This window comes from Halobellus sp. MBLA0158 (assembly GCF_041477585.1).
Taxonomy (GTDB): Archaea; Halobacteriota; Halobacteria; order Halobacteriales; family Haloferacaceae; genus Haloquadratum; species Haloquadratum rubicundus.
Window position 1 is genome coordinate 2,335,435 of sequence record NZ_JBGNYA010000001.1, and the last position, 57,671, is coordinate 2,393,105.

A 57,671-nucleotide genomic window follows, 5' to 3' on the forward strand; every position below is an offset into this window, starting at 1 on the left:
GATACGTTGGTATGAACTACCACGAGGCCGCCGAGTACCTGACCTCGTTTCAGCGACGCCGGCCGAAGCTCGGGATCGAGACCACCGCGCGGATGCTCTCGCACTTCGGCGACCCGCACCTCGACGTCGACGCGGTCCAGGTCGCCGGGTCGAACGGGAAGGGAAGCACCGCCCGGATGCTGGAGAGCGTCCTTCGGCGCGCCGGCGTGAGCGTCGGGCTCTTCACCTCGCCCGGACTGAACGACTTCCGCGAGCAGGTGCGCGTCGACGGCCGCAAGGTGCCGAAGTCCAAGATCGCCGAGTACGCCGCGGAACTGGAGCCCTGCATCGACCGCCTCCGTGCGGACGACGACGTGCCCACCCACTTCGAGGTGCTCACCGCGGTCGCACTCCGGCACTTCAGCGAGATGGACGTCGACGTCGCGGTGCTGGAGGTCGGGATCGGCGGCCGCTACGACGCGACGAGCGCGGTCGACCCCGTCGCCAGCGCGGTCACGAGCGTGAGCCTCGAACACACCGAGCTGCTGGGCGAGACGATCGAGGAGATCGCCACGGACAAAGCCCAGGTCGCGCCCGCGAGCCGGCCGCTCGTCACCGGGGCCGACGGCGCGGCGCTCGATGCGATCCGCGAGGTGACAGACGCCATCTCGGTCGGTCCGGCCGAATCATCCCCCGACGTCGTCGCCGAAGAGCGGGGGATGCACTCGAAGGTCGAAAGCGAGGTCTCGATCGCCGGCCCGGACTGGACGGTGGAGACGAACCTCCCGCTGCTCGGGAAACACCAGGCGACGAACGCGGGCGTGGCGGCGACGCTGGCGCGGCAGGTCGCCGACGTCGACTCCGCGACGATCGCCGAGGGCCTGCGAGCCGTCACCTGGCCCGGCCGCTTCGAGGTTATGGAGACCGAGCCGATGGTCGTCCTGGACGGATCGCACAACCCCGGCGCGACCGCGACGCTCTCGGACCTGCTCGGGCGCTACGAGTACGACGACCTCCACCTCGTGTTCGGAACGATGGCCGACAAGGACTACGGGGAGATGGCGGCGTCGCTCCCCGCGGTCGACGTCGCGTACGCGACGCGCCCGCATCTGGACCGCGCCGAGGGGGCCGAGGCGCTGGCCGAGACCCTCGCCGACCACGCCGACCGCGTCGAGACGATTCCGTCGGTCCCCGAGGCCACAGAGCAGGCCATCGAGGCCGCCGGCCCCGACGACTTCGTGCTCGTCTCGGGGTCGCTGTACACCGTGGCCGAGGCGCGTGACCGCTGGACGCGACTGCTGACGCCGGTCGATTCGACGCGCGACGCCCACGTCGACGCCGCGTTCGTCGACGCGGCATTCGAGCCCGATGCGGAGGGCGACGGCGAGACCGCCCCGGCCGCGGAGTCGGCGGCGTCCCGGTCGGGCGTCGATCGCCGGATCTTCCGGACGCTGCTCCGCCCCGAACAGGCCGAGCGCGTGGCCGAGCACCTCGCGGCGGTCGGTGGCGAGTGTCGCCGCTCGCGCGCGGGCAGTCCCGAGAAGCTCGTGGCGACCGTCCTCGCGGGCTCGACGGCGCAGCTCCGCGAGCTCGCGACCGCGCTCGACGAGGAGGGACACGGGCTCCGGCGGGTAGCCGACCAGCTCCGCGAGCGGCTGGATCCGACCGAGGTCACCGATGCGGCCGGACTGGGGGCGATCGCCGACGACGGCACCGCGGTGATGGGAATCCTGAACGTCACCCCCGACAGCTTCCACGACGGCGGCGAGTACGAGGCGTTCGAGGCCGCCGTCGAGCAGGCCGAGGCGATGGCCGAGCACGGCGTCGACGTCATCGACGTCGGCGGCGAGAGCACCCGGCCGGGCGCCGAGCCCGTGCCCGTCGAGACGGAGATCGACCGCGTCGTCCCCGTCGTCGAGGCCATCGGGGACCTCGGCGTCCCGATCTCGGTCGACACCCGGAAGGCCGAGGTCGCCGACGCGGCCCTCGAAGCCGGCGCCGACATCATCAACGACGTCTCGGGGCTCGCGGACCCCGCGATGCCGTTCGTCGTCGCCGACCACGACGCCGCGCTCGTGCTGATGCACAGCCTATCTGTCCCGGTCGATCCCGATCAGGATCCGATCTACGACGACGTCGTCGCCGACGTGGTCGACGAGCTGCTCGAACAGGTGCTGCGGGCCGAGCGCGCGGGCATCGACCGCGAGCAGATCGTGATCGATCCGGGCTGTGGGTTCGGGAAGTCGCCCGCGGAGTCACACGCCCTGATCGACCGCCTCGGAGAGCTTCGCGGCCTGGGCTGTCCGGTGCTCGTCGGCCACTCGCGGAAGTCGATGTACAAGGCGGCCGACCACGCCGACGACGGCCGCCTGGCGCCCACGCTGGCCGGCACGGCGCTTGCGGCCGACCGCGGCGCGGACGTGGTCCGCGTCCACGACGTCCCGGAGAACCTCGCCGCCGTCGCGGCGGCGGAGGGGCGGCTCGCGCCCGCCGAAGACGACGCGGAGTAGGCTACGAGTAGGAGTGCTTGAACTCCCAGTGGTACCGACAGCCGTTACAGGTCGCCCACTCGACGATGTCGAAGGACTCGGGGTGCCGCTGGCCGTGGACCATCTCGCTCCGACAGACCGGACAGGTGAGGTGTTTGAGCTCCAAGTCGGGGAACTCCCGGTAGCTGAACTCCGCGACGCAGTGGGGGCAGTCGATGTCGTCGCGGGCGTGGTGCTGGGGGATGTCGCCGCCGCAGCGCGGACACTCAAGGACCGCCGGCGGCCGCGAGGCCCACCCGTCGTCGCCGTCGTAGGTCGTCGTCGCGGTGTCCATCGCGGACAGCCGGAATTTGTTGGGGCCGTCGCCACGACGGAGCGGGCTGACGATCCGCTCGGCGAGGCGCTTTGCGACGCCGAAGAGCCCCTTGCCCGTCGCGACCAGCCGGTCCCAGCCGACGAGTCGGTCGCCCGCGCGCTTAGTCACCTCCCAGAGCGCCCCGATCGACCCTGCCATACGGGGCCAAAAGGAGTTCCACACCAAAAGTGACCCGGCCGATTCGCCGTTGCCGGGCGACAGATTTTCCCGTCATTCCGCCGAGGTAGAGGTATGACGTACGCTGCCGCCGTGATCGTCGGCGTCACCGCACAGATCGGTGATCCGTCGGCCCTCTTCGGACTCTCGGGGCCGGCGTACGCGGGTCTGTCGTTCGTAGCCGTCCTGGTCGTCGGGGCGGGGCTTCTCGCCCGGCGACGGGCGTTCGTCGACCGGGCGATCGATCGAGTCGCCTCCGACTCCGTGGTGTCGATCCTCTACGGCGTGGTCCCGTTCGCGCTCGTCGGATTCATCGGCGGCTACGTCCTGAGCCAGGCCGCCAGGGTCGGCGTCGGCAGCGCGGCGATGGTCCAGGGGTGGGTCCTCGTCGTCGGGCTCGTCGGGGTCGGCTTCGCCGGGCTGGGCTACCTCGTGGTCGGCGCGTACCTCACCCAGATCGAGGGTTCGCGGCGGCCGTGGCACGGCGCGGTCGTCGGGAGCGTCCTCAGTGCGATCCCGTGGCTACTCCTCCCGACGCTGCCGGCGCTGTTGGTGTGGTTCCTCGGCGCGTCCGTGGGCCTCGGGGCCCCGACCCGGCGCTGGGTCCACGGCGCCCGGACCGTCGAATCCGAGGCGGCCGACTGATCGATTCTGCCGGCACGGATCCGTTCGGACGGGCTATTCCTCGGAAAGACTCTTTCGCTTCGCCGTCCTACAGCGGGTATGGCGTCCGTCATCCTCCAGTCGATCGGCGGCTCGTTCGAGTCGATCGCACAGATCGCCGGCGTCGCCGGGACGCTCGTGTTGGTCCTGATGCTCGTCGCGGCCGGGGCGCTTGTCTACCGCCAGTTCTACGACGGCGGCATCGAGTGGCCCGACGAGGAACCGGACGACGACGAGGTCAGCCGCGGCGGCAAAGACGACGAGTGGGAGTACTACTGACCGGAGAGCACACGAGCTGAGGCTGTCGTGGGTGAGTGAACGAAGAGAAGGGGATCCGCACCGCCGGTCGGTCGTCGCGCGAAGCGCCGAGCAGAAGAGAGGGGGAGTGCCCGTTCCGGCCGCCGTCGGAACGGGATCGGACCGCTCGTGGGTCAGTCGCTGCTGACCGATTCGTCACCCGAGACGTCGGTCACCACCTCGTCGCCGGTGGTGACGACGTCGACGTCGCTCTCTTCGGTCATGTCCTGAATGCGCTCGGCGAACTCCTCGGATTCGAGGATCTGGTACTCGTTGTCCAGCCCCAGGTAGACGGTGTAGCACATCAGACACAGGATCACCGCGAACGGGAGCCCCGTGGTGATGGCCGCCGTCTGGAGCGCGCCGAGGCCGCCACCGTACAGGAGGAGCGCCGCGACGGCGCCCTCGGTGACCGCCCAGAAGATGCGCTGGGCCTTCGGCACGTCGTGCTTGCCGCCGGAAGTCAGGTGGTCGACGACCAGGGAGCCCGAGTCCGACGAGGTGACGAAGAACGTGATGACGAGCAGCGTCGCGATCGACGCCGAGATGGCGCCGAGCGGGTACTGATTGAGCATCACGAACATCCCGAGCGTCTCGAAGGCGCCGTAGCCGAGTTCGTTGTACGCGCCGACGACGGCGTTCGAGCCCTCACCGAGCGCGCCGTTGAGGGCGCTCCCGCCGAAGGTCGACAGCCAGATGGTCGAGAACAGCGACGGGAGGAAGAGGACCCCGAGGACGAACTCGCGGATCGTCCGACCCTTCGAGATGCGCGCGATGAACATCCCCACGAAGGGCGACCACGCGATCCACCAGCCCCAGTAGAACACCGTCCAGGCGGTGACGGTACCGCCGCCGGCGCCCATCGCGCCGCGGTAGAAGCCGAGGTTGACGATGTTCTGGAAGTACACGCCGAGGCCCTCGACCCAGGCACCGAGGACGAAGACGGTGGGGCCGACGAGGATCAGGAAGCCCAGCAGCGCGAACATCAAGTAGAGATTGACCGTGCTGAGGCGCTTGACGCCGCCGTCGAGGCCGGCGGCGACAGACGCCGTCGCGATGCCGGTGATCCCCGCGATGAGGAGGATCTGGACGAACGTGTTGTTCGGGAAGCTCGCGAATATCCCGAGGATCTCGGTCGAGACGTACTGGAGCCCGCTGTTCACCTGGGCGACGCCGAGCCCGAGCGAGGTCGCCAGCCCGAACAGCGTCGCGAACACCGTCACGAGGTCGATCAGGTGGCCCGGCCACCCGTAGATGCGGTCGCCGAGCAGCGGCCAGAAGATCGACCGGAAGGTGAGCGGCAGGCCGCGGTTGAACGAGAAGAACGCCAGTCCGAGGCCGACGAGGCCGTAGATGGCCCACGGGTGGAAGCCCCAGTGGAAGAACGTCTGTGCCATCGCCGCCGAGGCGGCCGCGCCGGTTCCGGCCTCGACGCCCCAGTAGCCGGGGACGTTGAGGAAGTAGTACACGGGCTCGAGGACGCTGAAGAACATCAGGCCGATGCCCATCCCGGCGCTGAACAGCATCGCCATCCACGAGAAGTCGCTGAACTCCTTTTCGGCTTCGACGCCGCCGATTCTGATGTTACCGAACTTCCCGAACGCGAAGTACAGCAACACCACGATGAAGATGTTCACCGCCAGGAGATAGAACCAGCCGAAGTTCTCGCCGATGAAGTTGAACAGCCACGTGTACGCGGCCGAGGCGCTCTCACCGAGGATGATGGTGACCGCGATGAAGAGCGCGATGATCGCCAGCGCCACCGGGAAGACGACCGGATGGATGTCGAACCCGAACTTCTGGATGTTGGTGTCGCCGGGCTCGCGGTCCGAGTCCGGATGGAACAGTTCGACCTGCAGTCCGTCGGACATCTCGCCGGTTTGCTCACTGTCTGACATACTCTACCTCCGCGTTACCGAATCGATGTTGATCGTTCGTTATCATTGTGCGGTCCTCAAACCGAGGCGTCGGTATCTCATCGGCGTCTCGGTCCGTTCTGCCGCTTTCTCAGTCTGTGGACGATGCAATCGTCGTGAGCCGTACCCACTTGTCACGTGTGGTTGTCGTGCCTCCTGAGTGGAGTGCTACACAACCTCATAGACTCGCAATTGTTCTACTACAATAAAGGTTAGGCAATATTCACCAGTAAGCGACTCACACGGGCGTTTTGAGATGTGGAAACGACCCCCATATGCCGAACCACCCCACCGCGGCGCTCGCGAGCGACCGCGACGCTGATTTCGCGTGGTTCGAACGGGGCGTGCGCTCTCCGTGTTCGAACGTAGCCGTAAATGACAGGTAACGTATAATTTGTGTTCTTCGCTGCCCGCTCGCCCCGAACGGTGTACGGATCCGACGGGCGAAGAACACGCATAGACAGCCACTACGGTCTTCGGTCGACACTACGTTTATGTCCGATCGGCCGACTGTGCGAGTATGCAGAATCCGCTCGCGACCGCGGCGATCGTCGTCGTCGTCGCGCTCTTCGGCGCGGCGCTTGTGGCGATGACGCTCCGGAACTACACCGTGGCCGGCCTGTTGTTCCTCAGCGCCAGCATCGTCATTTACTTCCGCGAAAATCGACTCGTGCGGGAGTGATCGACTCCCGTCGGCGCGCCGACGGCCTCGCGCTCACCTCAGATCTCTTCCATCTTCATCCGCTGGGTGATCACCGGCACGCGGGCCGTCCGGACGACCTTGTCCGTCGTGCCCCCGAGCAGTGACCCGAGCGTGCCCCGGTACGCCGACCCCATTACGATGGCGTCCATCCCCTCGTCGTCGGCGAAGTCGGCGATCTCCTCGGACGGCGACCCCGTCCTGAAGGCGGTGTCGCAGTCGACGCCGTGTTCTTCGGCGACGTCGCAGATCTCGTCGAGGGCCTCCTCGCCGTACTCCCGGTACCGCTGGCGCATCTCCTCTTCGTCGTCGCGGAGCGCGAGCGCCCGCGGCGCTCCGGGCAGATCGATGACATAGAGCGCCGTCACGCTCGCTCCGAGCGCCGCGGCGAGTTCGATGCCGTGCTCGGCGCCTTTTCGTGCCTCGTTGCTCCCGTCGTACGGTATCAGTATCTGGTCGTACATCGCTGCGAGCGAATCCTCACGACGCGCTTACAAATAAGTTTCCGCGCTGACGGGGACTGTGGGCCTCAGTCGGCTTGCCCGGCCGCTCGTCCCGCGCCCGCGGCGTCGACGCCGGGGCCCACCTCCAGGGCCTCGACGAGCAGCTCCGCGACGTCGACGATCTCGATGTCGTCCTCGTAGCCGCCGGTCTTCATCCCGTCTTCGTACATCGTCATACACATCGGACACGCCACGACGAACTTCTCGACGGCCGATCCGGCGGGCGTGTCCTCTAAGGCCTCGCGCATCCGCTCTTCGCTGGGCTTCGTCTCCTCGTCGATGTCCATCCAGAGCCCGCCCCCGCCGCCGCCGCAACAGAAGGAGTTCGAGCGGTTCCGCGGCATCTCCGAGAGGGTCGCGCCCGTCGCGCGGATGAGCTCGCGCGGGGCCTCGTACTCGTCGTTGTAGCGGCCGAGGTGGCAGGGGTCGTGATACGTGACCGTGTAGTCGAGCTCGTCGCCGCGGAGCCCGAGCCGATCCTCGGAGACGAGCTCTTCGACGGCCTGCGTCCAGTGGAGCACCTCGGTCTCGCCGTCGGCGTTCCACTCGCCGTCGAACTCGAAGTCCATCAGCGGCTCGTCGGCGAAGTCCTCGTACTCGACCTCCGGGTACTCGTTCTTGAAGGTGTTGTAGGAGTGGGGGTCGGTGCAGATGATCTTCTCGGGGTCGACCGCCTCGAAGCACTCGACGTGGTGGCCCGCGAGGTCGACGTAGAGGAACTCCTCGCCCAGCCGGCGGATGTCGTTGCCGTCGTACTTCTCGTCCTCGAAGAGGATGCCGTACTCGACGTCGGCGTGTTCGAGGATCTTCGCCAGCGAGCGGGCGACCTGCTTGTTCCGCTCGTCGTAGCTCGGGTAGTCGCCGACGTACCAGAGGTACTCGACGTCCTCCTCGCGGGCGTCGGCGAGGTCGAACTCCAGCTCCTGGGCCCAGTCGGCGCGGGCGTCCGGCGGGTCACCGAAGGTGTTGCCCATCGCCATGATGTTGTCGAAGGTGTCCTGGACGTTCGAGTCGACCTGGCCCGTGTCGGTGAGCTGGCGGTTCATCCGCGTGAACGACTTGAGGTGCTCGATGTCGACGGGGCAGGCGTCCATACAGGCCATACAGGCCATACAGGACTCCATCGTCGCCGCGTCGATCACGCTCTCGCCGCCGTCGGTCACGATGTCGACCTCCTCGCGCTCGCCCGCGTCGATCGCCTCGCGGTACTGCTTGAGATCGAGGATGACGTCGCGGGGATCGAGCGGCCGACCGGACTCCTTGGCCGGACAGACGGACGAACAGCGGCCGCACTTGGTACAGGCGTCCTGGTCGAGCAGTTCCTTCCAGGTGAAGTCGTCGACGGATTCGGCGCCGGTGTCGGCGTCGAGGTCCGCGGGGATGCCCGGCAGGCGCGCGCCGGCCTTCTCGTCGCGGGCGACGATGTTGACGTACGACGAGAGCATGTGGAACGGCTTGCCGTAGGGGACGGCCGCGACGAACGCCAGCGCCAAGAGCGCGTGGGACCACCAGACCGCCGGGTAGACGGCGGCCGCCATCGATTGACTCATCCCGGCGACCGCCAGCGCCTCGGCGAGGAACCACCCGACGAAGCTCACCGTCTCGAAGTCCGGAAAGCCTGTCCCGAGGATGCGGATCGCCTCGGCGAGGTAGCCGCCGACGCCGAGGAGGAAGAGCGCCCAGATGAAGAGGTCGTCTTCGAGGCTCGTGTGCTTGCCCCAGAGGCGCTCCTCGCGGGCGGCGTAGCGGCGGTAGAGCGCGACGCCGACGCCGACGACGAACAGGAGGCCCATCGCGTCCATCACCAGCGAGTACGAGAGGTAGAAGTCGCCGACGAAGAACGACTGCTCGGTGCCGAGCGCGGCGGTCACCGGCTGGTAGATGTCCATATCGATCGCGAGGATCGTCGTGCCGATGAGCAGCGTGAGAAAGCCCCACATAATGAGGGCGTGCATCACGCCCCCGGCGGTGTCGCGGTCCAACAGCTTGCGGTTCGAGAGAACGATGCGCGTCGCGTCGACGATCCGGCCCGGCAGATCGTCGAGGCGGTCGAACCAGTCTTCCTGGCCCGACGTGTAGCGCTCGACGTTCCGGTAGAGGCCGTACGCGAAGATCGCGATCGCGACGGCGGCGAGGAGGTAGAAGACCACCTCGCCGAGATGTCCGATGCGCCAGAACGTCGGCCTGGTAGTGGCTCCTTCGGCGACCATACCGATTGATTCGCCAATCTCGGCATAAAAGTTGGTGCGCTCGGCCGTGCGCGAGAGGAGGTGATTCCGCCGCGCACCGACTGCACGCGGCGTGTATCGATCGAACTGTCGACCTCGGTGCCGACATACGATTTCGATCCCGCCCGATCGGGAGACTCAGCCGGCAGGAGCGTTGACATCGACGAACCACAAATCATAATTTATCCTATATTTCGAGGTTCGGCGGCGCTCGCCCGCCAGTATTTTGCCCGGTTCGCTCCCAGAGGCGAGTATGAATCCGCCTGCTCGGTTCGACCACCCGGCGTGGACGGCGCTCGGCGCGAGTCTCGTGAGTTACGGCCTCGGACTGTTCGGGCTGTTCGTGTTGTTGTTCGTCATTCCGTTCGCGCTGTTTCTCCTGGTGTAGGTGCGGGGCGGTGACCCGCCCTGAGCGGCCGGCATAAAATGGCATTCAATATTCCGGGGGTAGCTAATTATCGTTAGGTGTAGAACAGTGTTATCGAACCGCTAGAAAACGCACGTTCGGGGAGCGCACCCACCGTAGTGGGCGAATCGAACGCAACAGCGGACAACGGATCTACGAGAGAGACCACAGAATGAGCACGAACGACTTCCCAGATCGCGCAGGTACAGTCATCATCGGGGCCGGGATCGTCGGCAGTTCGCTCGCGGGCGAGCTGGCCGAGCGCGGCCGAGACGACATCCTCCTGATCGACAAGGGTCCGCTCTCGGACCCGGGCGGCTCCACGGGGCACGCGTCGAACTTCATCTTCCCGGTCGAGCACAGCAAGGACATGACCCAGCTGACCTCCGACAGCCGGGATATCTATAGGGAGTTTGACACCTTCGAGAACTCCGGCGGGATCGAGGTCGCCCGCACCGAAGAGCGGATGGAGGAGCTGAAGCGGCGCGTCGTCTCCGCGAAGTCCTTCGGCGAGGAGGCCGAGCTCCTCACCCCCGAAGAGGTCGAAGAGCTCGTCCCCTACGTCAACACCGACATCATCAAGGGCGGATTCTACAGCAAGGGCGCCGGCACGTGTGACCCGCTCCGCGCCGGCGAGCTCTACCGCCAGCAGGCCAAGGACAAGGGCGCGCTCCGGACCGCGGCCAACACCGAAGTGACGGACCTCCACGTCGAGAACGGCGAGATCCAGGCCGTCGAGACCGACGCGGGCACCGTCGAGGCCGACGAGGTGATCATCGCGGCGGGGCTGTGGAGTCCGAAGATCGCCGACATGGCCGGCGTCGATATCCCGCTGTCGCCGGCGGTTCACCAGATGGTCTCGGTCGGCCCGATCGACCGCTTCGAGGACGGCGAGGGCGAGATCAACTACCCGGTCGTCCGCGACATGGACACCCAGATGTACGAGCGCCAGCACGGCAACGACATCGAGGTCGGCTCCTACGAGCACCGGCCGATCCTCTGGGACGTCGAGGACGTGCCGTCCATCGAGGAGGCGCCGCTGTCGCCGACCCAGCCGCCGCTGACCGAGGACGCCTTCGAGCAGTCGATGGAGCACGCCCTGGAGATCATTCCCGACGTACTGGACGACCCCAGCGCCGGGATCCGCCACTCCATCGACGGCCTCCTCTCCGTGACGCCGGACGGCCACCCGCTCCTGGGCCCGATCCCCGAGGTCGACGGGCTGTGGTCCTGTGCGGCCATCTGGATCAAGGAGGCGCCCGCGATCGCCCGCGAGGTCTCCAAGTGGATGACCCAGGGCCACCCCGACATCGACATCGTCGCCCACGACCACGTCGCGCGCTTCGACGAGTACGGCGAGACCAAGGAGTTCGTCAAGAGCCGCGGCCACGAGGGCTACCAGAAGATCTACGGCATCGTCCACCCGCGCGAGCAGTGGCAGTCGACGCGGCCGCTCCGGACGAGCGCGTTCTACAACCGCCAGGAGGAACTCGACGCCGAGTTCTTCGAGGCCGGCGGCTGGGAGCGCCCGCGCTGGTACGAGTCCAACGCGGACCTCGTCGAGGAGTACGAAGACGAGATCGAAGACCTCGAGCGACCCAACGAGTGGGACAACCGCTGGTGGTCCGAGATCATCCTCGCCGAGCACCTCCATATGCGCGACAACGTCGGGATGATCGGCGACACCGGCTTCGGTATCTTCGACATCATCGGCAGCGACGCCACGGAGAATATGCAGAACCTCTGTGTCGCCGAGATGGACGTCGACGTCGGCGAATCGGCGTACACGCCGGTGCTCGCGCCGAACGCCGGGTTCGTCTCCGACCTCACGGTCGCGCGCCTCGGCGACAACCACTACCGCGTCATCACCGGTGGCGCCCACGCCGGGCAGGACAAGACGTGGTTCAAGAAGCACCTCGAAGGCGACGCCGAGCTAATCGGCCGCTCCTCCGAGCTGTGTACCCTCGGCGTCTGGGGGCCGAACGCTCAAGAGCTGATGAACGAGGTCGCCGAAGAGGAGATGTCGACCGACACCTTCGACTTCGCGGATATGAAGGAGGTCACCATCGGCCCGGTGACGGCCAAGGCCTTCCGCATCTCCTACGTCGGCGAGTACGGCTGGGAGCTGTACGCCCCGATGGACCAGGGCCAGAAGCTCTGGGACACCATCTACGAGGCCGGCCAGGAGTACGACATCCGCCCGGTCGGCACGGGCGTCTACGGCGAGACCGGCCGGATGGAAAAGAGCTACCGCCTGATGGGCGCCGAGCTCGAAATCGACTACAACCCCGCCGAGGCGGGCCTGGACTTCCACGGCGTCAAGGACGCCGACTTCATCGGCAAGGAGGCCTACGCCGAGGCCATCGAAGAGGAGAACGCGGCGACGCTCTGTACGCTGTCGGTCACCGACCACGCGCCCGACGGTGGCGAGCCGCGGTATATGACCGGCGGCGAGCCGGTGCTCGACCAGGACGGCGAGGTCCTCATCGACGAGGAGGGGCGGCGCTCCTACGTCACCTCCGCCGGGACCGGGCCCTCTGTGGGCAAGCACCTCCTGCTCGCGTACCTGCCGCAGGAGTACGCTAACGAGGGCGAGGAGCTGCAGGTCGAGTACTTCGGCCAGCAGTACCCCGTCGAGGTCGAGGTCGTCGGTCACGGCGGCGTCTTCGACCCCGAGGGCGACCGCCTGTTCCGTAACGAGTACTGAACGCCGGCCAGCGCCGGATTCGACCACGCCACGTCGCGGCGGCGGGCCGTCCGCCGCCCGTCGTCCGCACACCGCGACCACCAACGATACGAAACACTATGGAAGTACTCACAGCAATCAAGCGCGTGCCCGAAACGGGCGCGAAGATCGTACTGACAGAGGACAAGCAAGATATCGACACCAGCTCGCTCGGGTTCACGTTCAGCCCGCACGAGGAGTGCGCCGTCGAGGAGGGCGTCCAGCTGGTCGAAGAGAACGGCGGCAACCTCACCGCGCTGACGCTCGGCGCGGACGAGGCCACAGAGCAGCTCCGCTCGGCGATCGCGATGGGCGCCGACGACGGGATGCTCCTCGAAACGGAGGGCGGCGAGTGGGGGCCGAAGGCCACCGCGAACGCCGTCGCCTCGGCCGTCGAGGCGCAGAAGCCGGACTTCGATCTGTTCCTGTTCGGGAACGAGTCCGCCGACGCGGCGAACCACCAGGTCGGCGTCCGCGTCGCCGAACAGCTCGGCGTGCCCTGCGTCACCGGGATCAAGGACCTGGAGGTCGACGGCGACACCGCCGTCGCCAAGCGGGAGATCCCCGGCGGCGCCGAGGTCTACGAGGTCGAACTGCCCGCCGTGATCACGGTCAAGGAGGGGCTGAACGAGCCGCGGTACCCCTCGATGCGGGCGAAGATGCAGGCCCGGAAGGCCACCGTCGACACCGTCGAGCCCGAGGCGACGGACGAGGAGCTCGAACTGGTCGAACTCGAAGTGCCCGAGACCGACGACAGCCCCGCGGAGATCCTCGGCGAGAGCCCGGACGCCGCGGGCGACGTCGTCGACGTCCTCGAAGAACTGGAGGTGCTATAACAATGGTACTCGCGTTAGTCGAACACGACGGCGGCGCCGTCGACGACATTTCGCTGGAAGCGCTCACCCTCGCCCGCGACGTCGCGGCCGGCGCGGACGAGGCGCTGGAAGTCATCGCGTTCGGCCCCGAGGCCGAGGGCGTCGCCGAGGAGGTCGGCGCCTACGGCGCGGACGTGGTGAACGCCGTCGACCACGACGCGCTGGACGCGTACGCGCCCGAAGCGTACGCGCGAGCGGTGATTCAGTGCGCCGAGGCGACCGGGACCGAAGCGATCGTCGCTCCGGGGACGGATCGCGGCGCGGAGACGCTGGCGCACGCCGCGGCCAAGCTCGACGTGTCGATGGCCGCCGAGGTGATCGACGTCGAGGTCGGCGACACCTACGAGATCACCCGCCAGCGCTGGGGCGGCACGCTCACCGAGCACGCCGAACTCGACGCCGAGACCAACCTCCTCACCGTCGCGGCCAACGAGATCTCGGCGAGCGCAGCGGGCGGCGAGCCCGCGGACGTCAGCGCGTTCGCGCCCGACCTCGAAGACGACGACACGCGCGTCCAACTCACCGAGGTCGAGGAGTCCGACGTCGAGGGCGTCCCGCTCGCGGAGGCCCGGGTCGTCGTCTCCGGCGGCCGCGGGACCGACGGCGACTTCTCGGAGATCGAGTCGCTCGCCGGCGACATCCCCAACGCGGCGGTCGGCTCCTCGCGCGCCGCGGTCAACGAGGGCTGGCGGCCCCACGACGACCAGATCGGCCAGACCGGCAACAAGATCGCGCCTGAGATCTACATCCCCTGTGGGATCAGCGGCGCCGTCCAGCATATGGTCGGCTGTAAGGGCGCCGAGAACGTCCTCGCGGTGAACACAGACCCCGAGGCGGCGATCATCCAGAAGGCCGACTACGCGGTCATCGCCGACCTCCATGAGGTCCTGCCGGCCGTCGAAGAAGAGCTAGAGAGCCGCGGTCACGCCTGAGTCGAGGCGTCCGCGTCGGATTTCCATTTTCAGTCGGAGCCGCCGACCCACCGCGCCAGCCCGGCGCTCGTCGCCATCTCCACGATCCCGAACGCGACCGCGGGCAGCGACGCGACCGTGGGGAGTCCGGCGGCGACGACGAGCGCGGCCGCAACGGCGAAATCGCGCATTCCAACGGAGAGGACCGAGGCGATCCGCGTCGGGCGGGACCGACCGCGGCTGAAGAGGAGACCGACCGCGTACCCCCCAGCGTTCAGCGCGACCGCGCCGACTCCGACGGACGCGAGCACCGGGACGTTCGCGCGGACGAGAGCCGCGTTGGCGGCGGTCACGCCGCCGATGATGAGCACGACCATCAGGGCCGAGACCGCGGGGTAGTAGTCGTCATAGGCGCCGATGCGGGCGGGCCGCCACGCTCGCGCGCCGACCGCGAGCGCCATCGGGGCGACCACGGCGACGGCGATCTGTTCGACGATCGGCCGCGCGGGGACGTCGACCCCGCCGCCGAGGAGCGTGACGACCGGGGGCACGACCCCGAGGCTGCCCACGCCGGCGGCCACGAGCGCGGTCGAGGACAGCGCCGTGTCGCCCCCGGCGAGTTCGGTCATCACGGGCGTTACGAGTTCGGGCGTGACCGCACCGAGAACGACGAAGCCGACCGTCAGTTCGGGCGAGAGCGTCAGCGCACGGGCGATCGCGTAAGCGAGTGCGGGCATCGTCAGGTGCCCCGCGAGGACGGCGGCGAGGTCGGTGGCGGCGATCTCGCCGAACCGTTCCGCGGAGAGCGTCAGCGAGACGCTGCCGATCATCACTGCGAGGATGGGCGTCAAAGCGCGCGTCACGACCGCGATCGACGGAAACAGGAAGCCGAGCGCGACCGACGCGAGCACCCACAGGAGGAGGTAGTCCTCGACGGTGTCGGTCGGAGAGGTCGGCATCGCCCGCCACTCGTCGTCCGCGGGGTTTGATCCCGTCGGTCCCGTCCCGAGGCGACCGCGATGCCTACCCCGTCGAGCGCGTGACGTCCTCGACGCTGTACTCTTCGGCTTCGATCGCGTCGACGATGCCCGCGGCGTGTTCGGCGCCGCTTGTCTCCACGGTGAACACGAGGTACGCCTCGCCGACCTCCAGGTCCGCCACCGAGCGGTCGTGGCGGACGTCGTGGATGTTCGCGCCCTGGTCGGCGATGATGCCGGAGATGTCCTCCATCTTCCCCGGCCGGTCGTCGATGCGGACCCGGAGGCGGATGCGCTGTTTCCGCTGGGTGAGCGCGTGAACCAGAACGGTCTGGAGCTGTGTCATATCGAGGTTGCCGCCGCAGAGCAGCGGCATCACCGTCTCGCCGGAGACGTCGAGGTCGTCGCTCAGGAGCGCGGCGACGGAGGCCGCGCCCGCGCCCTCGACGACCTGCTTCGCGCGCTTCATCAGGAGGAGGATCGCCCGCGCGATCTCGGTGTCGGTGACGGTGACGACCTCGTCGACGTTCGCCTGGATGACCGACAGCGTCGCCTCGGAGATGCCGCCCGTCGCGATGCCGTCGGCGATGGTGTCGACCTCGTCGAGGGTGACGGGGATGCCCTTGTCGAGGCTCTCGTGGACCGTCTCGGCCCCCGTGGCCTGGACGCCGACGACGCGGGTCTCCGGCGAGAGGTGTTTGATCGCCGTCGAGATGCCGCTTATCAGGCCCCCGCCGCCGATGGGGACGATCACGGTGTCGGCGTCCGGGAGGTCGTGGTACATCTCGGTGCCGAGGGTCCCCTGGCCGGCGATGATGTCGACGTCGTCGTAGGCGTGGACGAACGCCGCGTCGCTCTCCTCGACGGCGGCCTGCGCGTGGCTCATCGTCTCCTGGAAGTCCTTTCCGACCAACTCCACGGTCGCGCCGTAGCTCCGGGTCGCGTCGACCTTCGCTTGCGGGGCGTCAGTCGGCATGTAGATCGTCGAGTCGGCGCCGCACTTCGTGGCCGCGAGCGCGACGCCCTGGGCGTGGTTGCCGGCGCTGGCGGCGACGAACTCCTCGACGCCGTCGGCGACGTCCTGGCTGATTTTGTTGTAGGCGCCGCGGGTCTTGAACGAGCCCGTCCACTGGAGGTGTTCCATCTTCAGGTACACCTCCGCGTCGACGAACCCCCCGAGCGAGGTGCTCTTTTCGACCGGCGTCTGCTTCACGACGGTGTCGTCGTCGATGCGCTCGCGGGCGCGTTCGATGTCAACGTACTGCACGGGCAATGCGTCCGGGTCGGATTCGGGTTCGGTGTCGGTCATAGGTTCTGAAAGGGGGAGGTCTCAGCGGATGATCTTGTCGCGGCCGGGGTCGAACAGGGGCTCGTCTCGGACGGTCGCCTCGTACAGTTCGCCCTCACACCGGACCTGGACGTCGGTGCCGGCCTCGGTGTACTCCGTCGGGAGGTAGGTGTAGGCGATCGACTCGCCGATGCTGTAGCCGTAATCGGCCGCCTGGACGTAGCCCTGGGGTTCGCCGTCGACGAGGACGGGACGCCCCGAGAGCAGGACGTCGTCGGAGTCGTCCAGCGTGATCGGCGTGATTTCGTTTTCGATCCCCTCAGCCTTCGCCGCTTCGAGGGCCTCCTTCCCGACGAAGTCGGTGTCGAGGTCGACGGCGAAGCCGAGGCCGGCCTCGTAGGGGTTCGAGTCGGTGTCGATGTCTGTGCCCCACAGGCGGTAGCCCTTCTCCAAGCGCATCGACGAGAGCGCGCCGCCGCCCATCGGGCGGACGTCGAGGTCCTGGCCGGCCTCCCAGAGCGTCTCCCAGAGGCGATTTCCATATTCGCTCGGCGCCCACAGCTCCCACCCGAGTTCGCCGACGTAGGAGACTCGCAGCGCGATGACGGGCACCTCGCCCACGTAGATCTGTTTCGCGCTGAAGTACGGGAAGCCGTCGTCGGAGACGTCGGCGTCGGTACAGCGCTGGAGCAGGAGGCGCGACTTCGGCCCCCACAGCCCGATGGTGCTCTTTGCGCCCTCCTCGACCGTCACGGAGACTGTCTCGGGGGCGTGGTCTTCGAGCCAGCCGCCGTGGATGCCGGGGGAGTTGCCGCCGCCGGTGGTGACCATATACTCGTCGTCGCCGAGGCGGACGACCGTTACGTCCGCGAGGATGCCGCCGCCCTCGTTCAGGAGCAAGGAGTAGCGGACGTCGCCGACGTCGATGTCGACGTCGTTGCTGCACATCCGCTGGAGGAAGTCGCCGGCGTCGGCGCCCTCGACCATAATCGAGCTGAACGAGGTCATATCGAACATCGAGACCGCATCGCGGGTGTGGAGGTGCTCTGCGCCCTCGATCTTCGATCGATTGATGCCCTGCCAGCCGTCCTGCGCGGGGATCTGCTCGTCGTATTTCTCGACGAGGTCCGCGTTGGACTCGTACCACTGGGCGGACTCCCAGCCGCCGGACTGGTAGAACTCCGCGCCGAGTTCCTTCTGCTGGTGGTAGAAGGGGCTCGTGCGCAGGCCGCGGTGCTTCTCGGGCTGCCAGCGCGGCTCGACGATGCTGTAGACCTGGCGGTAGCGCGTCGCGCCCTTGTCGACGAAGTAGTCCTTCTCGCCCGCGTGGGGCTCGAAGCGGCGGACGTGGACGCCGCCGGTGTCGACCGGGCCCGACGGCAGGCGGGGGACGCCGTTCTCCATCCACTCGGCGACGATCTTGCCGTAGCCGCCGGAGTGGGTCCACCAGATGGCGAGCGCGCTCCAGAGGCCCTCGACCTTCGTCGGGCCGACCGCGGGCATCCCGTCGGGCGTGAAGACGAAGATGCCGTTCTCGGTCATCTCGTAGTCGACGTCCTGGGTGACGGGCAGGAGCTCGTCGAAGGCCTGCTTCGCGGACTTTTCCCTGTCGGGATGGGTGGGCTCTTCCCAGTGTTCGCGGGTGAATCCGTGGACGGACGCCTGGCCGTCCTCGGAGTTCTTCCCCATCGCGTCGGGGTCGACCGAGAGCGTCTCGTGGTTGTACGAGCCCATCCCCAGGCTGTTGCCGTGGGTCCGGAAGTACAGGGAGTTGTCCTGGTCGCGGCCGACGGGGCGGTGCGGCCCCTCGCTCATGTACTCCTGGATGTCGCGGTCGCCGGGCACGGGCAGGCCCTCGGTGTTCTCGCCGACGCTGCTGTCGTGGTCCGCGAGTTCGTCGAGGGGCTCGGTGACGACGTACTGGTGCTCGACGGGCGCGATCGGGAGGTCCAGGTCGGCGAGCTGTCCGGTCTGGTAGCCCCAGTTGTTGGTGGCGATCACACAGCGGTCGCACTCGATCGTGCCGCGGTCGGTGTGGACGGCGGTGATCTCCCCGCCGGCGACGTCGAGGTCCGTGACCTCGGTGTTGCCGTAGAAGTCGGCGCCGTGGCTGTTGGCGATGTACCACTGGAGCGCCGCGATGCCGTCGACGCGGCCGTCCGTGGGGGAGTAGTAGCCGCCGAGGATCTCGTCTTCGTCCACGAGCGGGAGGTGCTCTGTGACCTCCTCGGGCGTGAGGAGCTGGGGGTCCGGGAGCCCGTAGGACTCGGCCCACTCGACGCGGCGGCGGAGGAAGTCCATCCGTTCCTCGCTCCGGGCGAGTTCGATGCCGCCGACTTCGTCGTAGACCCCGGCGTCCGAGAGGAGGCGGCTGGTGTAGTGGGCCGCCTTGGTCTGGATCTTCGAGGGCGAGGTCTGGAACATGATCCCCGGCGCGTGGACCGACGACCCGCCGGTGACGGGGAGCGGTCCCTGGTCGATGACGGCGACGTCCTCGGCGCCGAGCTCGCTGAGGTGGTAGGCGACGCTGCAACCGACCGCCCCGGCGCCGACGACGACGGTCTCCGCCTGCGATGGAAGCTCTGCACTCATTCGTTCTCGTCCGTCGGTGTCGCTCTCACGGGCATAAAGACAACGGTGGCCCGGATAATCGACCAACGGCATCACCCTCCGAGGGTGGATAATACCGCATATTCAAGACGGCCGATCGGACGGCGTCGGACCGCGACCGCGGCTCGACGGCGAACCTCATTGAGACAGATTTTTGATACTATCGGTCGCGTCAGTCACGACGCGCCCGCGACCGTCGAGCACCGGCGGGGCCGAATGGCCTCACGCGTCGCCGACGCGGGGGCTCGGGTCGCGGTCGCGGACGGCGTCCAAGAGGTCACACAGCGCGTCGGCCGAGCGGTCGAGGAGCTCCGCGCCCAGGTCGGCGCTGGACTCGCGCGGGTCCCCGACGACGCCGTTGTCGGTGAACTCCTCGGAGTCGACCGCGAGGTTCACGCGGCCCTGCCAGTCGCCCCAGCGGTCGCTGCCGCCCGCCGCGGCCTCCTCCAGGCGGTCCTCGTGGACGGTCTCGGGGTTCGTGTGGCGGAGGAGGGACGTCTCCAGCGGCCCGGCGTGGCCCATATCCGAGCTGTGGTCGCCCACCTCGTCGAACCACGTGAACGGGACGGCGTAGGCGTCGTCGCGGCGGACGATCCGCGCGGTCACCTCTTTCAGCGCCGAGATGTTCCCGCCGTGGCCGTTGACGACGACGACGCGGTCCCAGCCGTGACTGGCGAGGCTCCCGACGATGTCGCGGACGTACGCGCGGAAGGTATCTTCGCTCGTCCAGAGGGTGCCCGCGAAGTGGCGGTGCTCCTCGGCGACGCCGACGGGAACGGCGGGCGCGACCATCACCGGATCGCGGTACCGCTCGGCGGCCGCGTCCGCGACCGCCTCGGCGTCGAGCGTGTCGGTGCCGAGCGGGGCGTGGGGGCCGTGCTGTTCGGTGCTGCCGACCGGGAGCAGAGCGAGGTGTGTCTCCGCCGCCTCGGCGTCGGTCCACGTCGTGGTCTCCAGATCCATATCCGGTTCGTGGCAAAGCGGACCGATAAACGTACGGCCCTCGGGCGGAGGGTTCCCAAACCCGGGGTTTTTGTCCCGCCGACGCCCGGTTCCGAGTATGGAGTACGCCCCGGTGAGTCACTCGACGAGCGATCGGCGCCTCGGGCGCTTTCCCTCCGGTCGGGACCTCTCGGTGACGGTCCACCACTACGAAGGGGGCCCGGGGCCGACGGTGTACGTCCAGGCCGCCCAGCACGGCATCGAACTCAACGGCCCCGCGGTACTGCGGCGCCTCCACGAGCGCCTCTGCGACGCCGAAATCGCGGGCACGGTCGTCGCGGTCCCGGTGGCGAACCCGATCGCGTTCGACCACCGGTCGTATCTGACGCCCGAGGCGATCGACGCGTTCAACGCGAACTTCAATCGCATCTGGCCGGGCGACGCCGGCGGGAGCTTCCAGGAGCGGCTGGTCGCGAACCTCTGGCCGCTCGTTTCGGCCGCGGACGCCGCGGTCGACCTCCACACGGGGATGCCGGAGATGCTCGAACACGTCCGGTTTCGGGAGTCGGATCCGGCGGCGCGGTCGCTCGCGGAGGCGTTCGGGACCGAGTTCCTGTTGGCCGACGAGGATCCGATCGAGGAGCGGGACGGCGACGGGGGGGACGGAGCCGCTGGCGGCGAGGACTTCGCGGGGAAGTTCCGGCAGGCGGCCGCCCGCGCCGGCGTCCCCGCGATCACGGCCGAGCTCTCGAACAGTCGGACGGTCAGCCGTCCGGCGGTGGAGACCGGCGTCGCGGGCGTGTGGAACGTCCTCCGCGAACGCGACGTGGTGGCAGAGCCCGCGGAGCCGACGGGCACACAGCGGCTCCTCCGCGACGACCTGCCCCGGGTGTTCGGGGAGGCGTCGGGGCTCTTCGAGCTCCGCGCGGACCTGTCGGTCGGCGACGAGGTCGCGGAGGGCGCGGAGATCGGGACGGTGTACGACCCCTCGTCGTTCGAGCACTTGGAGACGATCCGCGCCAGCGGCGACGGGGTGGTCTACTCGGTCGCCCGGGGGCGCGTCGTCGTCACTGGCGAGCGCCTGGCGAGCATCGCGAGCGTCGTCTGAGAGTAATCACTATGAGGGCGTCCCGACCGACCGAGCGGGCCGCCCCACTCGGGAAAACACGTCGGGTCAGAACCCCGAGTATTTGAAAACCCTCACCATTCCACACTCACCGTTAACGGGTCACAATGTGTCGTTTGCTATCACAGAGATGGCGTTTCAGCCGCACTCCTCGTTCGACGCGCTCGCGTCCGTGATCGAACAGCTCGGGGCTGGCGGGCGGACCGTCCGCCGGGCCGAGGCGGCCGCGGGCGACGAGGACGACGCGCTGTGCGCCACGGTCGAGGTCGCGATCCCGCTTTCTGCCCTCGCCGACGGCGCCGACGGGGGCGGCGTGTCGCTCGAACCGGTCGATGACGGCACGGATTCGGGCGTCGTGTTCGGGCTCGAACTCCCCGGGATCGACGCGGCGGGCGTCGACGCCGACGACGGAACGGACGTCTCCGTCCGCGCCGTCGAGGCGACGCTCGGGACGGAGTCGGTGGCGGCGACCCTCGAAATCGTGATCCGGTCGGCCGACACCGACGACGGCTCGGTCGTCGAGGACCGCGTCGGCGGCCGCGACGTCGCGAGCGGTGCCGGCGGGTCGTTCCGCCGCGGGAGCGATCGCCCGCGCGACAGCGGCGAATCGGCGCCGTCGCCCGAAACGCCCGAGGCGCCCGAGGCGGAGGCCGACGTGTTCGGCGGCGTGGAACCCACGGACGCCGACGATGCGGGCGACAGTGAGAGCGGGAACGCCGACGACGAGGCGGACGGGGCCGACGGGCTCGCGGCCGCCCGCGACGAGTCGGTGCCGCCTTACGAGGACGTGGCGTACCTGGCGCGGCTCTACGAGGTCTGTGACACCTTCGCGGAGATGAGCGAGCGGATCGAGATGGACGTCTCTGCGGAGACGGTGCGCCGGTACATGATCGACGCCGACGTCCACTCGCCGACGTCGTACGAACTCGGCGGCGCCGGGCGGACGCCGGACGACAGCGACGACGCCCGGAGCGGTTCAGCCGACGACGGGACCGACGAACCGGACGAGAGCGTCGTCGAGACCGCCCCCAGCGACGAAACGCCCCCCGACGAGGACGGGAGCGACGCCGACGGACGCGGGGACGGAGGCGACGGGAGCCGAAACGCGGAGGCCGCGGCGACGCCGGCCGAGGACCGCACGGAATCGGAGCCCGCCGATCGGGTCGCCCCGGAGTCGTTGCCCGACGAGCAGCTGGTCGCCGACGGGATCGGGCTTCCCGAGTCGCTGACGCTGCCGGACGTCGTGGCGGCCGTCGTCGACGCGCGGACGGTCTACGACGTCCAGCGCGAACTCGGCCTGGGCCACGATCGGACCCGGCAGCTGCTCCGCCAGCTCAACGTCCTCGATCTGGTGCTGTGCCGGGCGTCCCAGGCCGCCGCGCGCGAGGTCAGCGTCGAGACGGTGACCGCGCGGATCCGCCAGTGTACGCCCGACGGCGCCTGACGGCAGGGGCCTGCGCCGATGACGCCCGAGCGGGACGCCGGCCCATAAACAAAAGTGGATCCGCCTCCTTCTGACGGTATGGCATTGGGCGCCCAACGCGGCACGAAGACCGGTGCGGAGTTCCTGCTGACCGAGGCGCGGTTCGAGCTGATGCCGTTCGACAGCTTCGACGACGAGATCGGAGAACTGCCGGACGGCGCCAGCGTCGCGATCACGACCTCCCCGAAGCTCGGGATCGAGCGGACCGTCGAACGATCGGAAGAGGCCGCAGCGGCCGGCTACGAGGTCGTCCCGCACATCGCGGCCCGGTACATCGAAGGGCCCGAACAGCTCGACGAGATCTGCGGCCGGCTCCGGGACGCGGGGATCACGGACATCTTCGTGCCCGGCGGCGACAAGGAGGAGCCGGTCGGGGAGTTCGAGTCCGCCTACGACCTGCTCGTCGCGCTCGACGACCTCGACCACGAGTTCGAGGAGATCGGAATCACGGGCTACCCCGAGGGCCACGACTTCATCTCCGACGCGGAGCTCGCCGAGGCGATGGAGAAGAAGGCGCCGTACGCGACCTACATCGTCACGCAGCTGTGCTACGATCCCGACACGATCCTGGAGTGGATCGAGGAGATCCGCGACCGAGGCGTCGACCTCCCGATCGAGGTCGGCATCCCCGGCGTGATGAAGTACCAGCGGCTCCTGAGCATCTCCCAGAAGGTCGGCGTCGGCGACTCCGTGAAGTTCCTCCGGAAGACCACGGGCATCCTGGGCTTCGTCAAGCAGCTCGTCGGCTCGCGCGGGACCTACAAACCGGACGCCCTCATCGACGGGCTCGCGCCGTACGTCGACGACGAGACCTACAACATCCGCGGCGTCCACATCTACACCTTCAATCAGACGCCCGACTTAGAGCAGTGGCGGCGCGGCCGTCTCGACTGATAGTGTCACTCTCACTGTTTACCGTCGAACGCCACCCTCAGTAATGGCCTTCGGCGGTAAGAGACGAGAGTAGTCACTATGAGTCCGCAGGCTCTCCCTCGTCGTCTCGGAACGCGGATAGGATCTGTGCGGGCCGCGGCGACGAACACAGCCCCTCGGCGGACCGTCAGGTTCTGTCGGAAGTAAGATTATCCCGAGCGGGTCCCGAGACGGGAATATGACGTACGAGACCGTCGCGGAGGTCGACCCCGCCGTGGCCGACGCCCTGGAGGGCGAACGCCGGCGGCAGAACGAGACGCTGTCGATGATCGCGAGCGAGAACCACGTGAGCGAGGCCGTGATGGAGGCCCAAAGCTCCGAGCTGACGAACAACTACGCCGAGGGGTATCCCGGCGAGCGCTACTACGCGGGCTGTGAGCACGCCGACGAGGTCGAGGAACTGGCGATCGAGCGCGCGAAGGAGCTGTGGGGCGCAGAGCACGTCAACGTCCAGCCGCACTCGGGCTCGCAGGCGAATATGTCGGTCTACCTGGCGACGCTGGAGCCGGGCGATAAGATCCTCTCGCTGGACCTGACTCACGGCGGCCACCTCTCGCACGGCCATCCCGCGAACTTCGCGGGCAAGACCTACGAGGTCGAGCAGTACGAGGTCGACGAGGAGACGGGCTACATCGACTACGAGGGGCTCGCCGAGAAGGCCGAAGAGTTCGAGCCCGACATCGTCGTCTCCGGGTACTCCGCGTATCCCCGCGAGGTCGAGTGGGAGCGCGTCCAAGACATCGCGGAGTCGGTCGACGCCTACCACCTCGCGGACATCGCTCACATCACGGGGCTCGTCGCCGCCGGCGTCCACGAGTCGCCGGTCGGCGTGGCGGACTTCGTGACGGGGTCGACCCACAAGACCATCCGCGCCGGACGGGGCGGCATCGTGATGTGCGACGAGGAACACGCCGATGACATCGACGCGGCGGTGTTCCCCGGCGCGCAGGGCGGCCCGGCGATGCACAACATCGCGGGCAAGGCCGTCGGGTTCGGCGAGGCGCTCTCCCCCGAGTTCGAGGCCTACGCCGAACAGACCGTCGCGAACGCGAAGGCGCTGGCCGAGCAGTTGCAGGACCACGGCTTCAGCCTCGTCTCGGGCGGCACCGACAATCACCTCCTCCTCGTCGACCTCCGGCCCTCGCATCCGGACACGCCCGGAAAGGACGTCGAGTCGGCGCTGGAGTCGGCCGGGATCGTCCTCAACGCGAACACGGTGCCCGGCGAGACGCGGTCGGCGTTCAACCCCAGCGGCGTCCGGATCGGGACGCCCGGGGTCACGACCCGCGGCTTCACCGAGTCGACCTGCCGGGAGGTCGCCGACCTGATCGCCCGCGTCGTCGACGACCCACACGACGAGGAGACCGTCTCCGCCGTCGCGGCCCGCGTCGACGAACTGACCGACGAGTACGGCCTCTACGAGTAGGCGCTCGCCGCTCGCGGGCCGTCGACACGCACCGGGCCGCCGACGACTGATCACCGCGGAGCGCGACCGGCGACCGATTTATTTGTCAGGCTATCAATATCACCCCCGAGTATGTATCAGGTGCTTGTCCCGATCGACGGCAACGAGGCGCGGGCGCGCAGTCAGGCCGAATACGCGCTGACGCTCGCAGAGCGCGCGTCGGACGCCGCGGTGACGGTCCTGTACGTGGTCCCGCCGGACGCCCTGGAGACGGACGCCGGCGTCGATTTCACGGAGATCGGCGCGGCCGTGACGGCCGCGGAGTACCTCGAAGAACACGACGTATCAGTAGACCGACGCGTCGAGGGCGGAAAGACGATCGCCGAGGAGATTCTCGACGTCGCCGACGACGTCGACGCCGACGAACTCGTGTTGGGGGGCCGCAAGCGCTCGGGGGTTGCGCGGGTGCTGCTCGGGAGCACGGTCCACGACGTGTTCGTCTCGACCGAGCGGCCGGTGACGATCACCGGGCGGGAGATGTCGATCGAGCGAGGGTCGCGGCGGTTGGTGCTCCCGGTCGACGCCAGCGCCGAGCGCGTAAGCCACCAGGTCGACTACGTCACGAGCTTCCCGGACGCGCCGGAGGATGTCGAGGTAACGGTGCTGTACGTCTTCCCCGAACAGGACTACAAGGGCGCGCCGCCGCACGAGTTCGAAGACGTCGACGCCGCGGTGGAGACCGCAGACGCGCTCGAAGACGCCGGGATCGACACCGAACGGGTCGCCGTCGGCGGCGGCGTCGCACGGACGATCATCGACGAAGCGGAGGAGCGCGACGCCACGGGAATCGTGATGGGCGGCCGCAAGCGCTCGGGCGTCCAGAAGGTGCTCCTGGGCAGCATCACCCAGGACGTGATGCTCTCGGCGGACCGGCCCGTGACGCTCACCGGATAGCACCGGATAGCACCTCGGGGACGCCGTAGAACACGCTCGCCTCCGTCCTCGACGCAGTGCGACTAACGCGGCCGACGGCTGAGGCGCGTCGCGTCATTGGCACTGGCCGCGGTATCAGTAGGAGTTTTCATCGAGTCGGCGTCGGTGGGGGCGATAGTCGCCGCTGCGGGCGCGTGAAAAGCGAAAGAAAGCGGAGAGAACGGCACTCGAAGGACTGCGGGTCCCGTCCGGGCAGCCAGGCAGCCGTCAGGTCGGCATCGGACGGGCGGGTCGCGCGCTCAGTCGGACTGAGCGTCCTGGCGCGCGTTCAGCTTGGCCTGCTCGCGGGCGCTCGGGTTGACCGATTCCTTGAACGGCACTTCGGCGACCGTCGCGTACACCGGCTCGCCCTCGTCTTCGGCGTACTCCTCGGGGAGGTGGACCTGGAACTCGATGTCGAGGTCCTCCTCGTAGATCTCGTCGTTGAGCTGCGCGTCGGTCTCGGCCTGGAGCTTGTCGGCGGGGACGAACCCGAGCCCGATGTTCGTCTCGAGGTCGGGGTTCCACCACGGCGACGTCATGTATCCGCACTCCTCGCCCGTGTCGGGGTCGGAGACGATCCAGAAGTCCGGCGCGTAGTCGCGGATGGGCTCGCCGGCCATCTTGAGGCCCACGAGCTTGAGGTTGAACGGGTACTCGCCGTCTTCGATGAGCTCCTGCTGGCGTTCGAGCTCCTCCTTGCCGATGTAGTCGGCGTCCTTGTCGTCGGGGACCTGGTATCCGAGGTTGACCTGGAACGGCGAGGTCTCGTGGTCCATGTCCTGGCCCCACGAGAGGATGCCGGCGGCGATGCGGCGGTGGTGACCCGGCGCGATCTGCCGTCCGCCGTGGTCCTTGACCGTGTCGAGGACGGGGTCCCAGACGCGCTCGGCGTTCTCCATCGCGTCGCGCACGTAGATCTCGAAGCCCTTCTCGCCGGAGAAGCCGGTCTGGCTGATGAGCACGGGCGCGCCGTTGATCTCGGCCTCCATCAGGCCGTAGTACGGGATCTCGCTGACCTCCTCGCCGACGACTTCGACCATCACGTCCTCGGAGAGGGGGCCCTGGATCTGCATCGGGGCGACGTCGATCTCGTCGATCTCGACGTCGAAGTCCTTGCCGACGTTGACGCCCTGGAGCCACTGCATCAGCGTCGAGTCCGAGATGGAGAACCAGAACTCGTCTTCCTCGACGCGGAGGAGGATCGGGTCGTTGAGGATGCCGCCGTCCTCGTTACAGAGGATGACGTACTTGCCGTGCATCGGCTCGATCTCGGTGGCGTCGCGGGTGATGACGTAGTTCGTGAGCGCCTCCGCGTCGGGACCCTTCACGCGGATCTGGCGCTCGACGGCGACGTCCCACAGCGTCACCTTCTCGGTCAGCGCCTCGTACTCGGCCATCGCACCGCCGTCTTCGGGCTCGACGAGGCCGCGCGGGTGGTAGGTCCGGTTGTACACCGTACAGCGCCAGGCGCCCTCCTCGTTGAACGACTTGTCGAAGAACGGCGACTTGCGGACGCGGGTCGAGACCAGCATCTGGATTCCCGGGTCCCCGGTCTGACGGAGATTACGCGGGAGCACTCTGTCGGATTGGTCGATACTCGGGTGGTTCGGGTGGTCCCCTGACATCTTCTAAAAGAACACAACAAACCTCAATAAAAGATGACCCTGATAGTGACGTACTTTTATCCCGCACCGGCCGAAGCACCGTGCTAGACCAACCCTTCCCGCGCATCGCTTATGATTCTCCGCCTCAAAACGGGCCTATGAATCCGTCTCGCCCCGATCCCGGCCCGGACGCCGCCCGCGCGTTCCGGCTCGGGATCATCGCCGGCGCCATCGTCGGCCTCGCCTTCATCGGGCTGCTGTACTGGACCGGTACGCTGACACTGCTGTTGTTCGCGTACACGCTCACCCTCCTGTTTCCGGTGTATCTTGTGTTGGTTGCGGTCGTGCTCAGCGTCTGGCTCGGCTACGACAGGGACGCGACCGCGCTCCGCCCGGTGAAGGTCGATCGGTAGGACGACGCCGGCGACGGCACGGAGCGGATCGACGAACGTCGCTCCCTACGCAGGGGCAAGCGCCACCGTAAATACGCGTCCCGACAGACACCGTAGCGATGGCACGACTCGACCGCCTCCGAGTGTATCCGGTGAAGGGTCTCGACGGCATCGAGGTCGACGCCGCGGACGTGCTCGGCGGCGGCACGCTTGAACACGACCGCGAGTTCGCGCTCTTCGACGCCGACGGCGACGTCCTCAACGGCAAGCGCACCGACCGCGTCCACGACCTCTCGACGGACTTCGACCCCGACTCGGGCGCGTTCGCCGTGGAGACGCCCGCGGGCGAGACCGAGGAGTTCGTGCTCTCCGAGGAGCGGGAACGGGAGCGCGCCGAGGCGTGGTTCTGCGACTTCTTCGACCGCGACCTCACGCTCGAACGCGACGCCGAGCGCGGGTACGTCGACCGCCGCGAGATGGGGCTGTCGGTGCTGAGTAGCGGCACGCTGGCGGAGATCGCGTCGTGGTTCGACGACCTGGGCGTCGGGAGCGTGCGCCGGCGGCTCCGCGCGAACGTCGAGGTCGCAGACGTCCCCGCGTTCTGGGAGGACCGGTTCGTGAGCGCCGACGCGCCGGGGTTCCGCGTCGGCGAGGTCCGGTTCGAGGGGCTCGATCCGTGCGGACGGTGTGTCGTGCCGGCGCGCGACCCCGACACCGGCGATGAGCTATCCGGCTTCCGCGAGCGGTTCATTCGACAGCGCGAGGCGACGTTCCCGGCGTGGGCCGACGAGGACGCGTTCGATCACTTCTACACGGCGATGATCCTCGCGCGCCCGTTCGATGCGGACCGCGGGCGTCGGCTCCGCGTCGGCGACGCGGTGGCCGTGATGGACGAGTAAGAACGGGACTCCGACGTCAGGCCGCTCCGAGCCTCGTTTCGAGGCGGTCGAGTATCTCCCAGCAGAGCGGGACCGGATGGAGCCCGCCGAACGAGATGGCCTCGTAGTCGTACGCTTCCTCGTCAGTCGAACGCTCCTGGTAGTGGGCCCAGCCGTCGACGTGTGGGTTCGGCTCGTGGTGCCACCCGCAGTCGAAACCGGATGCGTCGCTGTAGTGGAAGGCGAACTCGGGGCGGGCGTCGACAGTCTCGCCCGCGTACCAGCGAATCGCCAGCGTCCCCTCGTCGACGTCGCTCCCGAGCGCGGACGGGTCGATCGCGGCCTCGACGTGGGTGAACTGATCCGGCGGATCGCCGCGTGCGTGACGGACGGCGGGATGGCCTTCGACCGTCCGGCGGAGCTCGAGCAGGACGGTGTGGGACGCTGCTCCCGGGTCGTAGCCGCCGTCGAACGCGAACATCGCAGTTCAGGCGGGCGTGGGGGCGCCACCGGCGTATTCGGCGTAGTGTTCGACCGCGTCTTCGACGAGGCGGAGGCGGTACCGGACGATGTCCCAGTCGTTCGCGGTCTGACGGAGATCGCGCGTCTCGCTCGCGGTGTCGGTCTCGGCGGCCCGCTCGCGGAGGTCGGTCGGCGAGTCGACCTCGTACCGGTCCCGCCAGGTCTCGATCTGTGCCTGGAGGTCCGCTTTGAGCGCCAGGAGGTCGTCGCGGTCGCGTCCGTCGAGGAGGTCCCGGAGCGCTCGCATCCGCGTGTAGAGGGGATCGGGGGCGTACCGCGTCGCGCCGTCGGTCGCGGTGGTTCGGAGGACGTCCATCTCGACGAGCCGCTGGAGGTGATCTCGCGCGGTGTTGTCCGCGACGCGGGCCCTCTCGGCGATCCACCCGGCGGACCTGGGCTCCGAGAGCGTGAGGGCGACGCTCCGGACCCGGTCGAACGCCGTCTGGTGTGCTTTCCAGGAGTCGATCCCCGGCCGGCCGGTCATACTGGCCGCTACGCGATCCGTTGCAATAGTTCTATTGCCGGCTCAAATAATTATGCTCGTATTCTGTCAGTCCGTCTGTTCGTGGTCCCGATCCGCGATCGTCGCCGCGATGAGGTTCCGCATTCCGCGGCGGAGGCGGCCGCTCATCGCCGTCGAGGAGAGGTCCATCCGGTCTGCGACCTCGCTGAGGGAGATGTCGCGCGGTTCGGAGAAGTAGCCCTCCGAGAAGGCCAACTGCAGCGCGTCGCGCTGTTCGTCCGTGAGGCCGTACGAGGACTGGCCGCTGGCGTCCTCGTTGCTGTAGATCTCGATGATGTCGAGCGCGATGTCGTTGGCGATGGCGTACTCCCAGATGGAGTTCAGCGCCGAGCGATCGGGTAAGAGGAGGTGGACGAGCCACCCGCCGTCTTTGGTCTCGGTGTGGACGAGAAAGCCGTTCTCGTCGGTCACGATCCCGCTGATCAGTCGGGTCTGCGGCGTGTGCTCGATGTAGTAGATGGCGGTGTTGTCGGTGCGGTCGATCAGCTCGAAGGCCTCGACGGTGACGTCGTCGTCGAGCGCCGCTTCGAGTTCGTCGGGGTCGTCGTATTCGATGAGGAACGGGAAGTACGTCGAGCCCGGATCGGTCGTGCCCTGGGTGATCACGCGGATGTCAACGTCGCCGAGCCGCTGGAGGGTCGGGATGAGCGCGAGGTGTTCGTGTTCGATGTGTACCTTAGCTGTGATCGACATAGGTGGTCTCCGTGGTCGGTTCGACGCGGCCGCCGAGCGCCGTCGGCGACGGCGACGTCGGGACCGAGCGTCGGTCGGTGATGCGGTCTCAGTGCGGTCTTGTGCGTCCGTCTAACGCCCGCCTACGTTTAGTTATCGGTCGGGCGGCCTACGCGGGCGCAGCCACCCCGCGGCTCGGAGCGATCAGGTCGAAACGCCCCGAGGGTTGGTCCGGGTCGCCCCCGCTTCGCGCTTGTTCTTGGCCGCGAGCGCGACGAAGATGACGAATCCGACGCCGCGCAGCGTGAGGTCCAAGAGGAGCGCGTTCACCGAGACGGTGACGCCGGCGAAGCCGAGGAGGTCGAACACCGACGTCGAGAGCAGCCGCGGCGCCATGAGCAGGAGCGAACTGACTGCGAAGCCCGCGCGCTCGGCGCGGTTGACCGATCCGTAGAGCGTGCCGATGACGGTCGCGCCGAGCGCGACGACGCCGAGGAACACCCCGACGACCGGCACGAGGATCTCCGGCACCGAGTACGACAGCTCGGCGAGGTCGCCGAAGTTGACGATGCGGTACTGCTCCCGCAGCGGGAGGTCGGCCGCGTCGGCTTTCCGTCTGAGGAGGACGATGCCGGGCGCGAGGACGAACGCGAAGGGGACGATCGCCTTGTTCAGCGACAGCGAGAACGCCTTCACGCCGGTCTCGAAGGGGTCGGACTTGGCGACGCCGCTGGCGGCGTAGGCCGCGACCGCGACCGGCGGGGTGATGTCGGCGATGACGCCGAAGTAGAGGATGAACAGGTGCGCCGCGAGCAGGGGGATCCCGAACTCCACGAGCGGCGTCGCGAGCATCGAGATCAGGATGATGTACGTCACGGTGGTGGGCATCCCCATCCCGAGGATGATGCTGGCGACGGCGGTGACGAGCAGCATCACGACGATCGAGCCGCCCGACAGCGCCAAGAGCAGCGAGGTGAGGTTCGGCCCCAGCCCGGAGACGCTGATGACGCCGGGGATGATCCCCGCGGCCGCGACCGCGACGACGACGGGGACGGCCGTCCGCGCGCCCTCCTCCATCGATTTGACGACGAAGGTGCCGACGCGGAACAGCTGATTGTCGCCCAGGTCCCGCCCGGTCCGGTCGCCCGCGGACTCGGCCGCGCCCTGGACCGTGGGGTTGAGATCGAGGAACTTCGACTGGACGTCGGTGTGGTACAGCATCGTCAGCGCGGCGGCGAGCATCGCGTACCAGCCGATCCGCGGCCCGACGATTCCGAACGCCTCGGCGACGGGGAGGCCGGCGCCGCCCGCGCCGCCGACCAGTTTCGTGAACGGCACGCCGGCGACGGCGAAGCTCCCGAGGTCGACGGCGAAGATGGCCGCGAGCGTCCCGAACAGCGTGAGGCGGGTCTCGTCGCTGTAAGCGGCGATAAAGGAGATGAGCGCGACGAGCGCGACGAGCGTGAACCACGCCGACCGGGAGACCGACAGGCGCTCGACGATGAGATAAAAGAGGAGCAGGAAGATCGGGACGAGGTAGAACCACCCCGTCTTGAGGTGTTCGATGATCGAGGTGGTCTCGGCGGCGTCGACGCCGCCGATGCCCTCCTGGACGGCCTTGAGGTGGACCATCACCCAGACGCCGAAGAAGAAGACGATCGCGGGGATCGTCGCGAGGATGATGATCTCAGCGAACGGCGTCGCGGTGTACTGCACCATCAGGAACGCGGCCGCGCCCATCACCGGCGGGAGGATCTGCCCCCCGGACGACGCCGACGACTCCACGGCGCCGGAGAACTCCGGCGAGTACCCGGACTGCTTCATCAGCGGGATCGTGAACGCGCCCGTGGTGACGGTGTTGGCGATCGACGAGCCCGAGATCGTCCCCATAAAGCCGCTGGCGAGGATGCTCGCCTTCGCGGGGCCGCCCTTTCTCGTTCCGGTGGCGGCGTACGCGAGGTCGATGAACCACTGGCCGGCGCCGCTCATCTCCAGGAAGGAGCCGAAGAGGATGAAGATGTAGATGAAGCTCACCGAGACGGTAACGGGGATCCCGAAGACCCCGTTTTCGGTGTTGTACCAGAGGTTCTGGATGATGTCGGGCCAGGTGAGCTGCGGGATCGCGAGCAGCCCGAGGAACGGCGTGTTGCCGCTGATGAGGTAGCCCCAGCGCGCGTAGACGATGAAGGTGGCGACGATGATCATAAGCGGCAGTCCGAGGGTGCGTCGGGTGGCTTCGAGCACCAGGAGGACGCCGAGGGCACCGAGGATGAGCGCCCACGAGACCTCGCTGAGGACGGGGACGCCGCCGAGGACCGGCGCGAGGAAGGGGTAGAGCTCAGTGACGGGAGCGCCGGATTCGAGGCCGAAGACCCGCATGTCCTGGATCTCCGAGAACTCGGTGAGGAAGTAGTACGCCGACAGCGCCGCCGTGATCATACAGACCACGTCGAACGGCGTGACGCGCGAGCGGTTCGGATCGACGAACGCCCAGCGGAACAGGTCGCGGACGCCGGTCACGGCGCGGGCGATCGGACTGCCCGCATCGAAGGGGTCGGTGGCGGCGTCGACGACGCGCCCGAGCGCTCGCGAGAGGAATCCGTCGCCCATACTCGCGGGGAACATCAGGAACGTCAGCGTCAGCGCGAAGGCGACGTGGACGGCGTTGGCCTGCAGGAGCTGCAGCGAGACCTGCCAGTCGGGGGCCAGCGGGATGGGAATCGAGAAGGTGAAGCTCCGCGCCGCGAGGAACAGCTGAAAGAGGGAAAACAGGATGCCGATGACCGCGACCGCGAGGGCGGCCAGCCCCTTCAGGGAGCGTCGACGTTCGATCTCGTCGATGAGCTCCTCGGCTTCTTCCCTGGATAGTTCCTCGACCTCTGCTTCGGGTGGCTCGCCGCCGTCGTCGTGGTCGTTCGTGCTCATAGGAGTGTTTCGAGTAGTGTCCGTCGCTCGATGTGGATCCGAACGTCGTTGCCGTTCGTGGCCGCGACTAAGTCATACTGTCGGTCGCCGACGATAAGCGTGTGGTCCGCGATCCGGCCCGGCGAGACCGCGATGCTCTCCAGTTCGGTGATGCCGCCCGGCGGCTCGTAGACGAGCGTCCCGTTGACGTTGGTGACGTTGACGCGGGCGGGAAGCCCCCAGCCGTAGGACTCGAACTCCATTCGGGTGTTGACGAGCGTGTCGCCGTCGACGCGGTACTCGTCGTAGACGCGCGTCTTCTCGACGCTGTGCATATATTCGAGCGCGACCGTGCTGCCGTCGTCGACGGGCTGGGTGACGTACTCCTCGCCCGTGTCCAGGTCCTCGACGACGAGGACCTGCCCGGTCGGGACCGCGACGGCGACGCCGACGGAGAGGAGGAGTACCGCGAGCGCCGCGGCTACGAGAACGCGACCGACTCGTTCGCCTTCGAGTGTGTTCCGAATCACGGGTGTCGTGTTCAGTTCCCGGCGAGACGAGGCCGGGGGGAGCGACCACCGTCACAGAGTGGGCACGGCAGTCGCTGGAAGCGACGTCAGCCGCCCCGATGGTGCGATGCGGCGGTCCCGCGACCGGTCACGGCGCTCGTGTGGCGTTGTCCCGAGAAGGGTGCGGGTCCGCCTGCTGCGGTTGCGGTGGTCCGTATGAACTGCCGCGGGCGCTTACGCGTCGAAGTACGCGGCCGCGCCCTCGTGGAGTTCGATCGACATCCCGTCCTGTGCGCTGTCGGCCGAGATGAAGTCGGTCTTGATCGTGAGGTCGTCGACGTTGTCGAAGATGGCCGCGGTGACCGTCTCGACGGTGTCGGCGGAGACGCCGGCGTTGGTGGCGATCATCGCCTGGACCGCGACGGTCTCGACGGCCTCGTCGACGCCGCTGTAGGTGCCGGCGGGGATGGTATCGTCGGCGAACCACGAGGCGGCGTCCTTGACGGCCTGGCGGTTCTCGCCCTGGATCGGGACGATCTGGATGTCGTTCGTGGTCGCGAGGTCCTCGATGGCGCCGACGGGCCAGCCGCCGACGACGAACGCCGCGTCGATGTCGCCGTTGGCGAGCTGTTCGGACGCCTGCGAGAAGCCGGCGTTCTGCTCGTTGTAGTCGGTGATGCCGACCGCTTCGAGGATCTGGTTCGCGTTGACCTGGGTGCCCGAACCGAGGTCGCCGGTGTTGATCGTCGCGCCGCTGAGGTCCGAGAGCGTCTCGATGCCCGTGCTCTGGAGGGTGACGACGGTGATCGTCTCGGGGTAGAGCGTGGCGACGCCGCGGAGGTTCTCGATCGCGTTGCCCTGGAACGTCTCGATGCCGGTGCCGTTCTTCGCGAAGTACGCGATGTCGTTCTGGATGAGCGCGAAGTCCGCGGACCCGTCGGCGAGGCTGCCGACGTTCTCGACGCTGGCGCCCGTCGACTGGACGGTCAGCGAGTAGTCGGTGTTCTCCTCAACGACCGTCTTGAACTCGTTCGAGAGCGGGTAGTAGGTACCGCCGGTGCCGCCGGCGTGCCAGCTGAGGCGCGTGCTCGTTCCACCGTCGCCGCCGCTGCTCTCGGTGGTGGCGGTGTCGTCGCCGCCGTCGCCGCCGCTCGTCTCTGTGTCGCTGTCGCCGCCGCTGCCACCGTTCCCGCTGCAGCCCGCGAGGGCCGCGATGCCTGCGATACCAGTCGCTTCGAGGAATCTCCGACGAGTCCGATTGTTCGTCATACGATTCTCCATAGCGCTCTATAGGTTTATATTTCTGGTGTTTTTTTCCTGATTGTGAGACATACTCAATCGCTAAAACCAGTTGCTTGAATACCTGAAATAGTACCGTTTCTTATAATAAAATAATACGTATAGTACTGACCGGGAGTTAATCTCGGATACGCAAAATAGTAATTTTTTCTTCAGTCTGTTTTTATTGCTATTGAATCGAATTCGAATTGCGTCGCACTCATCGCAAGATTTGGGATGAAATCCAAATCACACGAACACGGGATTCCGCTTGACCCTCAGTAAAGAACCCGGGTGTCGCGAAACTCCTCGGATAGATATCCCTTTCCGATGTGTCTGTATGCAAAGAGATGTCGTTACACTCGGTGGGATTCTGGTGTGACAATGGCCGCTGCGGTGGTCGACTCCGCCCTCGAAAAAATGGTGCCGCACCCCTTCTCGGGTTCAGCCGACGACCGGTCGGGGGTCGTCGTCGCCGCTCCCGAGGATATCTTCGACGATATCGTTGATGTCCGGAGCGCGGCGGTCACGCCGAGGTTCGTCTGTCGGGTAGTGCGGTACGAGGGGCATCCTATCACCCCATCGGGGCTACGATATCGGAACGGAAAATATCTCTGCTGTCGACGATTTGATCAGGACCTCGTATCGACCTCGTGGGCACATCGAACTCATATTTGATAACTGGGTCGGAAGATTTTATGCACGGTCGGCAGAGGGACGAGTATGAGCACCGTGACGAACGCACTCCAACACATCACCGGAGTTGGTCGGATCCTTGTGTTATTCGTCGTGTACGTGGCGGCCCTGACCGTGGGGACCGCGACGGTCAAGGTCAAACGAGGGATCGATCGGGCGCACTTCGGATCCGTCCGTCTGCTGCACCGGCTCGTCGGCACACGGGCAGTTCGCGACGAGACGTAGGCCGTTTTTCGATAATTTCATTCTCGCCACAGACGCCTCTCGTCCGGCCCGGTCAGCTAATCATCGAACACTCAGCGTCGGCTCAATCCGTCGAGCAGTACGAGCTGCTGCCGAGTCGTTGAGAGTGACCGACCAAGGTCGTTGAAAAACTGACGGCGAAAAGCTCTCGGGCTATCTCACTGCTGCCGGTAGACGAGGTAGCCGGCGGCCGCGAGCAGGATGATGACTACCAACGCGACCGGGAGGAACTCGAACCCACCCGGCTCCTGCGGCGTGTCGGTCGGGGTGTCCGTATCCGTGTCCGGTTCCGGCGTCGGCGTGTCCGGTTCCGCCGTGTCCGTCACCGGCTCCGGCGTGTCCGTCACCTGTTCGCGCGTCGTGACCGCGAACGGCGAGAACCCGGTCACCGGCGCGCTCAGCGTGACCTGATCGCCGGACTCGCTCGCAGTCGTTTCGAGCTGCTGCCAGGCGCCGTCGCGGTAGTGCTGGATCACCAGGTCGCCGGCGCTGATTCCCAGATCGTCGAGCCGCGACTGCGAGATGGTAATTGTCACTGTCGCGGTCTGGCCTTCCGGCGGGTCGGGCGCGTCGATGTCGACGCCGCTGACGTACTGCCCCGTCGGTGCGGGGGCGTCAGTCGGCGGACTGGGTAGCTCTTGGACGTTCACCTGCCCGGTCGTGTCGGGGACGTTGACGGAGACGCTCGTCGCGCCGGTGCCGCCCGAGAGCGACACCGTTGCGGTGCCGGTCTCGTCGAGATCGGCTGTCGCCGAGACGGGTTCGGGCGTAGCAGGCTGTTCGGTGATTACCGGCGCATCGTCGTCACCGTCGCCACCGGTGGGACCGGTCGGGCCGGTCGGACCGGTATCTTCTGGGTCCACCGTGAGCGATGCCGTTTCGCCCCCAAGGATATAAGTGAACGTTCCGGTCGAACTTGGGTTCACGCTGAAGGAGACGGTGTCGGATCCACCGGCCGAGACCGTCACCGACTGCGAGGTCAGCGCGTTCCCGTTCTCAGTCGGCGTGAGAGTCGTCGTTCCGCTCACCACGCCGTTGTTGGTGACGTTCGCCGTCAGCGTCGCCGAATCACCGACCGTGATCGATGTCGGGTTGACCGTGAGGTCGGTCACTGAGAGGTCCGACTCTCCGACGACGATGGCGAACCGCGACAGCGAGTCAGTGGTACCACGGTAGATGTAATCCGTCCGTGTCTCACTCACGCGCGTCGTACCGTCACTGACGGGTTCGTATCCGCTGCCGTTGTACCGGTACAGCCGGACGTCATCGGCCGAGGCACCGAGATCGTCGAGAGCCGCCTTGCGGACGCGGAACTCAAGGCTGACGTTTGTGATTTCGCTCGGGGTGATGCCTCGGGGAGTCGCCCGCAGGTATCGTACGGCGGTGTAAGGCTGGTCGCTATCGATGCTGGCTCCACCGAAGGCCGTCTCCTGCCCCTCGAAGAAGAGCTCATAGGTACTCGCCTGGGTCGCGGGCTGGATACCCGTTAGCGCGGCGTCAGTCGAGAGCCCCTGATCGAAGGTCCGTTCGGGTTGCAGTCCCGGCGCGACGTTGTCGTAGTCGGCGGTCACGCTTCCGAACTCAATGTTGATGACGGCCTCCGCGTTCGACAGGAAGACAGACGCGGCCGACTGACGTGGGTCGTTCGTGAGCACGTTGAGCGAGCCGAACCTGACACCGCGCTCCTCCGGCGACAGTGAGACGTTCAGGGTCTCGGACTCGCCGGGCGCGAGTTCGGTGTCATCCGGGCGATCGACAGAGTACACGTCCTCACCCAGAATACCGCTGACCGTCACGGCTTCCAGGCTGAGGTTTGCTGAGGCGTTGATGCCGTTCGTGATCGTCACGGTCCGGTTCGTCGTCGTTCCGGGCGCCGTCGCACCGAACTGCACCGCGCCGGGCGCAATGAGGTCCGTCGCCTTGCCGGTGGCAGTGAGGTCCGCACTCACCCTCGTCGCGTCCGGATCATCGCTACGCACTAGCACCCGTGCCGACCGCGGCTGTTCGTTCTGCGCTGCGGTGACGTTCGTCGGCGTGAACTCAACGGTGACGTCGCGGCTGCTCTGCGGCTGTAACGTGAACGGTGCTGCCGACGAAGCCAGTGTGAAGCGACCGGAGTTCTGTCCGAGGACCGAGAGTCTGGTCACGTTCAGCCGCTCGTTGCCAGTGTTACTAACGGTGAGCGTCGCCGTACTCGTCGTACCGACCCGGGTCTGTGCGAACTGAACCGTCGACTGTTCGAGTTCGATATTCGGTTCCGTTCCAGTGGTGCCGAGGCTTGCCGTTAGCGTCCCGTCGTCGGTTCTGATCTCGAGCTGCGCTGAGAGACTTCCCGTCACACTCGGCGACGTCTGGACGGTGAAGGGTTCGCCACTGTCGGCAGGGATGGATGTCGTCGGCAGTCCAGACACGGAGAACGCCGCCTGATCAGCGCCCGTGATCGTGACGCTCGTCACCTGAAGCTCCGCCTCACCGTTGTTCTGGAGGGTGAGCTGGCGTGACGTATCATCGCCGACGCTCACGCGACCGAAGTCGACTGCGGGCGTCGAAAGCGATGCGTTGGACGTGATACCGGTACCGGAGAGGCTTCCGATATCTACGTCATTGTCCGCGTTCGTCTCGATCTGGAGACTGCCGGAGAAGGTGCCGGTCGACTCCGGCGAGAACGCCACTGTGTATGTCTGCGTACTGCCGGGCGCCAGCCGCACGGCCTCGTCGCCGCTGACAACACTGAACGCGCCTCCAGTCACGTCCGGCGCGTCGAGTTCGAGCGTCGCGTTGCCGGTGTTCTCCACCGTGAGCGACCGTTGCTTCGAGCTGCCCTCTCTGACGTCGCCGAACGTCTCGTTGAGATCGTCCGAGACGTTCAGTTCGGGCGCTGTCCCGTCTGCCGAAAGCGAGACAGTCTGGTTGTCACCGGGATCGTTGGTGGCGTTAATCGCCAGGTTAGCCTGCGTGGCTCCGGCGCCACTCGGGCTCACCTGGACGGGCACGCGCACGGTAGCACCCGGAACGAGTGTCGTCTCGCCAGGTCCGAACGCCTCGAAGTCGGAAGCTGCCGGTCCGCTCACCGTGACCCCTGAGAGATTCAGCCGAACGCCGCCGTCGTTCGTGACGACGACAGTCCGGTTCTCGGATGTCGTACCGACGGCTTGCTCGCCGAAGTCGATCGAGGAGACGTCCACGCCCGTATCAGGTGCCGTCCCGACGCCAGTGAGCGTCACGTTTCGGACCGGATCGTCCGTCGCGTTGGTCCGTATCGTCAGGGTGGCAGTTACCCGACCTGCGGTGTCCGGAGTGAAGCTCACAGCGGTGGTCGTGGAGAAGTTACCGCCAACCGTCTGTGTCGGCTGATCGGTCACAGAGAAGTTCTCTGCGCCATTGCCGCTGATGCTCACGTCTGAGACATTCAGCGTCGTCCCACGGAGCCCGGGGTTGATGATCCGAACGCCTTCGGTCACGGTCCCACCGTTGACATCGACGTAGCCGAACTGCAGTGCGGTCGTGTTGAGCGCCACTCTCGGCGGCGTCCCTTCGCCACTCGTCGCGACCGTGAATCGGTTCCTCGTGCCCACGTCGCTGCCGTTCGCCGCGAACGTGATCGACGCCGACTGCGGACCGATCGCGGTCGGCTCGAACCGGACCGTCACGTTCTCGGAGCTACCCGGTGCGAGCGTGTCGGGGAGATCGGATACGACGCTGTATGCTCCCCTGGCGCCCGTGACGCTCTCAACCGAGAACTCCTCCAGCGATTCGGCGTTACTCGCGGGGTTCGTGAGAGTCACCGTCTCTGTCACTTCGTCACCCTGACCGACCTGGCCGAAGTCGACGCTCGACGGGCTACCTTCCAGATCGGTTGCCTCGCTGGTCCCGCTCACGTCGATTTCGAGCGTCCGGTTCCCGAGGTCGTTCGTCGTGAGCGTCACCGTGGAACTCGCCGTCCCCGGTGCGATCGGTGCGTAAGTGACCGTCACGGTTCGGGTCTGGTCCGGCGGGATCCGAACCGTATCGCTCTGACCAGTCCCCGACACCCTGAACGGTGCGCTCACCGGAACGGCGTCGGCGGCGTCGACTTCGAGCATCGCCTCGCCGTCGTTCCGGATGGTGATCTGCTCGCTCGCGCTACCGCCCTGCGAGACGCTCCCGAAGTCAAGCGTCCCACTCGGGTCAGTCACGTTCGCGATCGGCGTTAGACCGTTCGCAGTGACGGTCAGTGTCGGATCGTCGACGTCCCCAGCGGCTGTGTTGAGCGTGATGTCTGCGGTTGGCGAGGAGCTCGTCGCATTGACCGTCACGGTCACGAGCGCCGTGCTGCCGGCGGCGATCGTCCCCGGATCCGTGGCCGTGAACTGACCGGTATCTCCAGCAGTTACGTCTGACGTTACGTCGATCGATTCAGTCCCGTTGTTCTCGACGAAGACCGTCGTCTCCACCGGCTCGCCCTGGGTGACGTTTCCGACATCGATGCTCGAACCTGCCGCGGGCGAGACGGCGATCGCTCCACCCCGGCCGGTTCCGGAGAGCCGCACCGGTTCTGTCGGGTGGAACGAGTCGTTCGTCTCGATCGTCAAGATCTGGCCGTACTCTCTGGGTTCATTCGGAGCGAACTCGATAGTGATCGTCTCCGAGCTGCCCTGAGCGATCGTCAGCGTCTCCGCGGTGGTCCTGGTGAACCCTGCCGCGGGGCTCGGAACTGTGACGTTGAGCGGCTCGTTCCCGGTGTTCGTCACGTCAATGGAGGCGGTTGAGCTGGAGCCTGTGTTCACCGGGCCGAATCTCAGCCGCGTCCGGCTGAAGTCGGCCTGTGGTGCTTCGCCGGTCCCGGTGAGGTTCACTGTCCGAATCGGGTCACTCGGCGTATCGGCACGGAACCGGAACGTCGAGTTCACCTCGTCGCGCGTCGTGGGCGCGAACGCGATCTCCACTTTCCGAGTCGAGTTCGCCGGCAGCCGGCTCGGGAAGGTGGATTCGTTGATGACGTACTGGCTGGCGTTGCCGATCGTCTGCGGCAGCGAGAGGGCGATCGCCCGGCCTCCGGTGTTGTTGAGGGTGACGGTTCTCACAGCCGTTGCCGTGTCCGCCCGCGACTCACCGGTCACCGGTGAGGCGTTGACTGACCCGTAACTCACTGTATCGTTCACTGTCAGCGGATTGGACACCGTCACGGACGTTTGCGCGCTGTTGTATGCGGTCCCGTCTTCGGTCTGTTTGCTGGCGACCGCCGAGTAGGTGCCGGCGACCCGGATCGACGTGGTGACGAGCCCGTCGTCTCCGGTTGTCACCACCGTGTCGCCGACTGAAACCGTCGCGTCGAGCGGTTCGCCGGAGCTCGCGTTCGTGACGTTGAATCGAATCGGCCGACCGGCGGTGACAGTCGACTCATTGGCGCTGATATTCAGATCGACGACAGTTTGCGATATCGCCACTTCACGGGGGCCGAACACGGTCGCCGAGTCGTTCACCACGACGCTCGCCGTTCCGGTCGTAGTGAAGGTGGTATCGTTGGAGACGGTAGCTTCCTCACCTGGTTCGAGTTTCACCTCGGTCTCATTCACGACCGTCTCGTTCGGGCCGTCGATCGTGACGTTGACGCTCACCGTGTCGTTGACTCCCCCGCGATTCACTACTGTCGAGTTGACGAACAGCGTCTCGCCTGTCTGTAAGGCAGTGCTCGACAGATCGAAGCCTGTCACGGCCGCAGCCCGTTCGACGGTGACGTCAGCGACAGTGAGGTTCTGCTCGCGGCTTTCCACGGCGAGCGTGCGCGTCACCGTATCATTGAACGTAGCGCTCAGCCGGGTGGTGTTTGTGTCTCCGGCGGGGACGAACACGCTCGTGTTGGATTCGACCGTTCCATTAGCGGTCAGATTCACCGTTCTGGTATCGCTGCGATCCCCGTCGTTTTGGAGGTCGACCTCGACGGTTATCGAGTTCCCCGCGTAGAACGGCGGTTCACTCACGAGGGTTGCGCCGGTGACCTCGATGTCGGCCGGTTCGACGACCTCGACGGTCGTGCTGGCCGCCGTGAAGAATTCCGTTCGGCCCGGAGCTTTCGTTGCCTCTGCGGTGAACGTCCCCGGTTCGGTGATGTTCACGGTAACGTTGCCGTTGGGGCCGGTCGTTCTCTCCTCACCGGCGACGATAACCGTCGCGCTTTCAACGGGGGTTCCCGCACGCGTGACAGTGAACGTGACGCTCTCTTCTGTCGTTATCGTTGCTGGGGATGCCGTGATGTCGAGTGGGACGGTTTCGCGGGAGACGACAACTGACTTGGGTGTGAGGTTCCCGACGCGGATCGGCACGTTCCCGATCCGTGCCACCGACAGATTGAGCGTTTGATTGAACGTCACGGTCTTGGTCTGCTGGCGGCCGATCGAATCGATCGTAGTGCTGTTTACCCTGGTCTCGTTCACGAACAGGGGTACCACGACGTTCTGATCGGGCGTCGTGCCGCGGTTCCGCACAGTGGCATTCACTACCACTGAGTCATTGATGGCGACCGATTTGGGGGCGACGGTGAATCCGGTAACAGCGGACTGCGGCAGGATGTTGACCGTCCCAGCCGTTACCGTGATTCCGTCGCCCTCGCTAACTACTAGGGTCCGGCTACCCGGACTATCGAACGCCGCTTGAAGGGAGATTGTCGTATTGTTTCCGGGTCCGAGGGTGACGGACCGGTTGTCGAGGTCGGTCTCGGATCCCTGAAGCGTCAGATTCACCGCCTCAGTCGTCTCTTCGTCGCCGATGTTTTCGAGTGTCACGTTGACCCCGACCGGATCGTCCGTGAACGTCTCCGACACGTTCACGAAGGCGTCAGTGATCGTAATGTTGCCCGGGGCAAGGACGTCGATCGTCTCGGTGTCCGGCTGGAAGGCAGTTGTTTCCGTCGACTCTTTGGTCGCAGTGATTTCGTACGTTCCAGGCTCGTCGGGGGCAGGTTCGACGACACTACCGTCGAGAATCCCTGTGTCGATTATCGTCCCGTTCGGTGCTCTAACTGTAACGTTCGCTGAGGTCAGGTTGCCAGTGTCTTCTCGCCTAACGGTCAGATTCACCGGGTCACCCGGATTCACTTCCGTCCGATTCGCGGTGAGATTGAGATCGACGACATCGCGTCTAACAGTAACGGCTATCTCGTCGGTCTGCGCCCCTGCCCGTACTGCATCACGGATCGAGAGAGTCGTCGTTTGGTTCTCCTCAAGGGTGATGGTGAAACTCACATTGGCCGTCTCTTCGGGTGCCAGAGTGCCGTTCTCCGTCTTGCTTGTCGGCTCTCCACCCTCAAAGAGTGTCGCGTTGAACGTTCCGTTCACTCCGCCGACGTTTGTCACGGTCGCGTTCGCGGCGAGAGTTGTACCGCTTTCGACGCTGAAATCAGAGGTGTTGCCGTTGACCGAGAAGTTGCCGTAGCTGAGTATCGCAGGCTGCAGCACGATGACGTTTCGGGTATCTGTGTCGTCCGCGCTTGCGACGGTGAGATTCAGATCACCGGCGTTGTCATCATTCGTTTCGTATTTGAGGCTGATGGTTTGGTTCTCGCCTCCAGCAAGTGTGAGAGCGGTACTGTTGACCGCCGTTCCGTTTGCCAAGAGACGGATAGTTTGCGTATCATCCAAGTCACCGAGGTTCTCGATTTCGGCCGTGACGTTGATCTCATCACCTGCCACGACTTCGTCGGTCAGCTCGCCGATGTCAACGTCGAACTCGGCCGGTCGATTCACGGTAACGTTGGTGGATTCCGAGGCGCCTTGTGTGGTGACGGTGGCCGTGAAGTTACCACGGTCGTCCGCAGTCGTCAGGTACGTGAACTCGGCTTGCTCTGTTGCTCCGCTTGCAACGTTGACCGTCTGGCTGTCGTTGAAGACCGTCTCCCCGTCCTGAGTGAGTTCGAACGTGATGGTCCGCTCGGCCGCAACGCCGCCATCGTTCGAGACCGTCGCGTTGATCTGGATCGGTTCAGTCTGGTTGACCTCTGTCACCGAATCATCCGCGATACCGAGCGTGATATTTGCAGGCTCAACGATGGTGTAAGTCGTGCTGTTGGCGGCTATCTGTGTGCCGTCGTCTTCCGAGAACTCGGTGGAGAGCGTGTAGGTCCCGTTGGACGGGTTCTGTACAGCGTCAGCGAGAATCGTGATATCCTCGTCTTCTGTAACGTCAGTACCGATTTCTACCGGTTCGGGGAGGGGTATTATGAGCTCGCTCTCGCCTCTGATCACACTATCGTAGGACGGTGAGAACTCCATGGAGTCCGGGAGTGTAACCGTCGGCTGAGAGTTGCTTAGCTCGACCGGAGTACCGAAGTCCACAGTGATGTTCTGTATCGTCTCTCCACCGGCATCACTCGTCACCGTCGCGTTAATCTCGTAGTCAGAGGTCGTATTAGCGATATTCGAGGTGGTATCCAGACTGATGTCGATGGCAGTGAGTTGCTCAACGACCGTCAAGTTCCCGGTCGCACTATCGTCCTCACTGAAGACGCCATACTCGAATGTGCCGGTCGTTTGTCCGACCTGGACGTTGGTGAACGTGACCGTTGTACTATTACCGCCGTCGATCGTTTCGGATTTCGAATCAACGACTTCGCCACCGATCCGGAGTTCGATCGTCTGGGTTCCGGTGGCTTCTCCGAGATTTGTCACGTTCGCGGAGACGTCGATGGTATCTCCGGTCGCGACAGTCGCCTCAGCGGGATCGAGGTTGGTGACGTTGAATTCCGCCGCTTCTCTGATGGTGACATCTGCGGAATCTGTATCGTCCGTACTCGCGACCGTCGCGTCGTACGTCCCGGGCGCAGTCTGTGAGGTGTCCCACTCCAGATCGAACGTCGTGGACTCGCCACCGGTGAGAGTGACACTCTTGTTGGCAACGACTTCGTCACCGACGGTTAGATTGATTTGCTGAGTGTCCCCGTCGATATTGACCGTGTTCTCGACGGTCGTGTTGACGACGACAGTTTCGTCTTCGACGACGTTGAGCGTGGAGTTTGCTTCGTTGATATTGACGTCGTAGAACGCGTCGTCAACGACGTTAACGTCTATCGAATCCTGAGAATCAAAGCCGTCGTAACTGGTAGCGTCGACCGAAATATCGTACTCTCCTGGTTCTTCCAGAGTAGTATTGAAGGTGATAGTTTGCTCGTTGCCTGAAGTAAGAACCAACTGTTCGTTAGTATCTACAACGTTTCCATTAACAGAGAAATCAATGTTACTAACGCCGAGTCCATCGCCGATATTTCTGATTGTTGCGTTGACTGTGACTTCTTCACCGCTAGCTAGCTGTCTGTCTGTCGATTCTTCAATATCGATAGTGTAATACGCACCAAGACTATTGGTTATTTGAACACTTGTCTTGTTAGTGTACAACTCTCCGGTTTCACTGTTCTCCGCAACGTGAATGATCCCGTATTCACTCGTGTCGAAACTATCGAGCGTACCTATTTCAAATGTCGTTTCAGTCCCCGTAGCGTTCTTTGCGACTATCGATGCGTTTTCTATTTCCGCATCAGTTGAGTTCTGGAATCGATCACCGATACCGCCGCCTATGAAGCCGAACGCATCGTCTATAGTAAAGATGCCAATTTCGTCACTCTCACCCAAATTTTGGCCCAAGAGTGAGGATCCTTGTTCGATCCTGCGAACACCATTGAATCCGGAAATAGTCGATGTAACATTGATACTAGCTGGATCGATACTCTGGAGGCTATCAATTTGAGCAGTTATTTCTCCACCAGAGAAGTCGGTTTCATCATAGAGGATAACTGCTTGTGTGATATCTTCTTCATCTCCAGGGAGATCTGCTTCCGCGCGGACTGTTACGTTCTCACCTGGACGGTACTCGGGCCGCGAAGCTTGTATCGTCGAACTTCCGCTCTGGACGATAGCGAAGTCCAGTCCGATCACGCGTGCATTATCGATAGAAGCGTTACCTTCATCGACACTTATGCTTCCGTTGTTGACAGCAAGGAAAATGTAATTCCCGCTGCCGCGTCCATCGGCTTGTAAGTCGTAGGTTATTTCTTCGTTATCGCCAATGGTGGTAGTCTCGAATACTTCAACGGTCGAACTCTCGTCATTAAGCAGATCATCTATTTGTGTGATTTGCGAGAACGCGTCAAGCCCCTCCGAGGAATCAGTCTTGACCGCGACAATATCAGCCTTCGATCCGTCAAATCGCTCAAGCGAACCAGTATCCTCGAAGTCAAATGTTAGCGTCCCATCTGGAGGGTGAACAGGAACAGTCCCCTTATCGCCCGGATATACTTCGGACTCAATTCCCTCGGCATTAAGGAATACGCTCGGAACGCCAGTCTCAATACTTACTGGACTATTCTCAACATCCACTTGGAGTCCTTGGAAGAAGAGGTTGAATAGGGCGACGTTGTTTGATGCCCGAATGAACCCATCCGTCGGGCCACCAGAACCCGTGGTTAACGTTTGAATACTGCCTTCTTCAGTCGTGCTTCCGGACTCTACAACCGCGCGAAATTCGTAGGTCGTTCCTGGTGTAAGGAATGCCAGCGATTCATTGTAAGTCCCGTTTATCTTTATACTTTGGTTCGGCGTCTTACGGAATTTGTTCTCTGAAGTTGGACGCCACTCGAAGTACACTACAGCGGAATCCTGAGTCAGATTATCTATTTCACCGTTCAGTGTAGCAGTGTAGTTTCCGACATTGGTCGCTGCAGACGTGGATACAGTAACACTACTCGTCGCCGCAGGAGATAGCGATGAACTATCCACGCTCAGGGATGAAGGAGCGGTTTCGGTCGAGGTCGACGTATCAGTCGGCGTAAGGGTAGGTGTTGGAGTTGGGGTAGGGGTAGGTGTTGGAGTTGGGGTAGGGGTAGGTGTTGGAGTTGGGGTAGGGGTAGGTGTTGGAGTTGGGGTAGGGGTAGGTGTTGGAGTTGGGGTAGGGGTAGGTGTTGGAGTTGGGGTAGGAGTAGGAGTTGACGTCTCAGTTGGAGCCGGCGTTTCGGTCGCTGTCGACTCACCCGATGTAGCAGTCGTCTCGTTAGTCGCAGCGTTATACGGTGATCCGAGGTCGGAACTCCCCGATTGCTCGATAGCGCCCGGTTCCTCGGACGCGAGAGCCCCCGAAACAGGCCCTACTACTACGGACAGAACCATCAGCCCCGCCAGAACCAAACTTAACAGCTTGGTCCTTTTGTCAGACGGTCGTCTCATAGTGTGTCGATACAGAAGGAGGGTAATAATACTTAGGCACAGTAACATATTTCATAATCGTACACGGATTGCCCAAATCGGAACTTGTCGATACCGAAGTTCTCCGCCCTGCTCAGATTTTCATATAGTGATAATCGACGAATTTTTGACCTTCAGACGTCTATTACTGTTTACCGCATTTCCGACATAGATATGTTGAGATCGAAATTTTTAGCCGATAGAAGAAATATATAATTTATGGTAGGTTCTAAAAACAAAGTATGATAATAGAGCATCTTACCCTGAGCCACAAATATCATATTTCGCATATTAACACACGTTTCGACCACAATCAGCGTAACAACGGCAATTCAGTATAACCGACCAGACGACAGCACGCGATCCGGCCACAAGAGAAGAACCGCTGCGATATGCGCAGCCTTCCGCCGATGGGTTCAAAACATCCGGCCGACGTGATACGCCTATGGTAGTGTCACGGCGACAACGGTTCGTCCACGCGCAGGTCGCCGCAATGGTGGCAGTCGCGTTCGTCCTCTCGCTTTTGGACTCGCTGACGGTCGAACTCTTCTTTGTCGTCTCCCTGATCGCTTTCCTCGTCAACGTCGAGTTGACCGCGCCGTTTCACGTAACGCCGGAGTGGCGGCGACGGCTCCGCTGGATCATCGCCCTCGGTCTTCTCGGCTTCAGCTATATCGTCATTCGACGGATTCTGGCTATTCTGCCACCGGGAGTGATCTGACCGATGGCGGACGCCACGACTCGCCACGCGAGATACGCGGTCGTTGGTTTGGCGATACTCGTTATCCTCTCGGTTGGCGTAGGATTCGCTACGAGCACGGCCCCGTTCAGTGCGTACAATGCGGCTTGGGACGGATCTACGAACCTCGAAGAGATCGCCGCCGACAGTGATACCGAGTTGACTGTAGCGACGACCGTCGAGTCGGCCTACGAAGGTTCCGAAAGCCATCTCGCGATCGTACTCTCGCCGGACAGATCATATACTGCCGCTGAGCGATCGCGTATTCGAGAGTACGTAATCGACGGAGGGACGCTGTTGGTCGCGGACGACTTCGGCGGTCACGCCACGGGATTGTTACGAGGCGTCGGTGCTCGGAGTCGATTCGACGGCCGGCTGTTGCGTGACGAACGCCGATACTACCGCACGCCGAACATCACGCTAGCGACTGCCACGAACAACTCGACACTGCTGTCGCCGGGAGAAACGCTCACGCTCAATCACGGGACAGCACTCAGTCCGAACGGGACCACAGTCCTCGCGACCAGTTCCGAGTTTTCGTACCTCGATACGAACCGTAACTACGCGCTTGACGAGGACGAAACACTCGAGTCGCGACCGGTGGTGACCCGCGAATCGATCGGAGAGGGCACGGTGCTCGTGGTCAGCGACCCGTCGCTGTTCATCAACGCGATGTCCGAACGTGACGGGAACCGGCGGTTCATCCGGGCGGTACTACAACGCCACGATCAGGTGGCTGTCGACGCGAGCCACACGGATCGCGTACCACCGCTGTTCGCGTGGCTGCTCTGGATGCGATCGACGCCCCCCGCACAAGTCGTCTTCGGAGTGATCGCCCTCCTCGGGATCGGCTTGGCAACGACACATCGGCACCTGATCGAGTCACGGCTAGGCGGTGACGAGCCGACAATCGCGATCGACCACGAGGCTATCGTGGCCTACATCAGCGCTGAACACCCCGAGTGGGACGACGCAGACGTCAACCGGATGATAGCAGGAGTTATCCCTGACCAACATAAAAAGGACGACGATGACTGATCCGGCCCGCTTGTATGATGACTTACAATCAGAGGCTTCACAGCTACTAATCGGGCAGGATACCGCGTTCAGATATCTCACAATTGCCCTTCTCACTCGAGGTCACGTGCTTCTCGAAGGCGTTCCTGGCGTCGCGAAGACCACACTCGCCGAGGCGTTCGCTCGCGTATCCGGTCTCGACTCACGACGAATTCAGATGACGCCCGACCTACTGCCGGCCGACGTCACTGGGACGAAAGTCTATCGGGAAAACACCGGAACCTTCGAGTTGGAGCGCGGCCCTGTCTTTGCAAACGTCGTCATCGCCGACGAGATTAACCGTTCGACCCCGAAGACCCAGAGCGCGTTGTTGGAGGCGATGCAGGAGCGGCAGGTCACGATCGAGGGCGAGACGCTGGATCTTCCGTTGCCGTTCATTCTGATTGCGACCCAGAACCCCATCGAGATGGAAGGCACGTTCGGACTGCCGGAGGCCCAGCGGGACCGATTCCAGCTCAAGATCAGTCTCGGAATCCCCGAACGGAGCGGCGAAGCCGAGATTTTGAGCAGATTCGATTCGGCGCCGGATCTGGGGCCACAGGACCTCGAGCGAGTCGTCACACCGGATGAGATACGGGCGGCTCAGGATCGCGTCAGCGACGTCCATTTGTCGGAGGCAGTGCGTAACTATATCCTGGATATCGTCGAGCAGACGCGGGCGACGCCGGAGGTGAGCCACGGAGTATCGCCACGGGGCGGGCTCCAGTTGCTCCGGGCAGCGAAGGCCAACGCGGCGATCGAGGGGCGATCGTATACAATTCCGGACGACGTCAAGGCACTAGCGGTGCCCGCGTTGGCACACCGGCTCGTGCTGAGTACCGACGCGGAGATCGGGGAGGTCAAGCCGGCATCGATCATCAGGGAGATCCTAGAGACGACGACGCCACCCAGTCCCCAGGCGTCGCCGGCCACGTCGGAAGCAGTCGGAGACGGCGGAGCGGTCGACGGTCAACTGTCCGCCTCGGAGGCCGCGGATCCGGCGGACTGGTCGGAATCGGCGGAGTCGGCGGAGTCGGAATCCGATTCCGAATCGGGCGCGGATTCCGAATAAGCGGCAGATTCGTCGTAGCCGAGGGTGATCCGGTGTCCGTCGTCGACGGTATCGACCGACACCACTTCGACCGGCGTATCGAGTCCACGGGCGAGGCCGACCGCGACGAACGACACCAGCGGGTGATCGAAGTTCGAGGGGGCGCCGTAAGAGACGTCCTCCACGACGATCGAGATGCGACCGGCCGGTTCGTCGACGTCGGTGTCGGCGGCGCGTGCAAGCTCGAACTGCTCGACGACGGCTTCGCCGAGCTGGGCGGCCAACTGGTCCGGACTGTCGGCGAGCGTCGCGGTTCCACGGCTGAACGCGGTCCACAGTCTCAGGCCGGTCGGGGTGAACGCGACGCCGCGTCGGGGGTCCTGGTTCGGAGAGACGAACGTTTCGCGAAGCGACTGGGTGTCCGGGAGCTCCCAGTCGACGGCGTGGGGAACGAACAAACGCACCCCCGCGTCGGTCTCGCCGGCCGTTTCGAGAGGCACGTATATCGATCGCTCCTGGAGTCCGAGTTCGCCGCGCAACGCGGTGGCGTGAGAGCGATAGGCGGCGTAAGTCGCCTGGCCAACGGAGGCGGGGACGAGTCGATCGGGCGTGAGGAAGTACAGGAGAGCGCCGCCGAAACCGCCGGTAGCCGCCAGAATCAGCAGCGTCTCTCGGAGCGCGGGGAGGATCCCGGCGCCGGTGAGCGCCACCGCACCGACGATCGCCATTGCGACGGCCGATCGGCGATACTGGGACTGCCTGGCTCGGAGGTATTCCCGACGGAGCCGTCGGTTCTCCTCTTCGAGGACGGCGATCCGTCCGCGGAGTTGCTCTCCGTCCTGAGTGCGGTCCTGACCGTCCCCGGTCTCCTCGGCCGGTCGTCGGTTCGACTCAGTGTCGGTGCTCACGTCGTCTCACCAACCAATCCCATCCGTACCAACTGGTATCTGTGGATCACATAAAAAGAGCCGGCACTCAACGCGCCGAACGCGAGGACGACCTGCCAGAGCGGATCGAACGCCTCCGCGAGACCCCAGACGACGGCGACGGCCCCCAGCGATCCGACAGAGAGGTCACGAACCGCACGGGACCGTGGGCGAGACTCGGCGGTGAAGTCGGCCGCGAGGAGTCCCCAGAGACCGATCTGTGCGAAGAGGCCGCCGGGGCCACCGAGTCCGGCGTGTGTCGCGGCGAAGGCGATCTGACCGAATCCGAAGGCGAAGTATCCGGGGACGAACCACCAGCCGAAGCCGACACAGGCAGCGACGACGACACCGGGAATCCCGATCGAGAGGGTCAGTCCGATCAGGACGAGACCGACGACTCCGGCGCGGAAGAGCGAGTCCCCGACAGCGAGTCGCGAAAGCGAGACGCGAGTGCTAGCCATCGGACGCGCCCTCCGGAGTCGGGGTTCGTGCCTCGTGTGCGCGCAGGAGGCCCGCGAGCCGGTCCTGCGGTGCGACCTCGAACGCGGAAACGCCAGTGAGTTTGTTCAGGCGCTTCCGGAACGACTCGAACTCCTCGTACTCGGCATACGCCGATTCGACGTCCGATAGCGCCGACTCGAAGAACACCGTCGGCGTGATGAAAACGAGCACGGCGCCCTCGCGCCGACGCAGGGCTTTGACCGCCTCGTACAGTTCGGCCCTCGCGGTGTCGTCGGTCAGAATGACCGCGTACAGCGATCCCTGGATGCGGTCGACGTACCGCCTGACGGTCGCAAAGAGGGGACGCGAACTGAATCGGTCCGTGTACTCGTTCGTCGAGCGGTAGTACGGCCGCAGGGTCGCGGCGTACTCCGTTCCGTCGTCTGCGATGATCGGTGTCTCGCGACCGGCAGTGAGATTCCTGGTGGTGGATATCGATTCTGTGGACGATCCGTCCGTAGGTTCGAGAGTCCTGAGCCGGGAGCGGACGCGGCGGTGCTGGGACTCGCCGGCTTTCGGCGGGAGGACGTTCGTCGCGCCGTCGTCGCCGACGGTGTAGAGTCCCACCGGATCCCCGAGTGCGTCGGCGCTGTTGACGTACGCCAGCCCGATTTCCCTGAGGAAGTCGAGTTTCGTCTCGCCGGCCGGTCCCGCGGCAGTTGTTCCGCGGTGGTCCAGAATGAGCGTCGTCTGTCTGGCCGACGGGACCTCGAAGTCGCGAATATGCGGGTGGTTCAGTCGCGCGGTCGCCTTCCAGTCGATCCGTCCGATGTCGTCGCCGTGTTGGTACTGGCGGATCTCCGCGGGCTCCAGTCCGGGACCGCGCTGGTCCGAACTGTGCTCGCCGAATCCGGCCGAGATCCGTTCGCCGCCCTGTCCGATGTGCATCCGCCGCGGGGCGCGGGGTTCGACGTCGAGTCGGAGCCGAGCGTCGTCGCCCTGTTCGAACGTTTCCGTGAAGAGGCCGTAGGCGGACTGGGCGGTGACGGACGGACGATCGAACGTCGTAGCCCCGGCGGTGGGGACCGAGAACTGCACGCGGGCGTGCGATGGGGCGTCCGCTGTGGGCGTGAGCGAACCGTCCGACTCGTCGGTCTCGTCGACGGCGAGCGGGAGCTGCGCGTCGACGGTCACCCCCAACGCTGTGGGCTCTGCGAGCTGGGCTCGGAGGGTCAACACGACGGGCTGGTCCGTCGGGACCCGCGTTCGGGACAGGGACTGCTCGACGCTGAGCGTGTCCGAAAGGCGCCCCAGCGCTGCGGCGAAGCGGGCTTGACAGCCGAGCAGGGCGCCGACCAGCACCGCAGCGGCGCCAACGAGAACGGGCGTGGCCAAGGCGACGCCGAAGAGACAGAGGACTCCGGCTACGCCGACCGCCGCCCAGAATCGAGGTGTCGGCCGCATCCGTGCTGTCTCGTCCGATCCGAAGCTTAAAACGCTACCCCTTCGTCACGCAGTTGACGTGATATACGAAAGACGTTTTACTTCCCGCCGTTCCTTGTTCTGTATCTGTGGTGTTGACAGGGGGAAGTGTGCGGATCGTCGTCGCCGCGCTGTTGGTAGTGACCGTCGCGCCGGCCGTTGCCACAGCCGATACGCAGCCGTCCGACTCCCCGATCGATAGCGATCGATCGGAGCGACCGTCATTCACTGACGTAGGTGTGGGAGGCGACCGAGCACAACAGACAGCGAACAACTCCACGATTCAACACGAGAACCCCGAAGAGACCAGCGGCGACGGCGACCTCGAAGCCGTCCAAAACTGGCTCAGCGGTCGGATGGGCGAGACGCTAATCAACTGCACTCAGCGGACCACGCTGTCGGAAGAAGTCGCGTGTTCGCGGCTCGACGAGGAGTACCCCGAGTGGCTCTCGAACTACGTCACGACGGCGCGCGACACCGACGGGTCGGGCGACGATCGGCGCGCCTCACAGTTCAACGAGACGCAACAGGCTCACGACGAGTACCGTGATGCGGTCCGGGAGTTCCGGGAGACGCGACAGGAGTACGAGGAAGCCCGGGAAGACGGCGACAGGGAGCGGGCGCGAGAGTTAGCCCGTGATCTCTCACGGGCTGCGACAGGCGTCAACGAGACCGCGGGGACGTTGACCGAGCGGTTCGAGCAACTCGAAAACAGCACGGGCATCGAGTTCGGACCCGCAATTCGGAGTACACAGGGGGTGGCCCAGAACGCGACGGCGATCGCGACGACCGTTCGGGAGCGGGAGTTCGTCGCAACGACCCTGGAGGTAACCGCGAACCGGACATCGATCGCGTTCGACGCGCCGGTCCTGCTCACGGGCCAACTGCGCACCCAAGACGCCCCGGTTTCGAACCGGACCGTCACGCTCGCGGTCGGGAGACAAACTGACACGGTTCGCACGGACGCAAACGGTCGGTTCGAACTCCTCTATCGCCCGGTGCTGTTACCGCAATCGGCAGACTCCGTTTCGGTCGCGTATCGGCCGGCACCGAGGTCCCTTTACGAACGGTCCGAGGCGGCAGTTAACATCACCGTGCGAGGGACGGCGTCGACGGTGTCGGCGACGCTCTCGGAGACGACGGCGGTGTACGGTGATACGGTTCGCGTCACGGGACAGCTCCGCGCGGACGGACGGGGCGTCGGGAATATGCCGCTCCGGGTCGCCTTCGCCGACACCGCGCTGCGAGTCCGAACCGGCCCGGAAGGGAGCTACACCGCATCAGTCGACGTGCCGGCGGACGTCACTCCGGGGAATCAGTCGGTCTCAGTCGAATTGGCGGTCCGTGAACGCGCTGTCGAGCAGACCTCTGCAACCCGAACGGTTCGCGTTCGGTCGTCGACGACGAACCTCACGCTTCGTCCCGAGGAGATAACGTCGGAGCGGATCCTGGTCACGGCAGTGCTCGTCACCGACGAGGGTCGGCAGGTACGCGGCGAACCCGTTCAGTTGACCGCGGAGAACGGTAGCCGTACGGTCACGACGGATGCCGACGGCGCCTCGACCGCAGCGCTCGATGTCACGAATCAGACCGGGAACCTGACCGTTACGGCCGCGTACCGTCCGTCGGGCGGGAACCTCGATTCGTCGACCGCGCGCCTTCGCGTCAGTGTTCCCGCGAGTGCGACGACAGCGGACGGGACGCAGACCGAGGGAGCGAGCGACGGAAACGGAGACGGAGCGAACGGCGGCTTCCCCGGCACCAATCCGACCCGATGGATCGTCGCATTCGCCGCGGTCGGGTTCGTCCTGGCCGGCGGCACCGCCGTTGCGGCGAGAGCCTACGGCATTCGACCCCGTGACGTCCTCGGACGACTCCCCCTCGGCGCGCTCGGCCTGTTCGGAACCGGCCCCGGTCAGGCGGCCGAGACCGGCGACGGAGACGAGAGTGGGAACGATGAGGAGTCCGCAGAGGCCCCGTCGACCACGGACGATGTATCCGGGGCCGGAGACGAGACGTCCGTGGTCAATGACGCCGAGGGACTGTTGGCCGAGGGACGGACTGATGAGGCGGTGATCACGATCTACGAGGCAGTTCGTGCCAAGTTCGTCGACCAGTACGAACTGCTCCCCGGCGTGACGCACTGGGAACTGGTGGACCGACTGCGGGGACACGGAACCGACGAGGTGGACGAATCAGTCGTCGGGCTCACGACGGCCTACGAGCAGGCGGCGTACGCCCCCGATGCGCTCGAAGCCGACGAGGCGACCGCGGCGATCGAAACCGCGGAACGGCTGCTTTCCCAGACCGACCAATTTTTGTGAACTCTCATCTGAGGGACATTCATGAGTCGGGACTCGGACTGGCGGTTACTTCTCCCAGAGCCCGTCCGGCATCTCCCCGCAGACCTGGCGGCTGTCGTCGTCCTCGCAGTGGCGACGACGGTGGCCGCGACCGTCCCGGGCGTCCGCGAGACCCCGCTTCGGATCATTCTGGGGCTCCCGTACGTCCTGTTTGTTCCCGGGTACGCGCTCGTGGCCGCGCTGTTTCCGGAAGCCGGCGACCCTCCAGCGGAGGACGACGTCGACGACGCCTCGAGCCGTGAGGGAATCGACGGGATCGAGCGCGTCGCGCTCTCCTTCGGGCTGAGTATCGCGGTCGTCCCGCTGATCGGACTCGTGTTGAACTTCACGCCGTGGGGAATTCGACTGGTGCCGATCCTGGTGTCTGTGACTGGCATCACGATCGTCCTCACGGCGGTCGCGGCCCGTCGCCGAGCCCAGTTGGACGAGGTCGACCGATTCCGGGTCCCGTATCGGGCGTGGATCGCCGGTGCGCGGCGGGAGCTATTCGAGCCGGAATCCAGGACCGATGCCGCACTCAACGTGCTCTTGGTCGTGAGTATCCTGCTCGCGGTCGGCAGCGTCGGCTATGCGGTCGCAGTCCCCGGACAGGGAGAGGCGTTCACCGAACTGTATCTCCTGACCGAGACCGAATCGGGCGAACTCGTCGCCGACGACTACCCGACCGAGTTCACGCAGGGCGAGACGCGGTCGCTGATCGTCGGCATCGGCAACCACGAACACCAGACGGTCCAGTACACGCTGGTGTCGCAACTCCAGCGGGTCGAAATCCAGAACAACACCACGCTCGTCCGGGAACGAAACGAGCTGAATCGGTACTCGCCGACCGTCGCGGACAACGCCACCTGGCAGGCTCGGGACACGATCACACCCACGATGACCGGCGAGCGCCTCCGACTCACATACCTCTTGTACAAGGGATCTGCGCCGCCGAATCCGACGGTCAACAGTTCGTATCGGGAGGTCCACCTCTGGATCAACGTCACCGCAAGCCAATGATCACTGCTAGCTACCCACTACGTGTCTGTTCGGCATCCGAGTGCGGGAACCACGCAGTACCGACTGCTTCTCACTGCTGATGGGATATCGACGAGCACTTTCCTTCGGGTGGGCCCGGCGGGACACCTTGGCCGTCGTGGTGATCGCGTTGACGGTCGCGTTCCTCGTCGGGGCCTCGCTGCTCGGCGTCACCCTCGGCGCGCAGACGACGGCGATCGCCGCGGAGTTCGAGACCACCTACGAACTCGCGCAGGGGACTGACGCTCCGGCGGGAGAGCAACCGCCCCCGGTCCAGTTCACGCTCGGCACGGTTTCCGGCGCGGGCCAACGGGTGACGGTGATCGGCATCCCAGCGGATGCGCCGAATATCACGGTCCGCGGACAGCGGATTACGTTCCCGACAGCGGAGCGCGGAACCGTAGCGGCGGCGACGCCTGAGGGCGATGCCGTGTTTTCGGGGCGCGACGGCGTAGCCGTGCAATCGCGAGCCTCGCATACGCTGTTGCCTGATTCGTGGTACGTCGCCCACCCGAGCACGGCACGCGAACTGGGGAACACGGAGTCGTATGCGATCCGATCGACGCCGACGCCGCGGACACCGCTTCTGTCCGCGCTACTGTTCTTCGTCTATGGGTCCGCCGAGTTGGTCGACGTGCTCCGGCTGGCGGCCGTCGGCGGCGGCTTGCTGGTCGGCGTGACGGTGTTCAGCGTCGTCCGAGTCACCGTCCGGGAACGCCGCCCGGACATCGCCGTCCTGCGTTCGACGGGCGCGACGCCGCGGCAGATCGTCAGTATGTACGGGCTCCGGGCGCTCGTCCTCACGGCAATCGGACTCGCGGTCGGCTACGGGTTCGGCCTCATCTTCGTCCGTGCCGTCGTCAACGTCGCCCTCGCGTACGGCCTGCCGACGACGCTCAACGTACAGCTCACGCCGCGAGTGTTGCGGATCCTCGTCCCCGCGGGTGGCCTGTTTCTGGCCGTCGGGGCCGTCTCGGGCGTCGGGGCCGCCTATTCGGCAACGGCGCACGATCCACAGCTCCGACCGCGGGTGACGAACGACGAGCGCCGCTCGCTGGGGCCGCTGTCCCGAATCCGTCGGCTCGGACGGCTGCGGCTGTTAGGGTGGAACACGCTCGTCCCGACGGCCGCGACGCTGACAGTGTTTATGTGTGCGCTACTCGTGCTGACGGCGGTCGCAGGCGCGTTCGGACCGTTGGCGTCAGGAA

Annotated in this window: 42 protein-coding genes (1 of these 42 running past the window's edge); 22 read left to right on the forward strand and 20 right to left on the reverse strand. The window is 65.5% G+C overall.

Features of this window, described 5'->3' with window-relative positions; all coding sequences use genetic code 11:
- Positions 1-11 precede the first annotated feature (11 nt).
- Positions 12-2,489 carry a dihydropteroate synthase gene (gene folP, locus OS889_RS11900; RefSeq protein ID WP_372390064.1) on the forward strand — a complete coding sequence of 826 codons (2,478 nt, stop codon included), beginning with the start codon at positions 12-14 and terminating at the stop codon, positions 2,487-2,489.
- A gap of 1 nt (position 2,490) precedes the next feature.
- Here the strand turns inward: folP and OS889_RS11905 are convergent, their stop codons facing one another.
- Positions 2,491-2,982, reverse strand: a complete 492-nt coding sequence (locus OS889_RS11905) for a hypothetical protein (RefSeq protein ID WP_372390065.1) — start codon at positions 2,980-2,982, stop codon at positions 2,491-2,493.
- Between the two features lie 93 nt (positions 2,983-3,075).
- On the opposite strand from OS889_RS11905, the gene OS889_RS11910 reads away from it, so the two are divergent.
- Entirely contained in the window at positions 3,076-3,645 is a 570-nt protein-coding gene (locus OS889_RS11910) for a DUF8173 domain-containing protein (protein WP_372390067.1), read from the forward strand.
- Between the two features lie 78 nt (positions 3,646-3,723).
- Positions 3,724-3,942 (forward strand): hypothetical protein, encoded by a 219-nt coding sequence (locus OS889_RS11915; RefSeq protein WP_372390068.1) that lies wholly within the window; start codon positions 3,724-3,726, stop codon positions 3,940-3,942.
- A 152-nt stretch (positions 3,943-4,094) separates the two neighbouring features.
- On the opposite strand, the gene OS889_RS11920 is transcribed toward OS889_RS11915, so the two are convergent.
- Positions 4,095-5,858 (reverse strand): BCCT family transporter, encoded by a 1,764-nt coding sequence (locus OS889_RS11920; protein WP_372390069.1) that lies wholly within the window; start codon positions 5,856-5,858, stop codon positions 4,095-4,097.
- A 538-nt stretch (positions 5,859-6,396) separates the two neighbouring features.
- On the opposite strand from OS889_RS11920, the gene OS889_RS11925 reads away from it, so the two are divergent.
- Positions 6,397-6,558 (forward strand): hypothetical protein, encoded by a 162-nt coding sequence (locus tag OS889_RS11925; RefSeq protein WP_372390071.1) that lies wholly within the window; start codon positions 6,397-6,399, stop codon positions 6,556-6,558.
- A 38-nt stretch (positions 6,559-6,596) separates the two neighbouring features.
- Here the strand turns inward: OS889_RS11925 and OS889_RS11930 are convergent, their stop codons facing one another.
- Both OS889_RS11930 and OS889_RS11935 read right to left on the reverse strand, forming a co-directional pair.
- A complete protein-coding gene (locus tag OS889_RS11930) occupies positions 6,597-7,040 on the reverse strand; it encodes a universal stress protein (RefSeq protein ID WP_372390073.1) in 444 nt (147 codons plus the stop codon).
- A 65-nt stretch (positions 7,041-7,105) separates the two neighbouring features.
- Positions 7,106-9,289 carry a (Fe-S)-binding protein gene (locus OS889_RS11935; protein WP_372390074.1) on the reverse strand — a complete coding sequence of 728 codons (2,184 nt, stop codon included), beginning with the start codon at positions 9,287-9,289 and terminating at the stop codon, positions 7,106-7,108.
- 271 nt (positions 9,290-9,560) lie between these two features.
- Here OS889_RS11935 and OS889_RS11940 point away from each other — a divergent pair, with 271 nt between their 5' ends.
- From OS889_RS11940 to OS889_RS11955, 4 genes are all read left to right on the forward strand, one after another.
- Positions 9,561-9,695, forward strand: a complete 135-nt coding sequence (locus OS889_RS11940; RefSeq protein ID WP_372390075.1) for a hypothetical protein — start codon at positions 9,561-9,563, stop codon at positions 9,693-9,695.
- 190 nt (positions 9,696-9,885) lie between these two features.
- Complete coding sequence (locus OS889_RS11945; RefSeq protein ID WP_372390076.1) at positions 9,886-12,420, forward strand: GcvT family protein; 2,535 nt, start codon at positions 9,886-9,888, stop codon at positions 12,418-12,420.
- A gap of 98 nt (positions 12,421-12,518) precedes the next feature.
- A complete protein-coding gene (locus OS889_RS11950) occupies positions 12,519-13,274 on the forward strand; it encodes an electron transfer flavoprotein subunit beta/FixA family protein (RefSeq protein ID WP_372390077.1) in 756 nt (251 codons plus the stop codon).
- A gap of 2 nt (positions 13,275-13,276) precedes the next feature.
- Complete coding sequence (locus OS889_RS11955; protein WP_372390078.1) at positions 13,277-14,245, forward strand: electron transfer flavoprotein subunit alpha/FixB family protein; 969 nt, start codon at positions 13,277-13,279, stop codon at positions 14,243-14,245.
- 29 nt (positions 14,246-14,274) lie between these two features.
- Here OS889_RS11955 and OS889_RS11960 read toward each other — a convergent pair whose 3' ends face one another.
- The 4 genes from OS889_RS11960 to OS889_RS11975 form a co-directional block, all read right to left on the reverse strand.
- A complete protein-coding gene (locus OS889_RS11960) occupies positions 14,275-15,183 on the reverse strand; it encodes a bile acid:sodium symporter family protein (RefSeq protein ID WP_372390080.1) in 909 nt (302 codons plus the stop codon).
- A gap of 64 nt (positions 15,184-15,247) precedes the next feature.
- Positions 15,248-16,510: a threonine ammonia-lyase gene (gene ilvA, locus OS889_RS11965; RefSeq protein ID WP_372390082.1), complete on the reverse strand. Its 1,263-nt coding sequence runs from the start codon at positions 16,508-16,510 to the stop codon at positions 15,248-15,250.
- Positions 16,511-16,531: 21 nt separating this feature from the next.
- A complete protein-coding gene (locus OS889_RS11970; RefSeq protein ID WP_372390084.1) occupies positions 16,532-19,081 on the reverse strand; it encodes a GcvT family protein in 2,550 nt (849 codons plus the stop codon).
- 240 nt (positions 19,082-19,321) lie between these two features.
- Entirely contained in the window at positions 19,322-20,062 is a 741-nt protein-coding gene (locus OS889_RS11975) for a creatininase family protein (RefSeq protein ID WP_372390085.1), read from the reverse strand.
- Positions 20,063-20,159: 97 nt separating this feature from the next.
- On the opposite strand from OS889_RS11975, the gene OS889_RS11980 reads away from it, so the two are divergent.
- The 5 genes from OS889_RS11980 to OS889_RS12000 all read left to right on the forward strand — a co-directional run bounded on the left by OS889_RS11980 (position 20,160) and on the right by OS889_RS12000 (position 25,942).
- On the forward strand, positions 20,160-21,149 hold the full coding sequence (locus OS889_RS11980; protein ID WP_372390086.1) for a succinylglutamate desuccinylase/aspartoacylase family protein: 990 nt from the start codon (positions 20,160-20,162) through the stop codon (positions 21,147-21,149).
- A gap of 148 nt (positions 21,150-21,297) precedes the next feature.
- Entirely contained in the window at positions 21,298-22,611 is a 1,314-nt protein-coding gene (locus OS889_RS11985) for a DUF8073 domain-containing protein (RefSeq protein WP_372390087.1), read from the forward strand.
- A gap of 78 nt (positions 22,612-22,689) precedes the next feature.
- Complete coding sequence (locus OS889_RS11990) at positions 22,690-23,544, forward strand: methylenetetrahydrofolate reductase (RefSeq protein WP_372390089.1); 855 nt, start codon at positions 22,690-22,692, stop codon at positions 23,542-23,544.
- A gap of 217 nt (positions 23,545-23,761) precedes the next feature.
- Positions 23,762-25,009 (forward strand): serine hydroxymethyltransferase, encoded by a 1,248-nt coding sequence (glyA, locus tag OS889_RS11995; RefSeq protein ID WP_372390090.1) that lies wholly within the window; start codon positions 23,762-23,764, stop codon positions 25,007-25,009.
- Between the two features lie 111 nt (positions 25,010-25,120).
- Positions 25,121-25,942, forward strand: a complete 822-nt coding sequence (locus OS889_RS12000; protein ID WP_372390091.1) for a universal stress protein — start codon at positions 25,121-25,123, stop codon at positions 25,940-25,942.
- Between the two features lie 278 nt (positions 25,943-26,220).
- Here the strand turns inward: OS889_RS12000 and OS889_RS12005 are convergent, their stop codons facing one another.
- The gene (locus OS889_RS12005; protein ID WP_372390092.1) at positions 26,221-27,588 is read right to left on the reverse strand and encodes an aminomethyltransferase family protein; all 1,368 of its coding nucleotides are present in this window, start codon (positions 27,586-27,588) and stop codon (positions 26,221-26,223) included.
- Positions 27,589-27,725: 137 nt separating this feature from the next.
- On the opposite strand from OS889_RS12005, the gene OS889_RS12010 reads away from it, so the two are divergent.
- Entirely contained in the window at positions 27,726-27,980 is a 255-nt protein-coding gene (locus tag OS889_RS12010) for a hypothetical protein (protein WP_372390093.1), read from the forward strand.
- 98 nt (positions 27,981-28,078) lie between these two features.
- Entirely contained in the window at positions 28,079-28,858 is a 780-nt protein-coding gene (locus OS889_RS12015; protein ID WP_372390094.1) for an MOSC domain-containing protein, read from the forward strand.
- Between the two features lie 16 nt (positions 28,859-28,874).
- Here OS889_RS12015 and OS889_RS12020 read toward each other — a convergent pair whose 3' ends face one another.
- From OS889_RS12020 to OS889_RS12050, 7 genes are all read right to left on the reverse strand, one after another.
- Entirely contained in the window at positions 28,875-29,318 is a 444-nt protein-coding gene (locus OS889_RS12020; protein ID WP_372390095.1) for a hypothetical protein, read from the reverse strand.
- A 6-nt stretch (positions 29,319-29,324) separates the two neighbouring features.
- Positions 29,325-29,843 carry a DUF7342 family protein gene (locus tag OS889_RS12025; RefSeq protein ID WP_372390096.1) on the reverse strand — a complete coding sequence of 173 codons (519 nt, stop codon included), beginning with the start codon at positions 29,841-29,843 and terminating at the stop codon, positions 29,325-29,327.
- Positions 29,844-29,909: 66 nt separating this feature from the next.
- Positions 29,910-30,575, reverse strand: a complete 666-nt coding sequence (locus OS889_RS12030) for a helix-turn-helix domain-containing protein (RefSeq protein WP_372390097.1) — start codon at positions 30,573-30,575, stop codon at positions 29,910-29,912.
- Positions 30,576-30,758: 183 nt separating this feature from the next.
- Positions 30,759-33,479 carry a TRAP transporter permease gene (locus OS889_RS12035; RefSeq protein ID WP_372390098.1) on the reverse strand — a complete coding sequence of 907 codons (2,721 nt, stop codon included), beginning with the start codon at positions 33,477-33,479 and terminating at the stop codon, positions 30,759-30,761.
- Positions 33,476-33,988, reverse strand: coding sequence for a DUF1850 domain-containing protein (locus tag OS889_RS12040; protein WP_372390099.1), 513 nt, complete (start codon positions 33,986-33,988; stop codon positions 33,476-33,478). Before OS889_RS12040 ends, OS889_RS12035 begins: the two co-directional genes overlap by 4 nt.
- Before the next feature lie 213 nt (positions 33,989-34,201).
- Complete coding sequence (locus tag OS889_RS12045) at positions 34,202-35,236, reverse strand: TAXI family TRAP transporter solute-binding subunit (protein ID WP_372390100.1); 1,035 nt, start codon at positions 35,234-35,236, stop codon at positions 34,202-34,204.
- 453 nt (positions 35,237-35,689) lie between these two features.
- Positions 35,690-35,815 carry a hypothetical protein gene (locus OS889_RS12050; protein WP_372390102.1) on the reverse strand — a complete coding sequence of 42 codons (126 nt, stop codon included), beginning with the start codon at positions 35,813-35,815 and terminating at the stop codon, positions 35,690-35,692.
- 153 nt (positions 35,816-35,968) lie between these two features.
- On the opposite strand from OS889_RS12050, the gene OS889_RS12055 reads away from it, so the two are divergent.
- Entirely contained in the window at positions 35,969-36,166 is a 198-nt protein-coding gene (locus OS889_RS12055; protein ID WP_372390103.1) for a hypothetical protein, read from the forward strand.
- Positions 36,167-36,342: 176 nt separating this feature from the next.
- Here the strand turns inward: OS889_RS12055 and OS889_RS12060 are convergent, their stop codons facing one another.
- Positions 36,343-46,794, reverse strand: a complete 10,452-nt coding sequence (locus OS889_RS12060; protein WP_372390105.1) for a choice-of-anchor D domain-containing protein — start codon at positions 46,792-46,794, stop codon at positions 36,343-36,345.
- 1,039 nt (positions 46,795-47,833) lie between these two features.
- Between OS889_RS12060 and OS889_RS12065 the strand changes: the two genes are divergently transcribed.
- Genes OS889_RS12065 through OS889_RS12075 form a run of 3 tightly spaced genes read left to right on the forward strand, consistent with a single transcriptional unit; the run spans position 47,834 to position 50,255 of the window.
- Positions 47,834-48,109 carry a DUF8044 family membrane protein gene (locus tag OS889_RS12065; protein WP_372390106.1) on the forward strand — a complete coding sequence of 92 codons (276 nt, stop codon included), beginning with the start codon at positions 47,834-47,836 and terminating at the stop codon, positions 48,107-48,109.
- 3 nt (positions 48,110-48,112) lie between these two features.
- Positions 48,113-49,165: a DUF4350 domain-containing protein gene (locus OS889_RS12070; RefSeq protein WP_372390107.1), complete on the forward strand. Its 1,053-nt coding sequence runs from the start codon at positions 48,113-48,115 to the stop codon at positions 49,163-49,165.
- Positions 49,158-50,255, forward strand: a complete 1,098-nt coding sequence (locus OS889_RS12075) for an AAA family ATPase (protein ID WP_372390108.1) — start codon at positions 49,158-49,160, stop codon at positions 50,253-50,255. The genes OS889_RS12070 and OS889_RS12075 overlap by 8 nt, the downstream gene beginning before the upstream one ends.
- Here OS889_RS12075 and OS889_RS12080 read toward each other — a convergent pair.
- Genes OS889_RS12080 through OS889_RS12090 form a run of 3 tightly spaced genes read right to left on the reverse strand, consistent with a single transcriptional unit; the run spans position 50,153 to position 53,065 of the window.
- Positions 50,153-51,142 (reverse strand): DUF7982 domain-containing protein, encoded by a 990-nt coding sequence (locus OS889_RS12080; RefSeq protein WP_372390110.1) that lies wholly within the window; start codon positions 51,140-51,142, stop codon positions 50,153-50,155. The genes OS889_RS12075 and OS889_RS12080 overlap by 103 nt on opposite strands.
- On the reverse strand, positions 51,139-51,621 hold the full coding sequence (locus tag OS889_RS12085) for a DUF8163 family membrane protein (protein WP_372390111.1): 483 nt from the start codon (positions 51,619-51,621) through the stop codon (positions 51,139-51,141). The genes OS889_RS12080 and OS889_RS12085 overlap by 4 nt, the downstream gene beginning before the upstream one ends.
- Positions 51,614-53,065, reverse strand: a complete 1,452-nt coding sequence (locus OS889_RS12090) for a DUF58 domain-containing protein (RefSeq protein WP_372390112.1) — start codon at positions 53,063-53,065, stop codon at positions 51,614-51,616. Before OS889_RS12090 ends, OS889_RS12085 begins: the two co-directional genes overlap by 8 nt.
- A 257-nt stretch (positions 53,066-53,322) precedes the next feature.
- Here OS889_RS12090 and OS889_RS12095 point away from each other — a divergent pair, with 257 nt between their 5' ends.
- From OS889_RS12095 to OS889_RS12105, 3 genes are all read left to right on the forward strand, one after another.
- Complete coding sequence (locus OS889_RS12095; protein WP_372390113.1) at positions 53,323-55,407, forward strand: alpha-2-macroglobulin family protein; 2,085 nt, start codon at positions 53,323-53,325, stop codon at positions 55,405-55,407.
- 21 nt (positions 55,408-55,428) lie between these two features.
- Positions 55,429-56,445, forward strand: a complete 1,017-nt coding sequence (locus tag OS889_RS12100) for a DUF8471 domain-containing protein (RefSeq protein WP_372390114.1) — start codon at positions 55,429-55,431, stop codon at positions 56,443-56,445.
- A 79-nt stretch (positions 56,446-56,524) separates the two neighbouring features.
- A protein-coding gene (locus tag OS889_RS12105) for an FtsX-like permease family protein (RefSeq protein ID WP_372390116.1) crosses the window boundary here: on the forward strand, positions 56,525-57,671 show its 5' end (the start). 1,811 nt of this gene lie beyond the right edge of the window; 1,147 of the gene's 2,958 nt are visible here — the first part of the coding sequence; the start codon lies at positions 56,525-56,527; the stop codon falls past the right edge of the window.

Coding starts and splice junctions, on each gene's coding strand:
- OS889_RS12050 (WP_372390102.1), bottom strand. CDS start 35,815: ATGCCCCTCGTACCGCACTACCCGACAGACGAACCTCGGCGTGACCGC.
- OS889_RS12025 (WP_372390096.1), bottom strand. CDS start 29,843: ATGACCGGCCGGCCGGGGATCGACTCCTGGAAAGCACACCAGACGGCG.
- OS889_RS12005 (WP_372390092.1), bottom strand. CDS start 27,588: ATGTCAGGGGACCACCCGAACCACCCGAGTATCGACCAATCCGACAGA.
- OS889_RS12070 (WP_372390107.1), top strand. CDS start 48,113: ATGGCGGACGCCACGACTCGCCACGCGAGATACGCGGTCGTTGGTTTG.
- OS889_RS12055 (WP_372390103.1), top strand. CDS start 35,969: ATGAGCACCGTGACGAACGCACTCCAACACATCACCGGAGTTGGTCGG.
- OS889_RS12075 (WP_372390108.1), top strand. CDS start 49,158: ATGACTGATCCGGCCCGCTTGTATGATGACTTACAATCAGAGGCTTCA.
- glyA (WP_372390090.1), top strand. CDS start 23,762: ATGACGTACGAGACCGTCGCGGAGGTCGACCCCGCCGTGGCCGACGCC.
- OS889_RS11990 (WP_372390089.1), top strand. CDS start 22,690: ATGGCATTGGGCGCCCAACGCGGCACGAAGACCGGTGCGGAGTTCCTG.
- OS889_RS11930 (WP_372390073.1), bottom strand. CDS start 7,040: ATGTACGACCAGATACTGATACCGTACGACGGGAGCAACGAGGCACGA.
- OS889_RS11905 (WP_372390065.1), bottom strand. CDS start 2,982: ATGGCAGGGTCGATCGGGGCGCTCTGGGAGGTGACTAAGCGCGCGGGC.
- OS889_RS12030 (WP_372390097.1), bottom strand. CDS start 30,575: ATGTCGATCACAGCTAAGGTACACATCGAACACGAACACCTCGCGCTC.
- OS889_RS11960 (WP_372390080.1), bottom strand. CDS start 15,183: ATGCCGACCTCTCCGACCGACACCGTCGAGGACTACCTCCTCCTGTGG.
- OS889_RS11985 (WP_372390087.1), top strand. CDS start 21,298: ATGGCGTTTCAGCCGCACTCCTCGTTCGACGCGCTCGCGTCCGTGATC.
- OS889_RS11920 (WP_372390069.1), bottom strand. CDS start 5,858: ATGTCAGACAGTGAGCAAACCGGCGAGATGTCCGACGGACTGCAGGTC.
- OS889_RS11955 (WP_372390078.1), top strand. CDS start 13,277: ATGGTACTCGCGTTAGTCGAACACGACGGCGGCGCCGTCGACGACATT.
- OS889_RS12085 (WP_372390111.1), bottom strand. CDS start 51,621: ATGGCTAGCACTCGCGTCTCGCTTTCGCGACTCGCTGTCGGGGACTCG.
- OS889_RS11950 (WP_372390077.1), top strand. CDS start 12,519: ATGGAAGTACTCACAGCAATCAAGCGCGTGCCCGAAACGGGCGCGAAG.
- OS889_RS11970 (WP_372390084.1), bottom strand. CDS start 19,081: ATGAGTGCAGAGCTTCCATCGCAGGCGGAGACCGTCGTCGTCGGCGCC.
- OS889_RS11925 (WP_372390071.1), top strand. CDS start 6,397: ATGCAGAATCCGCTCGCGACCGCGGCGATCGTCGTCGTCGTCGCGCTC.
- OS889_RS12015 (WP_372390094.1), top strand. CDS start 28,079: ATGGCACGACTCGACCGCCTCCGAGTGTATCCGGTGAAGGGTCTCGAC.
- ilvA (WP_372390082.1), bottom strand. CDS start 16,510: ATGACCGACACCGAACCCGAATCCGACCCGGACGCATTGCCCGTGCAG.
- OS889_RS12100 (WP_372390114.1), top strand. CDS start 55,429: ATGAGTCGGGACTCGGACTGGCGGTTACTTCTCCCAGAGCCCGTCCGG.
- OS889_RS12000 (WP_372390091.1), top strand. CDS start 25,121: ATGTATCAGGTGCTTGTCCCGATCGACGGCAACGAGGCGCGGGCGCGC.
- OS889_RS12035 (WP_372390098.1), bottom strand. CDS start 33,479: ATGAGCACGAACGACCACGACGACGGCGGCGAGCCACCCGAAGCAGAG.
- OS889_RS11935 (WP_372390074.1), bottom strand. CDS start 9,289: ATGGTCGCCGAAGGAGCCACTACCAGGCCGACGTTCTGGCGCATCGGA.
- OS889_RS11940 (WP_372390075.1), top strand. CDS start 9,561: ATGAATCCGCCTGCTCGGTTCGACCACCCGGCGTGGACGGCGCTCGGC.
- OS889_RS12090 (WP_372390112.1), bottom strand. CDS start 53,065: ATGCGGCCGACACCTCGATTCTGGGCGGCGGTCGGCGTAGCCGGAGTC.
- folP (WP_372390064.1), top strand. CDS start 12: ATGAACTACCACGAGGCCGCCGAGTACCTGACCTCGTTTCAGCGACGC.
- OS889_RS11910 (WP_372390067.1), top strand. CDS start 3,076: ATGACGTACGCTGCCGCCGTGATCGTCGGCGTCACCGCACAGATCGGT.
- OS889_RS12010 (WP_372390093.1), top strand. CDS start 27,726: ATGAATCCGTCTCGCCCCGATCCCGGCCCGGACGCCGCCCGCGCGTTC.
- OS889_RS12045 (WP_372390100.1), bottom strand. CDS start 35,236: ATGACGAACAATCGGACTCGTCGGAGATTCCTCGAAGCGACTGGTATC.
- OS889_RS11945 (WP_372390076.1), top strand. CDS start 9,886: ATGAGCACGAACGACTTCCCAGATCGCGCAGGTACAGTCATCATCGGG.
- OS889_RS12065 (WP_372390106.1), top strand. CDS start 47,834: ATGGTAGTGTCACGGCGACAACGGTTCGTCCACGCGCAGGTCGCCGCA.
- OS889_RS11915 (WP_372390068.1), top strand. CDS start 3,724: ATGGCGTCCGTCATCCTCCAGTCGATCGGCGGCTCGTTCGAGTCGATC.
- OS889_RS12020 (WP_372390095.1), bottom strand. CDS start 29,318: ATGTTCGCGTTCGACGGCGGCTACGACCCGGGAGCAGCGTCCCACACC.
- OS889_RS11975 (WP_372390085.1), bottom strand. CDS start 20,062: ATGGATCTGGAGACCACGACGTGGACCGACGCCGAGGCGGCGGAGACA.
- OS889_RS11980 (WP_372390086.1), top strand. CDS start 20,160: ATGGAGTACGCCCCGGTGAGTCACTCGACGAGCGATCGGCGCCTCGGG.